At 54.2% G+C, this 57,671-nt stretch carries 48 protein-coding genes and 1 tRNA gene (1 of these 49 running past the window's edge); 40 read left to right on the top strand and 9 right to left on the bottom strand.

Features of this window, described 5'->3' with window-relative positions:
* Positions 1–62, bottom strand: the beginning of a protein-coding gene (locus N1689_RS14620; RefSeq protein ID WP_161735041.1) for a spore coat protein U domain-containing protein. 508 nt of this gene lie to the left of the window's left edge; only the first 62 of its 570 coding nucleotides appear in the window; the start codon lies at positions 60–62; the stop codon falls past the left edge of the window.
* A gap of 544 nt (positions 63–606) precedes the next feature.
* Here N1689_RS14620 and N1689_RS14615 point away from each other — a divergent pair.
* From N1689_RS14615 to N1689_RS14605, 3 genes are all read left to right on the top strand, one after another.
* A complete protein-coding gene (locus tag N1689_RS14615) occupies positions 607–2,688 on the top strand; it encodes a bifunctional diguanylate cyclase/phosphodiesterase (protein WP_161732727.1) in 2,082 nt (693 codons plus the stop codon).
* A gap of 144 nt (positions 2,689–2,832) precedes the next feature.
* Positions 2,833–4,977 carry a bifunctional diguanylate cyclase/phosphodiesterase gene (locus tag N1689_RS14610; RefSeq protein WP_161732725.1) on the top strand — a complete coding sequence of 715 codons (2,145 nt, stop codon included), beginning with the start codon at positions 2,833–2,835 and terminating at the stop codon, positions 4,975–4,977.
* Between the two features lie 126 nt (positions 4,978–5,103).
* The gene (locus tag N1689_RS14605; protein WP_260059267.1) at positions 5,104–6,507 is read left to right on the top strand and encodes a PLP-dependent aminotransferase family protein; all 1,404 of its coding nucleotides are present in this window, start codon (positions 5,104–5,106) and stop codon (positions 6,505–6,507) included.
* On the opposite strand, the gene N1689_RS14600 is transcribed toward N1689_RS14605, so the two are convergent.
* Positions 6,504–6,986, bottom strand: a complete 483-nt coding sequence (locus N1689_RS14600) for a YlaC family protein (RefSeq protein WP_161732721.1) — start codon at positions 6,984–6,986, stop codon at positions 6,504–6,506. The two genes, N1689_RS14605 and N1689_RS14600, sit on opposite strands and share 4 nt — an antisense overlap.
* 331 nt (positions 6,987–7,317) lie before the next feature.
* On the opposite strand from N1689_RS14600, the gene N1689_RS14595 reads away from it, so the two are divergent.
* Together N1689_RS14595 and N1689_RS14590 are read left to right on the top strand one after the other, a co-directional pair.
* Positions 7,318–7,929, top strand: coding sequence for a cupin domain-containing protein (locus N1689_RS14595; RefSeq protein WP_161732719.1), 612 nt, complete (start codon positions 7,318–7,320; stop codon positions 7,927–7,929).
* A 272-nt stretch (positions 7,930–8,201) separates the two neighbouring features.
* Entirely contained in the window at positions 8,202–11,051 is a 2,850-nt protein-coding gene (locus tag N1689_RS14590; RefSeq protein WP_161732717.1) for a bifunctional diguanylate cyclase/phosphodiesterase, read from the top strand.
* An 11-nt stretch (positions 11,052–11,062) separates the two neighbouring features.
* Here the strand turns inward: N1689_RS14590 and N1689_RS14585 are convergent, their stop codons facing one another.
* Entirely contained in the window at positions 11,063–12,127 is a 1,065-nt protein-coding gene (locus N1689_RS14585; protein ID WP_222924986.1) for a LacI family DNA-binding transcriptional regulator, read from the bottom strand.
* A gap of 223 nt (positions 12,128–12,350) precedes the next feature.
* Here N1689_RS14585 and N1689_RS14580 point away from each other — a divergent pair, with 223 nt between their 5' ends.
* Positions 12,351–13,661 carry an MFS transporter gene (locus N1689_RS14580; protein WP_161732713.1) on the top strand — a complete coding sequence of 437 codons (1,311 nt, stop codon included), beginning with the start codon at positions 12,351–12,353 and terminating at the stop codon, positions 13,659–13,661.
* A 10-nt stretch (positions 13,662–13,671) separates the two neighbouring features.
* Positions 13,672–16,035: a glycoside hydrolase family 31 protein gene (locus tag N1689_RS14575; RefSeq protein ID WP_260059266.1), complete on the top strand. Its 2,364-nt coding sequence runs from the start codon at positions 13,672–13,674 to the stop codon at positions 16,033–16,035.
* Between the two features lie 359 nt (positions 16,036–16,394).
* Here N1689_RS14575 and ftnA read toward each other — a convergent pair whose 3' ends face one another.
* Positions 16,395–16,901, bottom strand: coding sequence for a non-heme ferritin (gene ftnA / locus N1689_RS14570; RefSeq protein ID WP_033733871.1), 507 nt, complete (start codon positions 16,899–16,901; stop codon positions 16,395–16,397).
* 490 nt (positions 16,902–17,391) lie between these two features.
* On the opposite strand from ftnA, the gene N1689_RS14565 reads away from it, so the two are divergent.
* From N1689_RS14565 to mrdA, 13 genes are all read left to right on the top strand, one after another.
* Complete coding sequence (locus N1689_RS14565) at positions 17,392–18,060, top strand: nucleoside recognition domain-containing protein (RefSeq protein WP_161732709.1); 669 nt, start codon at positions 17,392–17,394, stop codon at positions 18,058–18,060.
* Positions 18,050–18,523, top strand: coding sequence for a YjiG family protein (locus tag N1689_RS14560; protein ID WP_161732707.1), 474 nt, complete (start codon positions 18,050–18,052; stop codon positions 18,521–18,523). Before N1689_RS14565 ends, N1689_RS14560 begins: the two co-directional genes overlap by 11 nt.
* A 4-nt stretch (positions 18,524–18,527) precedes the next feature.
* Positions 18,528–19,631, top strand: coding sequence for an amidohydrolase (locus N1689_RS14555; protein WP_161732705.1), 1,104 nt, complete (start codon positions 18,528–18,530; stop codon positions 19,629–19,631).
* Between the two features lie 292 nt (positions 19,632–19,923).
* Positions 19,924–21,510, top strand: a complete 1,587-nt coding sequence (prfC, locus tag N1689_RS14550; RefSeq protein WP_222925452.1) for a peptide chain release factor 3 — start codon at positions 19,924–19,926, stop codon at positions 21,508–21,510.
* 257 nt (positions 21,511–21,767) lie between these two features.
* Positions 21,768–22,382, top strand: coding sequence for a molecular chaperone OsmY (osmY, locus tag N1689_RS14545; RefSeq protein WP_161732703.1), 615 nt, complete (start codon positions 21,768–21,770; stop codon positions 22,380–22,382).
* Between the two features lie 95 nt (positions 22,383–22,477).
* A complete protein-coding gene (locus N1689_RS14540) occupies positions 22,478–22,639 on the top strand; it encodes a DUF1328 domain-containing protein (RefSeq protein ID WP_003848537.1) in 162 nt (53 codons plus the stop codon).
* Positions 22,640–22,860: 221 nt separating this feature from the next.
* Positions 22,861–23,913 carry a patatin family protein gene (locus N1689_RS14535; protein WP_260059265.1) on the top strand — a complete coding sequence of 351 codons (1,053 nt, stop codon included), beginning with the start codon at positions 22,861–22,863 and terminating at the stop codon, positions 23,911–23,913.
* Complete coding sequence (locus tag N1689_RS14530; protein WP_260059264.1) at positions 23,910–24,707, top strand: TatD family hydrolase; 798 nt, start codon at positions 23,910–23,912, stop codon at positions 24,705–24,707. The genes N1689_RS14535 and N1689_RS14530 overlap by 4 nt, the downstream gene beginning before the upstream one ends.
* Before the next feature lie 234 nt (positions 24,708–24,941).
* Complete coding sequence (gene deoC, locus N1689_RS14525) at positions 24,942–25,721, top strand: deoxyribose-phosphate aldolase (protein ID WP_222924991.1); 780 nt, start codon at positions 24,942–24,944, stop codon at positions 25,719–25,721.
* A gap of 62 nt (positions 25,722–25,783) precedes the next feature.
* Positions 25,784–27,112, top strand: a complete 1,329-nt coding sequence (deoA, locus tag N1689_RS14520) for a thymidine phosphorylase (RefSeq protein ID WP_161732695.1) — start codon at positions 25,784–25,786, stop codon at positions 27,110–27,112.
* Between the two features lie 95 nt (positions 27,113–27,207).
* A complete protein-coding gene (gene deoB, locus N1689_RS14515) occupies positions 27,208–28,431 on the top strand; it encodes a phosphopentomutase (RefSeq protein ID WP_161732693.1) in 1,224 nt (407 codons plus the stop codon).
* Positions 28,432–28,457: 26 nt separating this feature from the next.
* Positions 28,458–29,171 carry a purine-nucleoside phosphorylase gene (gene deoD / locus N1689_RS14510; protein WP_090965956.1) on the top strand — a complete coding sequence of 238 codons (714 nt, stop codon included), beginning with the start codon at positions 28,458–28,460 and terminating at the stop codon, positions 29,169–29,171.
* Between the two features lie 220 nt (positions 29,172–29,391).
* Complete coding sequence (mrdA, locus tag N1689_RS14505; RefSeq protein ID WP_222924994.1) at positions 29,392–31,269, top strand: penicillin-binding protein 2; 1,878 nt, start codon at positions 29,392–29,394, stop codon at positions 31,267–31,269.
* A 23-nt stretch (positions 31,270–31,292) separates the two neighbouring features.
* Here the strand turns inward: mrdA and N1689_RS14500 are convergent, their stop codons facing one another.
* Positions 31,293–32,612 carry a PAS domain-containing methyl-accepting chemotaxis protein gene (locus N1689_RS14500; RefSeq protein WP_260059263.1) on the bottom strand — a complete coding sequence of 440 codons (1,320 nt, stop codon included), beginning with the start codon at positions 32,610–32,612 and terminating at the stop codon, positions 31,293–31,295.
* A 222-nt stretch (positions 32,613–32,834) separates the two neighbouring features.
* On the opposite strand from N1689_RS14500, the gene N1689_RS14495 reads away from it, so the two are divergent.
* The 10 genes from N1689_RS14495 (at position 32,835) to N1689_RS14450 (ending at position 41,745) form a co-directional block, all read left to right on the top strand.
* Positions 32,835–32,910, top strand: a tRNA-Phe gene (locus N1689_RS14495).
* An 876-nt stretch (positions 32,911–33,786) separates the two neighbouring features.
* Entirely contained in the window at positions 33,787–34,080 is a 294-nt protein-coding gene (locus N1689_RS14490) for a hypothetical protein (RefSeq protein ID WP_260059262.1), read from the top strand.
* A gap of 27 nt (positions 34,081–34,107) precedes the next feature.
* A complete protein-coding gene (locus N1689_RS14485; RefSeq protein ID WP_253420032.1) occupies positions 34,108–34,566 on the top strand; it encodes a bifunctional 2-polyprenyl-6-hydroxyphenol methylase/3-demethylubiquinol 3-O-methyltransferase UbiG in 459 nt (152 codons plus the stop codon).
* A gap of 263 nt (positions 34,567–34,829) precedes the next feature.
* Entirely contained in the window at positions 34,830–36,089 is a 1,260-nt protein-coding gene (locus N1689_RS14480; protein ID WP_260059261.1) for an ATP-grasp domain-containing protein, read from the top strand.
* A 7-nt stretch (positions 36,090–36,096) separates the two neighbouring features.
* Positions 36,097–37,059, top strand: a complete 963-nt coding sequence (locus tag N1689_RS14475; RefSeq protein WP_260059260.1) for a DMT family transporter — start codon at positions 36,097–36,099, stop codon at positions 37,057–37,059.
* The gene (locus N1689_RS14470) at positions 37,022–37,810 is read left to right on the top strand and encodes an AraC family transcriptional regulator (protein WP_260059259.1); all 789 of its coding nucleotides are present in this window, start codon (positions 37,022–37,024) and stop codon (positions 37,808–37,810) included. The genes N1689_RS14475 and N1689_RS14470 overlap by 38 nt, the downstream gene beginning before the upstream one ends.
* Positions 37,811–38,363: 553 nt before the next feature.
* Complete coding sequence (locus N1689_RS14465; RefSeq protein ID WP_260059258.1) at positions 38,364–39,329, top strand: sensor domain-containing diguanylate cyclase; 966 nt, start codon at positions 38,364–38,366, stop codon at positions 39,327–39,329.
* A gap of 749 nt (positions 39,330–40,078) precedes the next feature.
* Positions 40,079–40,243: a general stress protein gene (locus N1689_RS14460; protein ID WP_004571242.1), complete on the top strand. Its 165-nt coding sequence runs from the start codon at positions 40,079–40,081 to the stop codon at positions 40,241–40,243.
* Between the two features lie 502 nt (positions 40,244–40,745).
* Positions 40,746–41,228, top strand: coding sequence for a ferritin-like domain-containing protein (locus N1689_RS14455; protein WP_150015696.1), 483 nt, complete (start codon positions 40,746–40,748; stop codon positions 41,226–41,228).
* A 10-nt stretch (positions 41,229–41,238) separates the two neighbouring features.
* Entirely contained in the window at positions 41,239–41,745 is a 507-nt protein-coding gene (locus tag N1689_RS14450; protein WP_136196597.1) for a ferritin-like domain-containing protein, read from the top strand.
* A gap of 75 nt (positions 41,746–41,820) precedes the next feature.
* Here N1689_RS14450 and treF read toward each other — a convergent pair whose 3' ends face one another.
* Positions 41,821–43,479, bottom strand: a complete 1,659-nt coding sequence (gene treF, locus N1689_RS14445; RefSeq protein WP_161732733.1) for an alpha,alpha-trehalase TreF — start codon at positions 43,477–43,479, stop codon at positions 41,821–41,823.
* A gap of 351 nt (positions 43,480–43,830) precedes the next feature.
* On the bottom strand, positions 43,831–44,688 hold the full coding sequence (locus N1689_RS14440) for an SDR family oxidoreductase (RefSeq protein WP_222924997.1): 858 nt from the start codon (positions 44,686–44,688) through the stop codon (positions 43,831–43,833).
* A 98-nt stretch (positions 44,689–44,786) separates the two neighbouring features.
* On the opposite strand from N1689_RS14440, the gene N1689_RS14435 reads away from it, so the two are divergent.
* The 8 genes from N1689_RS14435 (at position 44,787) to N1689_RS14400 (ending at position 52,090) form a co-directional block, all read left to right on the top strand.
* Positions 44,787–45,167 (top strand): helix-turn-helix domain-containing protein, encoded by a 381-nt coding sequence (locus N1689_RS14435; protein WP_033784031.1) that lies wholly within the window; start codon positions 44,787–44,789, stop codon positions 45,165–45,167.
* Positions 45,168–45,944: 777 nt separating this feature from the next.
* A complete protein-coding gene (locus N1689_RS14430; protein ID WP_161732683.1) occupies positions 45,945–47,357 on the top strand; it encodes a cytochrome ubiquinol oxidase subunit I in 1,413 nt (470 codons plus the stop codon).
* A gap of 1 nt (position 47,358) precedes the next feature.
* A complete protein-coding gene (gene cydB, locus N1689_RS14425) occupies positions 47,359–48,363 on the top strand; it encodes a cytochrome d ubiquinol oxidase subunit II (RefSeq protein ID WP_013359001.1) in 1,005 nt (334 codons plus the stop codon).
* Between the two features lies 1 nt (position 48,364).
* Complete coding sequence (locus N1689_RS14420; protein WP_253420012.1) at positions 48,365–48,538, top strand: DUF2474 domain-containing protein; 174 nt, start codon at positions 48,365–48,367, stop codon at positions 48,536–48,538.
* Positions 48,539–49,033: 495 nt separating this feature from the next.
* On the top strand, positions 49,034–49,903 hold the full coding sequence (locus N1689_RS14415; protein ID WP_161732679.1) for a helix-turn-helix domain-containing protein: 870 nt from the start codon (positions 49,034–49,036) through the stop codon (positions 49,901–49,903).
* 224 nt (positions 49,904–50,127) lie between these two features.
* Positions 50,128–50,310, top strand: coding sequence for a hypothetical protein (locus N1689_RS14410; RefSeq protein ID WP_223811653.1), 183 nt, complete (start codon positions 50,128–50,130; stop codon positions 50,308–50,310).
* Between the two features lie 332 nt (positions 50,311–50,642).
* Positions 50,643–51,479: a siderophore-interacting protein gene (locus N1689_RS14405; protein WP_405038945.1), complete on the top strand. Its 837-nt coding sequence runs from the start codon at positions 50,643–50,645 to the stop codon at positions 51,477–51,479.
* 71 nt (positions 51,480–51,550) lie between these two features.
* Positions 51,551–52,090 carry a PadR family transcriptional regulator gene (locus tag N1689_RS14400; protein ID WP_222925000.1) on the top strand — a complete coding sequence of 180 codons (540 nt, stop codon included), beginning with the start codon at positions 51,551–51,553 and terminating at the stop codon, positions 52,088–52,090.
* Here N1689_RS14400 and N1689_RS14395 read toward each other — a convergent pair whose 3' ends face one another.
* The gene (locus tag N1689_RS14395; protein ID WP_161732673.1) at positions 52,091–52,387 is read right to left on the bottom strand and encodes a SelT/SelW/SelH family protein; all 297 of its coding nucleotides are present in this window, start codon (positions 52,385–52,387) and stop codon (positions 52,091–52,093) included.
* 495 nt (positions 52,388–52,882) lie between these two features.
* On the opposite strand from N1689_RS14395, the gene N1689_RS14390 reads away from it, so the two are divergent.
* Entirely contained in the window at positions 52,883–53,380 is a 498-nt protein-coding gene (locus tag N1689_RS14390) for a CinA family protein (protein ID WP_161732671.1), read from the top strand.
* Between the two features lie 30 nt (positions 53,381–53,410).
* Here N1689_RS14390 and N1689_RS14385 read toward each other — a convergent pair whose 3' ends face one another.
* A complete protein-coding gene (locus tag N1689_RS14385) occupies positions 53,411–54,394 on the bottom strand; it encodes an MDR family oxidoreductase (protein ID WP_260059252.1) in 984 nt (327 codons plus the stop codon).
* A 552-nt stretch (positions 54,395–54,946) separates the two neighbouring features.
* Here N1689_RS14385 and N1689_RS14380 point away from each other — a divergent pair.
* Positions 54,947–57,100 (top strand): ornithine decarboxylase, encoded by a 2,154-nt coding sequence (locus tag N1689_RS14380; RefSeq protein WP_161732667.1) that lies wholly within the window; start codon positions 54,947–54,949, stop codon positions 57,098–57,100.
* Positions 57,101–57,671: the final 571 nt, after the last annotated feature.

Below are 57,671 nucleotides of genomic sequence, written 5' to 3'. Positions count from 1 at the left end.
GTTAATGATGGAACAGCAACTGTTAATCCTGCAGCGGCAAACAGAAAAAGCTTGAGTTTCATAATATTTCCTTACGGATTATCGAGAGTCAGTGCTTTTTCACCCGGTGTTTATTAACGATTCAACCCAAAGTAAGGAAATAAAAACAATAAGGCGGGCAGCGCCGCAGTCTTAAGAAAAATCTTAGACTTAAGGATTATGATTTATATCAGTTTTACTTACTATAGATCAGTTAAAGCGTTAGGCGAAGCGCTGCCGTTTAATTTTCGTTAATCAAATGGCCTCTCTGGCCGATAACCCAGTTACAGCAAGGCATAAAAGCGAGGCGGCAAAACAAACATCTTTGTTTTTTCGGCCTCTGGCCTGCTTTCAGCTTCGGTGATATGTTCCTGTACCAATCAGACATAATAACGATTTACCCGCAGACTCAGCAGGCGGGAAATAAGATGCAGGTCATTAATGGCCTGCGTTCGTGGGCCTTTTTTGCCCGGTCTTCAGGGTCAGGAAATACCGGAGTTTATTAACTTTCACCCGTTGGGTGTTTTTAAGATTACTTTCCTGACTTTATACAGCACCTGTTTTTCTGCGGGTGGTGAGGAGTTGCACATGTTGCTTGTCACCTGGAATGGCGTTCTGATCTGCGTTTCGCTGATCGTGGCGTTTATTGCCTCTTTTACAGCGCTGGATACCGCCGGACGGGTGGCGGTCTCCCATGGCTGGAGCGCGCGGTTCTGGCTGCTGGTGGGCGGCACGACAATGGGGATTGGCATCTGGGCAATGCATTTTATCGGGATGCTGGCGATGATGATGCCGATGACGATGCGCTATGACACGCGGCTGACGATCCTCTCGCTGCTGGTGGCGATCCTGGCGTCAATATGTGCTTTCAGCCAGACGGTGAGCGGTTTACATCTCACCCGTCAGCGGCTGCTGCGCGGTACGCTGATCCTGGGCGTGGGTGTGGTAGTGATGCACTATCTCGGTATGTATGCTCTGCTGATTAATCCCCAACCTGAGTGGAACAGGCTGCTGGTGACGCTCTCTGTGCTGATTGCGTTGGCGGCCTCAGGCGTGGCGCTGTGGCTGGCGTTTCATCTGCGGCAGGGTGACCATCATCTGCTGCTGATGCGTGGGCTGGCCTCACTGGTGATGGCGATCGCGATTGCGGGCATGCACTATGTGGGGATGGCGGCGGCGGTGTTCCGCCACGGCAGCATAATGCAGCCGTATGGCGTCAGTAATCCGGGACTGGCGGTATGGGTCACGCTGATTACGTTAATTATTCTGGGGATCACTCTGCTGAGTTCGATGCTGGACGCTCAGATGCGTGCCGCGCGGCTGGCAACCCGGCTCAATCGCGCTAACCAGGAGCTGCGTCAGCTGGCGATGCATGACAACCTGACCGCGCTGCCCAACCGGGTGATGCTGGAGCAGCAGCTTGATCTCGCCATCAAACAGGCGCTGCTGAATGAAGATCGCTTTGCCGTGATTTATATGGATCTGGATGGCTTCAAAGCGGTCAATGACACCTGGGGGCATCATGTCGGTGACCGGTTATTGGTGGCGGTGGCGGAACGGCTGCGCAGTCAGCTCAGTAACACTATGCTGCTGGTGCGGCTGGGCGGGGATGAGTTTGTGCTGATGGCGGAGTGTGACATCAACCCGGCCCGGCAGCTGGCGCAAAAACTGGTTAAAGTGATCGGTACGCCGTTTGAACTTGACCGCTATGTACTGCACGTTTCACTTAGTGCAGGTATTGCAATCTTTCCACTGCATGGTCGCAACCGGCAGGAGCTGCTGTTTAATGCCGACGCGGCGATGTACCACACCAAACACAGTGGACGAAACGGCTGGTGCCTGTTTGAACCTGCTATGAGCGCGGCAACGCAGCATCAGCTGGAGCTGGCCAACGATTTATGGGAAGCGATCGATCGCCAGCAGATGCGGCTGTTCTATCAGCCCAAATTCCGTTCCGGCGGCACACGCCTGATGGGGTTTGAGGCGCTGCTGCGCTGGCAGCATCCGCAGCGCGGTCTGCTGACGCCTGAGCTGTTTCTGCCACGCGCTGAAAAAACCGGCCAGATTGTAGCGCTGGGAAACTGGGTCATCGGGGAAGCATGCCGTCAGTTAAGGATCTGGCACAGCCAGGGCCACGGCGAGTGGACGGTCTCGGTGAACCTCTCGGCATTGCAGTTCCATCAGCGTGATCTGCTCAGCACGCTGAACGAGACGCTGGCGCGTTACCAGCTTTCAGGCAGTGCGCTGATGCTGGAGATTACCGAAGCGATTGCCATGCGCGACCCCGCTTTCAGCCAGCAGCGGATTCGTGAGTTGCAACAGGCGGGCGTCAGCGTCGCCATTGATAACTTTGGCATTGGCTATGCCAACCTGTTACATCTTAAAGACCTGGATGCCAGTGAACTCAAGATTGATCGCAGCTTTATCAACTGTCTGCGACCTGGCAGTGAAGATGCGACCGTAGTCAGCGCCATGCTGACACTGGCGCAGAGTCTCAACCTGCGCATGGTGGCGGAAGGGGTTGAGACGGAAGAGCAGCAGCATCTGCTCACCAGCCTGGGCTTTGATGCATTGCAGGGGTATCTGCTGGGTAAACCCACACCTCCGGATCGGGTTGAGGCGTTCAGTATTCCTGCACTGCGACAGCCAGTGGCGTCGGTATCTGGCTGAGGCTGACGATAGATTTCATCACTCACAATGAGTGGAAAGGATGCAGGGTGCGCGGCTCATTAACTACCGGTCTATGCCGATAACTAATACACATTTTAAAAAACCTCTGCCCTACCACCAGCACGGCTTTCGCGGGAATGCACAATGTTAGCGACCTCATACGACACTTTTATCGTCATCGTCTCCGTTCTTGTGGCGATGCTGGCTTCGTTTACCGCTTTAGATATGGCGGGACGGGTCGTACATTCTACCGGCAAAGTGGCGCTGGTCTGGCTGTTCGGCGGTGGTTTCTCCATGGGCATTGGCATCTGGGCAATGCACTTTATTGGCATGCTGTCGATGAACATGGAGATGGTCATGAGCTACAACGCCGGACTCACCGCTTTCTCCGCCGCCATCGCCGTCTGCGCGTCGATATTTGCACTGTGGCTGGTCTGCAATGGGGATATGCCTTTGCCGCGTCTGGCGGGCGGCGCGCTGATCCTCGGCAGTGGTGTCGCGGCGATGCACTACACCGGCATGGCGGCGCTGATGTTCTCGCCCGGTATCGTCTGGCAATGGGGCTGGGTGGCGCTGTCGGTGGCGATTGCTCTGGCCGCTTCGGGCGCGGCGCTGTGGCTGGCGTTTAACCTGCGTGAGGGGCAGACCAGCCGGGTCACGCTACTGCGTATTGGCGCCTCTGTGGTCATGGGCTGTGCGATTGCAGGCATGCACTATACCGGCATGATGGCGGCAGAGTTTCCCGTCCACAGCCATCCGGTCGGGCAGGGCGTTAACAGCAACTGGCTGGCGATTCTGGTCACGGTAGTCACCATCTCCATCCTGGGCATTACCCTGCTGGTCTCAATGCTGGATGCGCGGATGCAGGCGCGTACCTCGATTCTCGCCAGTTCGCTGGCTGATGCGAATCGCGAGCTGGCTCAGCTGGCGCTGCACGACAACCTGACCCGGTTGCCGAACCGCATCCTGCTGGAAGATCGACTGGAGCAGGCGATCAATAAAGCGAACCGTGAGCAGGCGCAGTTTGCCCTGATGTTTATGGATCTCGATGGGTTTAAGGCAGTTAACGACGCCTTCGGACATCACATCGGCGACAGTCTGCTGGTCGGGGTGACCGAGCGGATGAGTCAGCAGATGACCGGCTACTACACGCTGGCACGGCTCGGCGGGGATGAGTTTGTGCTGCTGGTGGAGATCGACGATCCCAACGATGCCGCGGCCATTGCTGATAAGCTGGTTAAAGCAACAGGGCGTCCGTTTAATATCTCACGCTACGAACTGGTGGTCTCACTGAGTCTTGGTATCGCCGTCTATCCCGGCGATGGCGTGGATGAGCGGGAACTGATGTTCAACGCCGATGCAGCGATGTACCACACTAAAAATAATGGCCGTAACGGCTACACCTTCTTCCAGCCTTCTATGAACATCCAGGCGCAGAGCCAGCTTCAGCTGAATAACGATCTCTGGCATGCGCTGGATAACGACGAACTGCGCCTGTTCTATCAGCCAAAATATTGTGCGCCGCGCGGCCCGATCCTCGGTTTTGAGGCGTTACTGCGCTGGGAACATCCGAAGCGCGGCCTGCTGTCGCCCGATAAATTCCTGCCGATGGCGGAAAAGACCGGCATGATTGTCAACATCGGCAACTGGGTGATCCATGAAGCCTGTCGTCAGCTGCGCCAGTGGCATCTGCAGGGCCATCCGGACTGGTCGGTAGCGGTGAACCTGTCGGCACTGCAGTTTGAGCAATCGAATCTGGTGGAGACGGTGGTGGATGCGCTGACAAAACATCAGATTCCGGCCGAACTGCTGACGCTGGAAGTGACCGAGACCACTGCGATGCGCGATCCCGATGAGAGCGTGCGTATTCTCACCGAGCTGACCCAGCTCGGCGTGAAAGCTTCAATTGATGACTTTGGCACCGGCTACTCCAGCCTGCTCTATCTGAAACGCCTGCCGGCCAGTGAGCTTAAGATTGACCGGGCCTTTGTTAATGAGCTGCAGCATCAGAAAGAAGATGCCACCATCGTGTCGGCGATTGTGGCGCTGGCGCAGTCGCTGCAGCTGAAAGTGGTGGCGGAAGGTGTTGAAACCGCTGAGCAGCAGGCCTTTCTGACCAGCCTGGGCTGCAATACGCTACAAGGCTATTTGCTGGGCAAGCCGGTTCCCCCTGAGCGAGTGCCGAATCTGGCTAACTTTGTGGTGGCGGAAACGGAAGAGGCGATGGCAAACGTGAGCCCGATTGCTGAAGCCGATCAGCCACTGACGCCGCAGGTGGCGGTAATCTGAAGCACCTGATCAGAGCTGAATCAGCGTAATCAGTACGATAAGCGATGCGCGCCGCCTGTCATTGGCTGCCGTGCGTGGTAAAGTCTCGCGGTCAGACTACTCGCGGTAAACAAGGAGAGGCGACCCGTGGCGAAATACCAGCGCTTGATGGATGAGATTCAGCAGCAGATCGAGGCCGGCATCTGGCTGCCCGGCACCCGTTTACCGTCGCTGCGTCAGCAGGTCGCGCAGCAGGGTGTTAGCCTGATGACGGTGCTGCATGCCTATGAACTGCTGGAGAGTCAGGGCTGGATCGTCTCGCGTCCACAGTCAGGTTACTATGTGGCACCGCGCGCCTTAGCGCCCGCACCGCTCAGCGTGGCGATCAGCGAGCAGGTCGATATCAACGACTTTGTGTTTGATGTACTACAGGCCACGCGCGATCCCGCCATCGTGCCGTTTGGCTCCGCGTTCCCCGATCCGGCACTCTTTCCTCAGCGTCAGCTGATGCGTTCACTGGCGAACGTCTCTCATCATCTGACTCCAACCGATGCGCTGCACAATCTGCCGCCCGGCAACGCCACGCTGCGACAGCTGCTGGCGCAGCGCTATGCGCGTCAGGGCATCACCCTGTCGCCGGATGAAATTGTCATCACCAGCGGGGCGCTGGAGGCGCTGAACCTCAGCCTGCAATCCCTGACCGAGCCGGGCGACTATGTGGTGATTGAGCAACCGAGTTTTTATGGCGCGCTACAGGCGATTGAGCGGCTCAAGCTCAAGGCGCTGGCGATTCCGGTCGATGCAAAGCAGGGCATCGATCTCATCCAGCTGGAGGAGGCGCTGCAACGCTGGCCGGTAAAAGCCTGCTGGTTGATGACAACATTGCAGAATCCGCTGAGCGTAACGTTAACGCCGGAGCGCAAACAGCAACTGGTGACGCTGCTGACGCGTTATCAGGTGCCGATGATTGAAGATGATGTCTATGCTGAACTCTGGGCGGGTGAGGCTGCGCCGCTGCCCGCCAAGGCCTGGGATCGGCAGGGAAACGTGTTGCACTGTGGCTCCTTTTCCAAGTCGCTGGTGGCGGGTTTTCGTGTCGGCTGGGTGGCGGCGGGACAGCATGCGCAGCGCATTCAGCGCCTGCAGCTGATGAGCACGCTCTCAACCAGCGCACCGATGCAGCTGGCGCTGGCCGATTTTCTTGCCACGCGGCGTTACGACACCCATCTGAAGCGGTTGCGACAGATACTGGCGAAGCGACAGCAGATGGTGCGTCAGGCACTGCTGAAGATGCTGCCGCCTCAGGCTACGGTCAGCGAAGCGCGCGGCGGCTATTTTCTCTGGGTGACGTTGCCGGACAGCATCAACACTACCCGGCTCTACCAGCAGGCGCTGGCTCAGGGGATCAGTATTGCACCGGGGCAGTTGTTTTCGGCAGGAGAGCAGTTCAGTCACTGCTTCAGACTGAATACCGCCTGGCCGTGGGATAGTCGGGCCGAGGCGGCAATAGCGACGCTGGGTCAGTTAATGGCGGAACCGCAGGCGGATTAGACGCGCGCCGCTTCCTGGTGGCCCCAGGTCAGGTAGTAGACATCATAAAAGTCCACTTCCCCTTTTTGCGTCAGCAGACGCTGGATACCGCTTTTTACCCGTTCCGGTGTTTCAGGCAGCGCCAGAATGCGTGAGATAGCCTGTTCGCGCACCGGCTGAACGTAATACCACTCACCGTTGTAGCAGACACGCAGATCGAGCGCATCAATATCTTCAAAGCGATATTTCGGGTTGATATCGAGCAGCATCAGCACGCTCATTACCAGCACAAATGCGGTGGCAAACCAGAAGGCGGGCCAGCCGAGCATCTCGGTGGTGAATATCAGCGCCACGCACAGGCCGTAGCAGAGATACATAACTGCCCAGAGGCCGGGATGGTTCTTCAGAAACGAGAGGCTAAAGCGCGGCAGGTTGTCGCGACGTTCTTCGCGGTTAAGCGTGGCGATCTCGTCAATCAGGATTTGTTTAATAGCGTCCATTGGTTACCTCACTGTCATCTGTTAGCTATTACAACAGATAACAGTCAAGCATATCAGAAACAGATTTGTGCGATTTTTGTATAACAGTTTATCAAAAGACTGCCCTGGCATCGGGCTGTCGTATCTGCGTGCCGGGCCGCCTGACATTTTGCAACACTTTACCGCAGTAAGAACCGCTATCTGCCGCCGTACAGGCACGGTCTCGCCCTATTGTTAGCGACACATTTGGCTTTAGTCAGCAATATCAGTCAATTATCTCAGTTGTGTCGTGCGGCGCACATTGCATTGTGCCGCGGGTTTGCCACACTTATAAAAAAAGCGGAGAACCTGTATGCGTGCCTCATCCTCCAGTCTGATGTTAATGATGTCCTTTGCCGCAGGTACTTTTTCGGCCGGGGCCTCTGATAATCCTCAGCATCTGATGCTCGCCATTCCGTCGGGTGGCGTACCTAATAACCCGTTACCTCTGATTATCTGGCCGCGCGTGGTGCCGGAAGAGGAGGAGATCGCAGCGTGGTTTGAGAAAACGTTCGACGAAAACGGCTGGCCACCCGCCTGGCGCTATCCGATTTTCCCCTATACCCACTTCCATCCCAACACCCATGAACTGCTCGGCGTTGCGGAAGGCTGGGCGGAAGTGCTGTTTGGCGGCGACAGTGGCCGGATGGTCACCCTGCGCGCAGGCGATGCGGTGCTAATCCCGGCGGGTGTCGGTCATCGTCAGGTCAGTGCCAGCGACGATTTTATGGTGATCGGTGCCTATCCGCGTGGCATGTCGCCTGAGACGCTGCGCGACGAACCCGCGAAGCTGAAGATGGCGCAAGAGCAGGTGAAAAAAGTGCCGTTGCCGACCCAGGACCCGTTTACCGGCAAAGAGGGCGCGTTAACCGAAATCTGGCAGCCGATTGCCGCGATGCATTTACAGCAACAGATGGACCTGTAAACGCCGTTTCTGTCGCGAAATGATTAAGCGCGAGCCAGCCTCGCGCTCTGACCTTGCTGACTGTAAAACCTGCCTGAACGCCTGAGCTCAGGCGCTTATCCCAATCATTACACCATTGAACATTTGCTCGCCGCTGCCGATATATCCCCTGATAAGATTAGTTATTCTTCTTAATACGCTTGTCTTCGCAGACCTTTTCCGCTTTAGTCTCGGCTCGCGATTAAGAACATTCCTAAGCCTTTACCGGGCTCCCGAGCAGCAGGCAAATAACAATGGATAATAACTCTGATGTCATGTATCGCATGCTGGTACAAAGCGTGATCGACTATGCGATCACCATGCTTAAACCGGACGGAACTGTCGCCAGCTGGAACGGCGGGGGTCTGCACGTCCTTGGTTACAGGCCAGACGAAATTATTGGACAGCACGCCGCCCTGTTTTACAACGAAGAGGATCGCCGTCGCGGTCAGCCGCAGCGCGAACTCGATATCGCCGCCACCACCGGACGTTACGAAAACGAAGGCTGGCGCTGCCGTAAAGATGGCAGCAGCTTCTGGGCACACGTGGTCATCTATCCCATCCGCGACGAGACCGCTCAGCTGATTGGATTTGCTGCGGTCTGCCGTGACTGCACCCGGCAGCAGGAGCAGCAGCGCAAAGAGCGGGAGCAGGAGATGCGTTTCCGCCTGCTGGTGGAGGGCGTCACCGATTACGCCATCTACATGCTCGATCAGGACGGTAACGTAGTGAACTGGAACGCCGGCGCACAGCGGGCCAAAGGCTATGTGGCGGAAGAGATTGTCGGCCAGCATTTTTCCCGTTTCTACAGCGCACAGGATCGACTCAATCATATCCCCAGCCAGAACCTGCAAACTGCCTATCGCACCGGCCGTTTTGAAGATGAGGGCTGGCGCTACCGCAAAGATGGCAGCGCGTTCTGGGCACATGTGGTGATCGACACGATCCGTGACGATCAGGGCAAGCTGCTGGGCTATGCCAAAATCACCCGTGACTGCACTGAACAGCAGCGTGTCCGCAGCGAGCAGCGCGAGCAGGAGCAGCGTTTTCGCCTGCTGGTTGAGGGCGTAACGGATTACGCCATCTATATGCTTGATACCGACGGCGTGGTTGTGAACTGGAATGCCGGCGCACAGCGCGCCAAAGGTTACAAAGCGGAAGAAGTGGTCGGTCAGCACTTCTCGCTGTTTTACAGTGCTCAGGAGCGGCTGAACAGGACACCGGAAGCTAATCTCGGTATCGCGCTGAAAACCGGTCGTTTTGAAGATGAGGGCTGGCGCTACCGTAAAGATGGCAGCGCGTTCTGGGCGCATGTGGTTATCGACGCGATCCATGATGATGACGGTAAGCTGATCGGTTTCGCCAAGATCACCCGCGACCGCACGGAAGGCCGTGAGCAGGAGCAGCAGATCCTGCGCGCCCGTGATCTGGCCGAAGCGCAGAGCACGCAGAAAACCGCCTTGTCTAAATTTCTGGACAACATCATTGCCAACATTCCCTCCTGCGTGATTGTTGAAGATGCGATTACCCGCGAGATCCTGCTGGTGAATGACCGCACCCAGCAGCTGTTTGGCCTGTCGAAAGCACTGATCGTCAACAAGCGTCCGCACGAATGCATGTCGCCTGAGCTTAGTGACTATTTTAACAATCTGGCGGACGTTGCACTGCGCAGTGAGGGCATGCATGAGCGTGAGCAGTTACTTATGACTGCCAGCGGCGAACGCATTCTGCATACCCGCGCCACCGCGATTAATGGCCAGGATGCGCGCCGCAACTACCTGATGCTGCTGGTGGAAGATGTCACCGACCAGCGCGCCGCCGATGCCCGTATTCACCATATGGCGCACCACGACAACCTGACCAGCCTGCCGAACCGCATGCTGTTCCGCCAGCGTCTGAGTGAGGCGTTGCGCACTGCGAGCCAGACGCAGCGCCAGACCGCCGCGCTGTGCCTTGATCTGGATAACTTCAAAAATGTGAACGATGCGCTGGGCCATCAGATTGGCGATGAGTTGCTGCGCAGCGTGGCTAAGCGTCTGCGAAACACGCTGCGCGATCAGGATACGCTGGCGCGCATTGGTGGCGATGAGTTCGCTATCGTGCTGCCCTCGGTAGCAAACAGTGAGGAGGCGAGCATTGTGGCGCAGCGTCTGATCGAGGCGATTCGTCCGCCGGTTAACGTTGAAGGTCATAATCTGTCGGTCGGGCTGAGCGTGGGTATTGCACTCAGCACCACCATCACCAATACCCCGGAGCAGCTGTTGCGCTGTGCGGATATGGCGCTGTATGAAGCCAAACGTAATGGCCGCAACCGCTATGAGCACTTTACGCTGGAGATGGATGATGTGGCACGCAGCCGACGCCTGATTGAAAACGATCTGCGCGATGCGATCAGCGGCGGGCATTTGCGGCTCTACTATCAGCCTATTACCAATGGCGATCACCGCACGATTATTGGCTATGAAGCGCTGATGCGCTGGCATCATCCTATCCGCGGGCTGATTATGCCCAACGACTTCATCCCGATTGCGGAAGAGACCGGCCTGATTCATATGCTGGGAGCCTTTGCGCTCTATGAAGCCTGTCGTGAAGCGGCGAGCTGGGAAGGGGAGCAGTCAGTCTCGGTCAACCTCTCACCGCTGCAGTTTAAAAACAGCTCGCTGGTGCCGGTGGTTGAAGGTGCGCTGAAAGAGTCGGGTCTCGATCCGGCGCGACTGGAAGTCGAGATCACCGAATCGGTGCTGCTGGATGACTCGCTGGGGAATATCCGTACCCTGCAGAATCTCAAGGCGCTGGGCGTACAGATTGCGCTGGATGATTTCGGCACCGGCTATTCGTCGCTGAGCTATCTGCGTTCCTTCCCATTCGACAAAATCAAAATCGACAAATCGTTTATCAACGATATGGGCGACAGCCGCGAGGCGCTGGCGATAATCCGCGCGATTACCGGCATGAGCCGCAGTCTGGATATCCAGATTACCGCTGAAGGCGTGGAGAGCGATGAGCAGTTCACGAAGCTGCGCGATGAGGGCTGTACGCTGTTTCAGGGCTTCCTGTTCGGACGACCTCAGCCGTCGGAGCTGCGGCTGAAAACGCTGGGTTAATCCGCGCCGGGTTAATCATAAAGGCCATGCTGCTGAACCGGCGCATGGCTGAGATTATCGCGGATACGGCGCACCGACTCGCGCACCACCAGCCTGCCGTTCAGCAGCAGGCTGCCGGTGGGGGTGCCGGGATTCAGCCGCATCTCCTGCAGCATTCTCACTGCCGCTGCGCCCAGCTCATCACGTGGCACCTGCACCGAGGTCAGCGGAATATCGTGGATAGCGGCCAGGTTAAACCCATCCATGCTCATCACTGAAATATCCTGTGGCACCCGTAATCCGGCCTGCTCCAGCGCAGTGACGGCCCCAGCGGCGATGTAATCCCCGCTGGCGAGAATCGCCGTCGGACGCAGTGCGTCAGGGCAGTGGCGCAGATAGTCACCCAGCCGTTCCGCCGCCTCATTGCTGCTGAAGCTGTTCAGGGTCAGCAGGTGCTGGCGGCTGTCGAAGCGCAGATTCATGGCGTGCCAGGCGTCGCGCACCCCCTGAAGACGCTGCTCCATGGTATAGCGGCGCAGGCAGTGCAGCGACAGGATCTGCCGGTGTCCCTGCTCAAACAGATAGCGCGCGGAGAATTCACCAATCAGCTGATGATGCGGCGAGACTGAAGGCAGGCGCATCCGGCGATCGCGGGCGTTGATCAGCACGCAGGGCTTGTTCATCTCCGCCGCCAGCTGATGAATATGCTCATCATCAATGCCGATCAGCAGGGCGGCTTCGGTCTGCTGCATCTTATCGATAAACAGCGCGGCATCACTTTCCACCTCTTCCAGCGGACAGTAGCGCAGCCGCACCTCATGTGGCTCCACCGCCTGGCTTATCCCCTGAATCACCTTGTAGTAGAAAATGTCACTGCGTACGTCAAAGGCGCGCGGCGGGGCGAAGACCATCAGGTTATTCAGCAGCAGGCGACCGCTGTGCAGGTTATCCAGCACGCCCTGCTGCTGCGCCACGGCCAGCACTTTGTCCCGCGTCGCGGGTCGGGTATTCGCTTTCCCCGCCAGCACCCGCGACACCGTACTGATCGAGACACCGCTCAGCGCCGCAATCTCACCGATTTTCAGCCTTTGTTTCATTCTGTGATCGCCTTCAAATCTGCCAATGAAAAATTTTTCATAGCCTGCTGAATCGCGTCAGATAACCGTTTCAGTGCCATTTTCTGTCGGCATTCAGCCTGCCATGAAAAGCGTTGCAAAAAAGTGGCTGTACCCACGTTTCACACTTTTTTAAGTTCGATAAAAGGACACGCGGTACGCCAGCAGGCGGTGTGCGTCATCAATGGCAATCAGGAGTGGCACAATGAGCCTCGAATCAACAACCAAACCCATCAGTGCATCACGCACGGTGCGCGTGATTAAAAATTTACGCTGGTGGATGCTGGGAATGTTCCTGCTGGGTGTGACCGTCAACTACATCACCCGTAACTCCCTCGGCATTCTGGCACCGGAACTGAAAACCAGTCTGAACATGACCACCGAACAGTATTCGTGGGTCGTAGCCGCATTTCAGCTCGCCTATACCCTGTTTCAGCCGATTTGCGGCTGGCTGATCGATGTAATCGGACTGAAGATGGGCTTCCTGATCTGCGCGCTGATCTGGTCGGTAACCTGTCTGCTGCACGCCGGTGCGGGAAGCTGGCTGCATCTGGCGCTGCTGCGTTTTGTCATGGGCGCTTCCGAAGCGGCGGCCACGCCTGCTAACGCCAAAGCGATCGGTGACTGGTTTCCGAAAAAGGAGCGTCCGGTTGCGGCGGGCTGGGCGGGCGTCGGCTTTTCGATTGGTGCGATGCTGGCGCCACCGATTATCTATGTTGCCCACATTACCTTTGGCTGGCAGGGCGCATTTCTGCTGACCGGCGGCCTGGGCCTGCTGTGGGTGGGACTCTGGTGGTGGGGCTATCACTCGCCGGAGAGTCATCCCCGTCTTTCCGATGATGAACGCGCCTTTATTAACCAGGATAACGAGGCGATTGGTGAAAAGCTGCCGTTCTTCACCGCGCTGAAAGTGATTGGTAAAGAGAAGAAATTCTACGGCATCGCCATTCCGGCCTTTCTGGCTGAGCCCGCCTGGGCGGTGCTGAGCTTCTGGGTGCCGCTCTATCTTGCCAACGAGCGCGGCATGGATCTTAAACAGATCGTGATGTTCGCCTGGCTGCCATTTCTGGCCGCCGACCTCGGCAGCGTTGCCAGCGGCTATCTGACCCGAATCTATGTGCGCTGGTTTGGCATGACCCGCGTGAATTCCATTGTTGCAAGTTCGGTGACCGGCGCACTGCTGATGGTCTCACTGGCGCTGATGACGCTGGTAAAAGATCCCTGGCTGGCTATTGCCCTGATCTCCGTCGGCGGCTTCGGTCATCAGGTGATCTCCTGCATGCTGAGCGCGCTGGTAGTAGAGCGTTTTGATCGCCGCCAGATGGCTACAGTCAACGGCATGCGCGGCTCCTGCGCCTGGATCGCCAGCTTTATCTTCTCGCTGATTATCGGTGTGACCGCCGATACCATCGGCTTTAATCCGCTGTTTGTGGCGATGGGCTTCTTTGACCTGATCGGTGCCGTTTTCCTGGTGATGCTGATCGCCGAACGCCGCCAGCGCCCTGCTAACCCATAAGGATATCGCGATGAAAACCCTGAAGAACTGGACGCTGCATCAGCAGGCCGATCACTTTGTTGAACTCAAGGTCGACGATCGACATTTCCTGCGACTTTATGTACTGGAAGAGAAGCTGATGCGTGTGCTGCTGAAGCGCGACGGTGATCTGGCGCTGAACCGCACCTGGAGCATTGCGCCTGAGCATGATGTGCCCTGGCAGGGACGTGACCGCGAGGCGCTGGATGGCTTTACGCTGCCCGCATTTCAGGTGGATCACGATGCGCAGCAGCTGCGCATCAGCACACCACAGTTGCGGGTGACGGTGCATCAGCCGCTCTGCCTGAGCTGGGAGCAGTTTGATGGTGCCAGCTGGCAGCCGCTGACCGCCGATCGTCATACCGGTGCCTATCTGCTCAATGCGCACGGCGACGGCGTCGAGCACTATCAGCGTCGTCAGCCGCAGGATCGGGTGTATGGTCTGGGCGAGAAGAGTGGCGACCTGAACCGCGTTAACCGGCGGTTTGAGATGCGTAATCTCGATGCGATGGGCTATAACGCCGCCAGCACCGATCCGCTCTATAAACATATTCCGTTTACCCTGACGCAGCGCGATGGCGTCAGCTTTGGCCTGTTTTATGACAACCTCAGCAGCAGCTGGCTCGATCTGGGGAATGAGCTGGATAACTACCATCTGCCTTATCGCCGTTACCGCGCCGAGGCGGGCGATCTCGATTACTACATGATGCTCGGGCCGACGCTGCTTGATGTCACCAAAGCCTTTGTGCGCCTGACCGGTCGCACGCTTTTTCAGCCAAAGTGGAGCCTGGGCTACAGCGGTTCTACCATGCACTACACCGACGCGCCGGACGCACAGCAGCAGCTGCAATCCTTTATCCGCCTGTGTCGCGAGCATGAAATTCCCTGCGACTCGTTCCAGCTCTCTTCCGGTTACACCTCGATCAATAACAAACGCTATGTCTTCAACTGGAACTACGACAAAGTTCCGAATCCCAACGCGCTGAGTGATGCCTTTCATCGTGCCGGAATGAAGCTGGCGGCCAACATCAAGCCCTGTCTGCTGCAGGATCACCCGCGTTACCAGGAAGTGGCGTCACAGGGGCTATTTATTCGTGACTCGGAACAGGATCGCCCGGAGCGTTCGGTGTTCTGGGATGATGAGGGATCGCACCTTGATTTCACCCATCCGCAGGCGGTGCGCTGGTGGCAGGAAAATGTCACGCAGCAGCTGCTGGAGAAGGGCATTGATTCAACCTGGAACGATAACAACGAATATGAGGTGTGGGATGGCGAAGCGCGCTGTCACGGTTTTGGTCAGCCGATCGCCATCAAGCATATCCGGCCGGTGATGCCGCTGCTGATGATGCGCGCCTCGATGGAAGCGCAGCAGCAGTTTGCGCCAGACAAACGTCCTTATCTGATCTCCCGCTCCGGCTGCGCCGGGATGCAGCGTTATGTGCAGACCTGGAGCGGCGATAACCGCACCAGCTGGCAGACTCTGCGTTACAACATCCGCATGGGGCTGGGGATGAGCCTGTCCGGGCTGTTTAATGTCGGACACGATGTCGGTGGCTTCTCGGGTGATAAGCCGGATGCCGAACTATTTGTGCGCTGGGTTCAGAATGGCGTAATGCATCCGCGCTTTACTATCCATTCGTGGAATGACGATCACACCGTGAACGAGCCGTGGATGTACCCGGAGGTCACGCCAATGATCCGCGAAGCGATCCGCCTGCGCTATCGTCTGATGCCTTACCTCTATAACCTCGCGTGGCAGGCCAGCGCGGAAGATGAGCCGATGCTGCGTCCGACCTTCCTCGATCATGAGCAGGATCCACAGACGTATCAGGCGTGTGATGACTTCATGCTGGGACGCGATCTGCTGGTCGCCAGCGTCGTGGAGCAGGGCGCGCGCAGCCGTGAAGTCTATCTGCCACGCAACCAGGGCGGCTGGTATGACTGGCACAGCGGCAGGGCGTTTGCGGGCGGCGAAACGGTTACGCTGGATGCGCCGCTGGATCGGCTGCCCTTGCTGGTGCGAGCCGGTGCGATCATCCCGCTGGGCGAATGCGAAAGCACCACCGATGCGCGACGCGACAGGGTGCGGCAGTGGCAGTTATGGCCCGCACCGGAAGGTGTAACCACTCAGGGCGAAATGTTTGACGATGATGGTGAGAGCCATGGCTGGCAGCAGGGCAATGCGTTGTGGCTGAGCTGGACGTTGTGCAGCAGCGCGAGCCGAATCGACCTGACGGTGGAAAAACGCGGCGACTATCAGCCTGCCTGGCGGGAGATCGCGCTGTTACTGCCTGCGGGTGAACGTCGTGAGCTGTGGGTGAACGGCGAGAAAGCGGCGAGTTACCGGCTGGAATAGCGGTGGCGTGATGGCCGTTAGACGGAAATAAGTTCGGCCCCGGAAAGGGGCCGACGAGGAAGCTGGCAAAAGCGGGTCCGCTGCCAAACCGTGCCTGCACAGGAAATACGGTCAGATCGGAAAGACGCTCAAGCCAGTCCCCGGGCGCTCTACCCGCGTGATGACGCACCTCATCCCTGAGGTGCGCCCGTAGCCGGACCAACGCGTTGCGTTGTTCCGGCTACGGGCGTTTTTGTCCCTGGCGCGGGACGCTTTCCTCCTCTGACCATATTCCCTGCTATCCTGGCTTTATCATTGCTTCCAGATAACTGATTAGGGAATTGTCAGTGGTCTTAATCGGTTGAGAGGCCCGAAAAATATTATTCTGCGTGGTTTTCGGTGCTCATGCGGCCCAGATCTTTATCGACCAGGAACAGACCGTTGCCGCTGTTGCTGACCAGCGCCAGTTTATCCAGCACGGTTTTGAACAGCTTCTCTTCTTCGTGCTGCTCGGCAACATACCACTGCAGGAAGTTAAAGGTAGAGTAATCCTGTGACGTCATAGCAGCGTGAGCCAGCTCATTGATTTTGCTGGTGATCAGCTGCTCATGCTCCAGCGCCTGCTGCAGGATTTCATTCAGCGAGGTGAAAGAAACCGGTGGCGCAGCGATAGTGCCCAGCACCGGCATCGCGCCGGTATCGCTCAGGTAATCAAACAGACGCTGCATATGCTGCATCTCTTCGCGTGAATGCATCTTCAGGAAGGAAGCGGCACCCTCAAAGCCTTTGTCGCTGCACCAGGCGCTCATTTGCAGATAAAGATTGGCAGAGAAGAATTCCAGGTTCAGCTGGTCGTTTAAACGCCCAGTCATTTCAGCAGTCAGCATGGCCGAGTCCTTTTAAGAAGATGTTAAATAAACAGGTGGAAGCGGTGAATTATGCATCATACATGTTAGTAAAGTGAAGCCTTTTCCGCAAAATAAGCTAATTTATCTGATTGATTTAAATAGAATTATTTCGGAAATTGAATGCGAGCAATTCTCATTCTGTATCACGGCTATCAGGCAACAACGTCAGGCGAATCAGCACCATGATAGTGCGGGCGATGGTTATTTTGCTGGTGCAATAAGTCGCTGTAACAGACGAAATATTCGCAATCTGATGCCGTCCCGAAAATATCACCGGGTGGTCTGAAAAATAAATTTCAGAGCGTGATAAGAGGTATAGCGTGGATTAAATGTCCTGCGTGGGGAAATAAGGTGTTAACAATCTCTCTCTTAGCGGCTCTGGCATAAATCCTGCTTAGAACTGAGTTCCATATATTGAAACTTGCTACGGCAGGGAACAGGCGGCAGACCATGTTATCAGGAGAAAGTAATGTCAGATGAGAGTGTGGTTAATCCGGTAAAAATGACGGCGACCAGAGGCAGTTATATCGCATTAATTTTTGCCATTCTGTTTTTCTCAGGGCTGTTTTATAACGTCGAGGGCCTTAAATGGCTGGGGGCGTTTGACTTCACTACGCTGGGCGGCAGCTTCGGCACCATGAAAGATCCCGCCAGCAACACCTTTGTCGGCGCAGGCGGACTCAGTGCTAAAGCGGGCTTCCTGTTTGCCCTGTCGCTGACGCCCACGGTAATGCTGGCGCTGGGCGTGCTCGAAATCTTTACCCACTATGGTGCGATTCGCGCGGCACATCGCTTGCTGACACCGCTGCTTAAGCCGCTGATGGGCCTGCCGGGCCGTTGCGGTCTGGCGTTAATCACTGACCTGCAAAGCACCGACGCGGGCGCGGCATTAACAAAAGAGATGGCTGATCAGAAATTGATTGGTAAAAAAGAGCTGGTGGTGATGAGTGCCTGGCAATATTCCGGTGCGGGATTAATCAATAATTACTTCGCCATCGGTTCAGCGCTGTTCGCCTCTATGACGCTGCCGATTATTATTCCGCTGTTATTAATGTTCGTGCTGAAATTTATCGGTGCGGCAATAACGCGCGCTGTGTTAAACAGTGTTTATAAGAAGGATTTTGCCGATGGAAAATAAAATTGCGACCTGCAGTAATCCGTTCGATGTGTTTGTGACTGGCGCACGCAAAGGCTTTCACATCGCCATTCACAACCTGATGCCGAATGTGGTGATGGCCTATGTGCTGGCGGAAGTGCTGAACCTGCTCGGTATTATGCAGTTCCTTGGACATGCCTTTGCGCCGGTGATGGGGCTGTTCGGCCTGCCGGGCGAGGCGATTACCGTGCTGCTTACCGCCTGGCTTTCATCGTCGGCGGGCACTGGCGTTGCGGTAAGCCTGCTGACCAAAGGGCTGCTGACCGGCGCGGATATTACTATTCTGGCACCGGCGATTTTCCTGATGGGATCGCAACTGCAATATATGGGGCGGCTGCTGGGTGTGGCCGATGTGCCCAAAAAATACTGGCCGCTGCTGATGCTGGTGAGCATCATCAACGCGCTGATCGCGATGTCTGTTATGCGTCTGTTTATTCAGGAGTAACGCTGTGTCTAAGGTATTAGAGCATTATCACTATCTGCACGAAATTCCGGAGCTGGGCTTTCAGGAGATAAAGACCTCGGCCTACATCGCCGATCAGCTGGAGAAAGCGGGCCTGAAGGTAACGCGCAACATCAATAACACCACCGGCATCGTGGCGGAGATCGACAGCGGGGTGCCGGGGCCGGTGCTGGCGCTGCGCGCGGATATGGATGCGCTGGGGCACATCATTGATGGCGTGCCGTGTGCGCGCCACACCTGCGGTCACGACGGTCACTCTTCGGTCGTGCTGACGACGGCGACGGCTCTGCTGCAGGAGGGCGTGGTGAAACGTGGCCGGCTGAAGATCCTGTTCCAGCCCGCCGAGGAGCTGGGCGCCGGTGCGCTCTCAATGATCGAAGGCGGCGCACTGGATGATGTGGAGATGATTCTGGGCTTCCATCTGCGTCCGCTGGAGGAGTGCGTGGTCGGCCAGGCAGTGCCTGCCGTGCTCTACTCCGCCTGCAGCACGCTGGAAGCGACCATCAAAGGCCAGCCCGCCCATGCGGCGCGACCGCATCTTGGCATCAATGCGCTGGATGCGGCCGCGCAGGCGGTTCAGGCCGTCAATGCCCTCCATCTGTCCCCGGGCCTGACATGGAGCGTCAAAGCGACCCGCTTCCTGTGCGATGCGGGTGTCACCAACTCGGTACCGGATGAAGCCCGCGTGGTGTGGGATCTGCGTTCGCAGGAGAACGGGCCGATGACGCAGCTGAAAGAGCAGGTCACGCGCGCCATTACTCACAGCGTCGCGGCACTGGGAGCCACCGCCGAGGTTCGCGTGCTGAAAGAGATGCCGGCTGCCGAGATTGATGATGACGCGACGGCGGTGATCCGCGCGGCCATCGTTGAAGTGCTGGGTGAAGAGGGCGCACTGCCGACCCGCACCACGCCAGGCAGCGAGGACTTTTTCTACTATCCCGTGAAGCGTCCGGGTGTGAAGGCGGGCTTCTGGGGGCTGGGCACCAACCTGACGCCAGGGCTGCATCATCCCGATATGCGTTTTGATCTCAGCTCGCTGGAGATTGGTGTGCAGATCTTCAAAGCCTGCGTCAGAAAAGTACTGGGATAACAGAGTGGGGGCGGGTGCAGACCCGCCCGACGCTGTTGCCGCCTCCGCTATTCTCCGATTCTCCGCCCCTGAAATCCTGCCCCTTCCCTGTAGGCCGCGCGCGCAAAATATTGTATGCTATGCCGCCTTAAAGCTGACCAGGTAACCGGACTTCACGCCAATGTAACTTCGCGCTGACCCGCCAACGATGAAAGATCGTTTTTGGCACCGTTTACCCGCCGGTAAGGTTCTGCCGGCCACCGTGATTTATCAGCAGCGCCAGTATGTTGCGCTGCCTATTGAGAAGAATTCCATGTCTAATCCCTTTTTAGAAGAGGTGGCACGCCGCCGCACCTTCGCGATCATTTCGCACCCGGATGCCGGTAAAACCACCATTACCGAAAAAGTGTTGCTGTTCGGACAGGCTATCCAGACCGCCGGTACCGTAAAAGGCCGTGGCTCTAACCAGCACGCCAAGTCGGACTGGATGGAGATGGAGAAACAGCGTGGTATCTCTATTACCACCTCGGTGATGCAGTTTCCTTACCGCGATAGCCTGGTAAACCTGCTGGATACCCCAGGTCACGAAGATTTCTCGGAAGATACCTACCGTACGCTGACCGCCGTTGACTGCTGTCTGATGGTGATCGATGCCGCGAAAGGCGTTGAGGATCGTACCCGAAAGCTGATGGAAGTTACCCGCCTGCGCGATACGCCGATCCTGACTTTTATGAACAAACTTGACCGTGACATCCGTGATCCGATGGAAGTGCTGGATGAGGTGGAAAGCGAGCTGAAAATTGCCTGCGCACCGATCACCTGGCCAATCGGCTGCGGCAAGCTGTTCAAAGGGGTTTATCACCTCTACAAAGATGAGACCTATCTCTACCAGACCGGTAAAGGCCACACCATTCAGGATGTCCGCGTCGTGAAGGGGCTGAACAATCCGGACCTCGACACCGCAGTCGGTGACGATCTGGCGGCACAGTTGCGTGAAGAGCTGGAGCTGGTGCAGGGTGCATCGCACGAGTTTGAGCAGGAAGCCTTCCTGAACGGCCAACTGTCGCCGGTCTTCTTCGGCACCGCGCTGGGTAACTTTGGCGTAGACCATATGCTGGATGGCCTGGTGGCATGGGCGCCACGTCCGATGCCACGCGATACCGACACCCGCACGGTAGAAGCGAAAGAAGAGAAGTTCACCGGCTTCGTGTTTAAGATCCAGGCCAACATGGACCCGAAACATCGCGACCGTGTGGCCTTTATGCGTGTGGTCTCCGGTAAATATGAAAAAGGGATGAAGCTGCGTCAGGTACGTACTGGCAAAGATGTGGTGATTTCCGATGCCCTGACCTTTATGGCGGGCGACCGTTCACACGTTGAAGAAGCTTATCCTGGCGATATCATCGGTCTGCATAACCACGGCACCATACAGATTGGCGACACCTTTACGCAGGGTGAAAACATGAAGTTCACCGGTATTCCGAACTTCGCGCCAGAGCTGTTCCGTCGTATTCGTCTGCGCGATCCGCTGAAGCAGAAACAGCTGCTGAAAGGGCTGGTTCAGCTGTCGGAAGAGGGTGCAGTGCAGGTGTTCCGTCCGGTGCATAACAACGATCTGATCGTGGGCGCGGTCGGGGTACTGCAGTTCGATGTGGTGGTGGCACGTCTGAAAAGCGAATATAACGTCGAAGCGATCTACGAAGCGATTAACGTCTCAACGGCGCGCTGGGTTGAATGTGACGATGCTAAAAAGTTTGAGGACTTCCAGCGTAAAAACGAAGTTAACCTGGCGCTCGATGGCGGTGATAATTTGACTTATATCGCGCCAACCATGGTGAATCTTAATATTACCCAGGAACGTTACCCTGACGTCCGTTTCCGTAAAACACGCGAGCACTAATCGCCTGTTTCCGGGCCATTCCAGCAGGGAGTGGCCCTGATTTCCTCGCTCCAGACTCCTCCTAAAAAACCCTTTTTTCTTCTGTTTTGACGTGTGATCAACCAGTTAGCCAGGCAAATCGCAAAATGCCGTCTATGATTATTTTATCGGACGGCGGAAGAGACTTCTCTTGTCCTTACGTCCTGTAACGCAGCGGCATATGTGCCTCTGTTTCGCCCACAGTTTTGGGTGAGTTAACTGATAGAAGGAAGATATCGATGAACAAGACTAAGATTGCTAAAACCCTGATGGCCGCAATGATTGGCTCAGCACTGATCAGCGGCAGCGCACTGGCTGACGAATCTATGTCGCAGAAAGCGTCACAGACAGCCGACAGCGCGGGTTCGAAAATCGATAGTTCTATGAAAAAAGTCGATGGTTATATGGATGACAGCGGCATCACCGCCAAAGCCAAAGCGGCACTGGTGGATGACGACGCTATTAAAAGTACGGATATCTCGGTAAAAACGCATAGTGGCGTCGTGACCTTAAGCGGTTTCGTCACCTCACAGGATCAGGCTGAAAAGGCTGTGGCAGTGGTGCAGAAAATCGAAGGTGTTAAATCCGTCAGCGACAAACTACACGTCAGAGACAGCAAAACCTCTTCAGTGAAAGGTTATGCCGGCGATGCCGCTACAACCAGCGAAATTAAAGCTAAGCTGTTAGCAGATGACATTGTTCCGTCGCGCAACGTTAAAGTTGAGACTACCGACGGTGTTGTTCAGCTTTCAGGGCATGTTGCTAATCAGGCACAGTCAGATCGTGCAGAAAGCATCGCGAAAGCCATTGAAGGCGTGAAAAGCGTTAAGAATGACCTGACGGTTAAATCTTAAGCTTGCAAGCGGCCACTCTGGTGGCCGCTTGTATAAAAACACCCATCCGGGGATTAAATAAGCAGTTCGATTTTAAATAGGGTAAGGAGAGGCTTATGTTTCGTTGGGGCATTATTTTTCTGGTGATCGCACTGATCGCTGCAGCATTAGGTTTTGGCGGTTTAGCGGGCACAGCAGCATGGGCAGCTAAAGTTGTCTTCGTCGTTGGTATTATCCTGTTCCTCATCAGCCTGTTTACCGGCCGTAAAAAGCTTTAGCCGATGAGTCCTGCAGCGTAATGCAACGCAAAGCATAGAGCGGAGACCAGTCATCTGTAGCGACTGACGTGAAGAGAAGGACACCTTCACATCGCTGCGATGGCAAGCCAGTTCAGCTGGCCTGCCGGTTAAAGGAATAGATGACTGGTTCTCCGGAATGCTGCTGTCTTTAACGGATCCCTCCTCCAGCATACCCGGAACCCTTTTTTGAGGTTCGCACAGTGGGTATACGCATTCCCGTCACGCTCGGCGCCATTGAACCTCTGGCCCTGACACCCTTCAAAGCTCAGAAAATTGCCCTTGTCTGTGAAGGCGGCGGTCAGCGCGGCATTTTCACCGCAGGCGTATTAGATGAATTCCAGCGCGCCCGATTCAACCCTTTTCAACTGATGCTCGGCACTTCTGCCGGTGCACAAAATCTCTCTGCCTTTGTCTGTGGTCAGCCCGGCTACGCCCGTCGCGTGATTACCCGCTATACCACCAGTAAACTCTTTTTTGATCCGCTGCGCTTTGTGCGCGGAGGCAATCTGATCGACCTCGACTGGCTGATCGATATTACCCGCAGTGAATTTCCGTTGGCGATGAGCAGCGCGGAACAGCTCTTCTCCAGCGGCCGCGAGTTTTATATGTGCGCCTGCCGCAGCGACGACTATTCGCCCGGCTACTTTACGCCCACCGCCGAGAACTGGCTGGATCTGATTAAAGCCTCCAGCGCCATTCCCGGTTTTTACCGGCTGGGTGTCAATCTGGAAGGGATAAGCTATCTCGATGGCGGCATCAGCGATGCCATTCCGGTGCGTGAAGCTGCCCGGCGCGGGGCCGATACGATTGTGGTGATCCGCACCGTACCGTCGCAGATGTTCTATACCCCGAAATGGTTTAAACGGATGGAGCGCTGGCTCAGCACCGGCGCGCTGCAGCCGATGATTAAGGTGCTGAATAAGCATGAGCAGAGCTATCGCGAAATTCAGCAGTTTATCGAGAATCCGCCCGACGATTTGCGCATCATTGAAATCTTCCCACCGCACGTGCTGGCCAGCAGTGCCCTGGGCAGCCGTGTTGCCGCGCTGAATCAGGATTATCATCTGGGACGGCGCTGTGGTCGCTATTTCCTCGCCACGCTGGGCCAGTGGCTGAGCGATGCTGAACCTATGATCTCAGCGCGCATTGTCACCCCACCTGCGCCGGTCGCTAATGCACCGGATACCCGACGGATCATTACGCCGCCGCTGGCGGACAATGATGCGAATTACGACAAAGGATCGCTGGCATGACGTTTATCGATACGCACTGTCATTTCGACTTCCCGCCTTTTGAAGGGGATGTTCCCGGCAGCCTGGCGCGCGCCGCTGAGGCGGGTGTAGAGAAGATTATCATCCCGGCAATTGATGCCAGCCGGTTTGAGCGCGTCTGCGCGCTGGCCGTGGAACACCCGCCGCTCTTCGCGGCGCTGGGCCTGCACCCTATCGTCATTGAAAATCACCTTGAGGCGCATCTTGGGCAGCTGGAAACCTTACTGCAACAGCGGCCACGTAAGCTGGTGGCGATCGGCGAGATCGGGCTGGATCTCTATCGCGACAATCCGCAGTTTGATAAGCAGCAACGCTTTCTTGAGGCGCAGCTGAAGCTGGCGAAACAGTATCAGCTGCCGGTGATCCTGCATTCGCGGCGCACCCATGACAAGCTGGCGCAGATTCTGCGTCGTCACGATCTGCCGCGCCGTGGCGTGGTGCACGGTTTCGCTGGCAGCCTGCAACAGGCGCAGGCCTTTATTAAGCTGGGTTATGCGATTGGCGTTGGCGGAACTATTACCTATGAACGCGCCAGCAAAACCCGTCAGACCGTGGCGCAACTGCCGCTCTCGTCGCTGCTGCTGGAAACCGATGCACCCGATATGCCGCTGCAGGGCTTTCAGGGCCAGCCAAACCGCCCGGAACGGGCGCGTCAGGTGTGGGAGGTGCTCTGCAGCCTGCGAGAGGAGTCACCTGAAGAGATTGCCGATGCGCTGTGGCACAACAGCCAGCAGCTATTCCGGCTCGATCCCGCTTTCCCGGCGCTGCGTAACTGACCGGATCTGCCTAACCTGCGCTTAAATGTGATAATAGTAACATTCGGCCAGCTGGCGTATAATGGCTACCAGACGCTGTTATCTGCGATTTTCGTCACAGTGAGTGTGACGAAATTGCACCAATTTCTTATCCCTATGTGACTACTGGCACATATCAGGCCGCTTCTGAGTGTTATTATTATAACATTCCGCCGGCAAGCCGGTGGGTTGCACCCCGATCCTTTGGAGAGCCTCATGACCGATATTAAACCTCTTGCCCTGCGCGCCCTGAAACTGATGGATTTAACCACCCTGAATGACGACGACACCGACGCAAAAGTGATTGCCCTTTGTCATCAGGCTAAATCCCCGGCAGGCAATACCGCCGCCATCTGTATCTATCCGCGCTTTATTCCGATTGCGCGTAAAACGCTGCGCGAGCAGGGTACGCCGGAGATCCGCATCGCCACGGTGACCAACTTCCCGCACGGCAATGACGACATCGATATTGCACTGGCAGAAACCCGTGCCGCCATCGCCTACGGTGCGGATGAAGTGGATGTGGTGTTCCCGTACCGCGCGCTGATCGCCGGTAACAGCCAGGTTGGTTTCGATCTGGTAAAAGCCTGTAAAACCGCCTGCGCTGAAGCGGACGTGCTGCTGAAAGTCATCATCGAAACCGGTGAGCTGAAGGAAGAAGCGCTGATCCGTCAGGCTTCTGAGATTGCCATCGATGCAGGTGCTGACTTCATTAAAACCTCCACCGGTAAAGTACCGGTTAACGCCACGCCGGAAGTGGCGCAGATCATGATGAATGTGATCCGTGACAAAGGCGTCAGCCAGCATGTTGGTTTTAAACCGGCGGGCGGCGTGCGCACCGCTGAAGATGCCGCGATCTATCTGCAGATGGCAGAAGAGACGCTGGGTGCTGACTGGGCTGATGCGCGCCATTTCCGCTTTGGTGCATCAAGCCTGCTGGCGAGCCTGCTCAACACCCTGGGTCATGACAGCGACACCAGCAAAGCGGGTTACTGATCCCTCAGGCGGTCGCTGACCGCCTGTTCTCCATCCTGATTTCCCTGAACCAGGGGGCTACTTTGTTCCTGCCACAAGAAATTATTCGAAAGAAACGTGACGGCCAGGCGCTGACTGAAGAGGAGATTCGCTTCTTCATTAACGGCGTGCGTGATAACACCGTCTCGGAAGGTCAGATTGCCGCGCTGGCAATGACCATCTGGTTCCATGATATGACGCTGCCGGAGCGGGTTGCGCTGACGATGGCGATGCGTGATTCCGGTACGGTACTTAACTGGAAATCACTCAACCTCAACGGGCCGGTGGTGGATAAGCACTCGACCGGCGGCGTTGGTGATGTGACATCGCTGATGTTAGGGCCGATGGTCGCCGCCTGTGGCGGATATGTGCCGATGATCTCCGGTCGTGGCCTGGGTCATACCGGCGGTACGCTGGATAAACTGGAAGCGATTCCGGGCTTCGATATTTTCCCCAGTGATGACCGTTTCCGCGACATCATCAAGCAGGTCGGTGTGGCGATTATCGGCCAGACCAGCTCGCTGGCGCCGGCAGATAAGCGTTTCTACGCCACGCGTGACATCACCGCCACCGTCGATTCTATTCCGCTAATCACCGCCTCGATTCTGGCCAAGAAGCTGGCAGAAGGGCTGGATGCACTGGTGATGGATGTCAAAGTGGGTTCCGGCGCATTTATGCCAACCTATGAAGCGTCAGAAAGTCTGGCGCAGTCGATTGTTGGCGTCGCCAATGGCGCAGGCTGCCAGACCACCGCACTGCTGACGGATATGAATCAGGTACTTGCCTCGTCAGCCGGTAACGCGCTGGAAGTGCGCGAAGCGGTCCGCTTCCTGACCGGTGAACAGCGGAATCCGCGCCTGTTGGACGTGACGCTGGCGCTCTGTAGCGAAATGCTGATCTCCGGCAAACTCGCCGCCAGCGACACCGACGCGCGTCAGAAACTGATGACAGTGCTGGATAACGGCAAAGCAGCCGAGGTGTTTGGTCGCATGGTCGCTGCCCAGCAGGGACCTGCCGATTTCGTTGAACGCTACGACGCTTATCTGCCCGCGCCAATGCTGAGCAAACCGGTCTATGCCGACCAGCCAGGCATCGTCAGCAGCATGGATACCCGTGCGCTGGGTCTGGCGGTGGTGGCGATGGGCGGCGGACGTCAGCGCGCCAGCGACAGCATCGATTACAGCGTTGGCTTCAGCGAAATGATCACCCTGGGCGAACGTGCCGATGCACAACGTCCGCTGGCGGTCATTCACGCCAGCAGCGAAGACAAATGGCAGCAGGCCGCCGCAGCGGTTAAAGCTGCGCTGGTGCTCGGGGATTCCGCCCCGGCTGAGACGCCGGTTGTCTATCGCCGTGTGAGCGATCTCAGCTAACTGACCAGTAACCGGTGCCAGCCACGATGCATTCGGGTATACTGATCTGATCGCTTTTTTTTGACTTGTCACGCGCCAATGCGCAGGAGACTTGCATGAAACGTGCTTTTATTATGGTTCTCGATTCCTTTGGAATTGGCTCCAGTAAAGATGCCGATAAATTCGGCGACGCAGGTTCAGATACCCTGGGTCATATCGCCGAAGCCTGTTTTAACGGTGAAGCAGACAAGGGACGTAAAGGTCCATTGCATCTGCCTAATCTCACCGCGCTGGGGCTGGGTAAAGCCGCCGAGCTGTCGACCGGCCGCTTCCCGGCGGGTCTGGATCCTGAGGCAAAAATCACCGGCGCGTACGCTTACGCCAGTGAGCTTTCGTCAGGTAAAGATACGCCGTCAGGCCACTGGGAGATCGCCGGTGTGCCGGTGCTGTTTGACTGGGGCTACTTCAGCGACAAAGAGAACAGCTTCCCGCAGGAACTGCTGGACAAGCTGGTAGCGCGCGCCGACCTGCCGGGTTATCTCGGTAACTGCCACTCTTCAGGTACGGTGATCCTTGACCAGCTGGGCGAAGAGCATATGAAAACCGGCAAGCCGATTTTCTATACCTCTGCGGACTCCGTGTTCCAGATCGCCTGTCACGAAGAGACCTTTGGTCTGGATCGACTCTATGCGCTGTGCGAAATCGCCCGTGAAGAGCTGACTGAAGGTGGCTACAACATTGGCCGGGTTATTGCCCGTCCGTTTGTGGGTGACAAAGCGGGTCAGTTCGAGCGCACCGGCAATCGTCACGATCTGGCAGTCGAGCCGCCATCCGCCACCATGCTGAAAAAGCTGGTGGATGAGAAGGGCGGTCACGTGATCTCCGTGGGTAAAATCGCCGATATCTATGCTGAGCAGGGCATTACCAAAAAGGTCAAAGCGACCGGTCTGGATGCGCTGTTTGACGCGACGATTCAGGAGATGAAAACTGCGCCGGATCAGGCGATTGTTTTTACCAACTTCGTTGATTTCGACTCCACCTGGGGACATCGCCGTGATGTCGCCGGTTATGCGGGTGGGCTGGAGCTGTTTGACCGTCGTCTGCCTGAGCTGATGGAGTTGGTCGGAGAAGATGACATCCTGATTCTGACCGCTGACCACGGCTGTGATCCGACCTGGGAAGGCACGGAGCACACGCGTGAGCACATTCCGATTCTGATCTACGGACCAAAAGTGGAGCCGGGTTCACTCGGATACCGCGAAACGTTTGCCGATATTGGTCAGACAATTGCACACTATTTTGGCCTGTCCGAGATGGACTATGGCAAGAACATGCTGTAAATCAGCAATTTAATAAGGATTAAACAATGGCAACTCCACATATTAATGCTGAAATGGGCGATTTTGCAGACGTTGTACTGATGCCTGGCGATCCGCTGCGCGCAAAACACATCGCAGAAACCTTTCTGGAAAACGCGGTTGAAGTGAATAACGTGCGCGGCATGCTGGGCTACACCGGTACTTACAAAGGCCGTAAAGTCTCTGTGATGGGTCACGGAATGGGTATCCCTTCCTGCTCCATCTACACCAAAGAGCTGATTACGGACTTCGGCGTGAAAAAAATCATCCGTGTGGGCTCCTGTGGTGCCGTACGTGCCGACGTAAAACTGCGTGATATCGTGATTGGTATGGGTGCCTGCACCGATTCCAAAGTGAACCGTATGCGTTTCAAAGATCACGACTTCGCGGCGATTGCTGACTTCGACATGGTGCGTAACGCGGTTGATGCGGCGAAAAACCTGGGTGTTGAAGCGCGCGTGGGTAACATCTTCTCTGCCGATCTCTTCTACACGCCGGATCCGCAGATGTTCGACGTAATGGAAAAATATGGCATCCTCGGCGTTGAGATGGAAGCTGCAGGTATCTACGGTGTGGCCGCTGAGTTCGGTGCAAAAGCGCTGACCATCTGTACCGTATCAGACCATATCCGTACGCACGAGCAGACGACGGCTGCTGAGCGTCAGACAACCTTCAACGACATGATCAAAATTGCGCTGGAGTCTGTCCTGCTGGGTGATTAATGCACGCGGCGGGTGACGATTCCCGCCCGCTGGCCAATCGCCTGTTCAGATCCTCCCTGACCGGAGGATCTGAGTTCCCGCCTCGCTTTCCCGGTAACATTCACATCAAATGACACACTTTTGCTGAGGCTTGTGCATCTTCGCGCTGGCACGCCTGCGATCGCGCTTTATCATGGTGCGCAACGACAGATAATAATTAATCGCCTGATAATGTCCCCTGATGAACTTTCGTAACTTCGACGCTGAAGAGAAGCTGTTTGCCCGTCGCGCCGCAATCGCCTTTGCCCTGGTCTGTCTCTGTTTCACCCTTCTTGGCGTAAACCTTTTCCGCTTACAGGTGCGCGACCATGCCTACTACCAGACGCGCTCCAACCAGAACGACATCAAGATGATCCCCATTGCCCCGACGCGCGGGCTGATTTATGACCGCAACGGTATTCCACTGGTGCGCAACGTCAGCTGGTATGCCATCACGCTAACGCCTTATAAAATCGACGATATGGACGCCACGCTGCGGGCGCTGACGCCGATCGTAAATCTGACACCCGATGAGATTGACACTTTCCGCCGTGCGCTGAAGCAGACCAGCCGTTACAAGCCGGTCGTGCTGAAAGAGGAGCTGACCGAAGAGCAGGTCGCCCGCTTTGCGGTCAATCAGTTCCGCTTTACCGGTGCCAGCATTGAGACCTACCAGGATCGTGAATATCCCTATGGAGCCGATCTGGCCCATGTGATCGGTTATGTCTCGAAAATCAACGATAACGACTACAAACGACTGAATGCGGAAGGTATCGCCGAAAACTATGCGGCTGACCACAACATCGGCAAGCAGGGGATTGAGGGCTATTACGAAGCGCAACTGCATGGCAAGCCGGGCTATCGGGAAGTAGAAGTGGATAACCATGGCCGCATTGTGCGAGTGCTGAAAGAGGTGCCGCCGGTCGCGGGTAAAAACCTGACGCTGACGCTGGATCTGCATCTGCAACAGTATGTGGAGAGCCTGCTGGCAGGGCAGCGTGCGGCGCTGCTGATTGAGGATCCGCACGACGGCTCCGTGCTGGCGATGGTCTCCAGTCCCAGCTACGACCCGAATCCGTTTGTGAAAGGCATCAGCTATCAGGCTTACAAAAAGCTGCTGCAGGATAAAGACCTGCCGCTGATCAACCGCGTCACGCAGGGACTCTATCCGCCCGCCTCGACGGTGAAGCCTTATATGGCGATGTCGGCGCTGCTGACTCATGTGATTACGCCACAGTCGCAGTTCTTTGGTGCGCCGACCTGGACTTTACCGGGCACGGACCGGCGCTATCGCGACTGGAAGAAAACCGGACACGGCATGCTGGATGTCACCCGCGCGATAGAAGAGTCGGCCGACACCTTCTTCTATCAGGTGGCTTTCATGATGGGCATTGACCGGATTCACACCATGCTCAGCCAGTTTGGCTATGGTAAATCGACCGGCATCGACCTCAATGAGGAGTACAACGGTTTGCTGCCAGGCCGTGAATGGAAACTGAAGGTGCATAAAAAAGCCTGGTATCAGGGCGATACGGTTTCAGTTGGCATTGGTCAGGGCTACTGGATTGCGACACCGATTCAGATGGTGAAAGCGATGGTCGCGCTGATCAATAACGGTCGGGTCATCGCACCGCATCTGCTGGAGAAAACCCAGCGCGGCACGCTGGTGGAGAACTACCATCCACAGCAGCACGAGGCACAGATTGGCGATCCTCACTCACCCTACTGGTCGCTGGTGCGTCACGCGATGTTTGGCATGGCTAACGCACCAAACGGCACCGGTTATAAATATTTCCATACGGCGCCTTATGGCATCGCCGCGAAAAGCGGGACGTCGCAGGTGTTCAGCCTGCGTCAGAACCAGACTTATAACGCGAAGATGATCCCGGTGCGGCTGCGTGACCATATCTTCTATACCGCCTTTGCGCCGTTTGATGACCCGAAAGTGGCTGTGGCGTTGATTCTGGAGAATGGTGGCGGGGAAGGGGTAACGGCTGCGCCCGTGATGCGGGATATTCTGGACCATATCTTTATCCCGCCAGTACCAGACGCGCCGGTGCAGGGCACACCTGATAAATAGGGGGCGAGCGCCCCCGCAGAATGTCAGACTTTAAGCGTCTTGGTCACCTGGCCGATGGCGCGCACCACGTCCGTTGCGCCTTCACGGATTTCTGCAATCACGCCGCCCGCCTCCTGAGCCAGCTGTACGCCCTGATCGGCACGTTTCAGGTTCGACTCAATACCTTTCAGCGCCCGGCTGGCCAGCAGATGATTTTGCTGAATCCGGTTTTCGATGTCGGTCGTGGCGCGGTTAATGTTGGCTGCCAGCGTGCGGACTTCGTTAGCCACCACCGCAAAGCTACGGCCATGGGTGCCGGCCCTTGCTGCTTCAATGGCGGCATTCAGCGCCAGCAGGTTAGTCTGATCGGCGATCCGACGGATGCCTTCCACAATTGCGCCGATACGATCGGAGGACTCACTCAGGCCGGTAATATCACCGGAGATCCCCTGCAATTCGCCCGCCAGCGCATTCATAGTCTGCACGCTGCTGGCGATAACATCGGCACCCAGCTTTGTGCTTTCATCCGTTTGCAGCGCGGTGTGATAAGCCCGCTGTGCCGCATCATGCTCCTGCTGATTCTTTTCCACCTGTGCCGTCACATCCGTGGCGAATTTGACGATTTTGTAGAGCCGGCCCTGCTCGTCAAATACCGGATTGTAGGTGGCGCGCAGCCAGACCGTCTCGCCACGTTTATTCACCCGGGGAAACTGACCCGAGACAAATTCACCCCGGTTCAGTTGCTGCCAGAACTCGCTATATTCGCGGCTGTCGCGTACAGCCTGCGAACAGAAGTGACGGTGGTGGATCCCTTCTACCTCCTCACGACGGTAGCCCATGGTTTTCAGGAAGTTGTCGTTGGCTTTAAGCACTTCACCTTTGAGGTTAAAGGCGATCACCGCCATTGACCGTTCAATGGCGGTGGTGATGGCGCGCTGCTCCTGTGCATCGTTGATATGACCTGTAATGTCGGTGGCCAGTTTGACGATTTTAATTACCCGGCCATGGCGGTTTTGCACCGGCACATAGTTGGCTTCGAGCCAGATTGGGCGGCTGTTTTTCGCCATACGCAGAAATTTATCGCTGAAACTTTCGCCCCGGTTCAGTCGCAGCCAGAAATCCTGATAGTCCCGCGACTGAAGCTGTTCCGGCGTACAAAACAGGCTGTGGTGCTGGCCTTCAATCTCTGTCAGCGTGTAGCCCATGCGCGCCAGAAACAGCGCATTGGCGCTGAGAATGGTGCCATCGGGGGAGAACTCAACCATGGCGATGGAGCCGTTGAGTGAGCTCAGCGTGGCCGCTGAGTGTGCCCGCTTCTGCCAGCCGTGGCGTGAAGCGATACCTGATGTAATGGTGGAAAACATGACGATCCTTATTATTAGTGTTGGTCTCGCCTCCTATATCGGCAAAATCGCGGCACAATGGAGCTTTTACCGCTCTGCTGACTAAAATTTACCCGGTCAGACACGACATTTTTGCATCAGGTCAAACCCGATATTTGAGTTGATGGAAAAGCCGTCAGTCGATGTGATTTTGGTGAAAAGCGTTTGACGCTGCCGGGCCGCTTTGGTTTAATGCGCCCCGTTGCCCGAATAGCTCAGTCGGTAGAGCAGGGGATTGAAAATCCCCGTGTCCCTGGTTCGATTCCGGGTTCGGGCACCATCTTTAAAGAACCCGCCTCTGGCGGGTTTTTGCGTTTAGAGGCGAACCCGTTATCGACGGTTCGATTCACTCGCCACATCCTGTGGGTCGCGCTGGCACGCGATGCAAAAATGCTCCCGGCATTTTTGTCCGGGTTCGGGCACCATCTTTAAAGAACCCGCCTCTGGCGGGTTTTTGCGTTTTGAGGCGAACCCGTTATCGACGGTTCGATTCACTCGCCACATCCTGTGACTCCATAATTTGAAACCCTCGCTTCGGCGGGGGTTTTTGCGTTTAAAGACAATACTTAGCGAATGTATGCCTCTGCGCTGATTTCAGCGTTAATCTGCACTTCGCGAGCCAACAGATTCGTCGTAAGCAGATAAAGAACGACTGCGCTATGGGGCCGTTTTTCGTACGGCCCGGCCTGGAAGAACCTAATTGATTGTTCGTTTTTTGTTCGATTGTTGAAATGAGATACAAGATTTATGAATGTTGCTAAGGCATGCTTAAAACGTCTAAGACAAGGCATAAAAGGGTATTTATAAAAATAAGGGAGTTAACTGTGGAACAGATTGAAACATAAATTTCTCAGCACATTAATGGATTACCAGAGTCGCTGATCAACTATTTTAAAAACGACTATGAAGCACACCAAGGGCATACGATAGTGTTGGCCGTAATGCTATTCGTGAAGAAGGGAAATATATTCCTGCCTTTTTCGACAGCCCAGGTGTCCTGAAATTTCTTTCCCGAATTACCGGTGAGGAAATTTATCGCGTACCTTACGAGCCTGAAGAATTTATCATCAATTCCCAAAATAAAAGTGGCGATACTCATGGCTGGCATTGGGATGACTATTCGTATGCTTTAGTATGGGTAATTGATGAGCCTGATGTGCTTTCAGGCGCCCGGGTTGAATTTATCCCGCGCATTCCCTGGAAGAAAGAGAATACAAGAGAGTGGATTAAAAAGACGCTGGCTGAATATCCGGTTATTAGTCGTCATGTTGCTCGTGGCCAGTGTTACCTGCTAAGGGCCAGGGATGCTCTTCATCGTATAGCGCCGTTAACGCAGGAATCTCGTCGCACAGTTATCGTTTTTACGTATGCAAATGAGCTGGACTTTAACGACGCATCGCTGACACATGATTCAATGGAAGAGATTTATCCACAAGATACAGCTCAATAAAAAATAGTAAGAATAATGGAGGGTACAATGTCAGCAGGTGGCATGAACGATAAAACAGGATTTCCTGTGTTTTTTACAGAAGTGCCCAATAATCTCGGTCGCTATCAGGACTATACTTTCGCATCAGAAAAATTTGCTAATTTGTTCCCTCCATCTGAATACGCGTCTGTATTAGATATATGCTGCGGCATAGGAAAAATGAGTCATGCTTTATTTCTTCAGGGGTATAAAGTGACTGCCATAGATTTATCTTCTGAACAAATTGAAATAGCAAAAAAGGATGCCTCAGGCCCAGGTTATTACCAGGCTGATATGAAAGATAATCCCGGTAAAAATTACGACCTGTTAATTAATATATATAAAAGTTTCGGGTACTACACCACTGAGGCAGAAGATCTGTCACTTTTCAGATACTGGTATGGGTTATTACGTCCGGGCGGTGTTCTTGTAATGGAACTTGCTGATATGGAAAGAGCAAGAAATTGAATTAATGCAGAGGGCGTTTTAGTCCGGGAAGATAATGGCGTTACGGAATATCTTCATATGGATTGGAATAAGAGACTGCTTAGGGTTGATTATCATAATCAATCCCAGCACTGGAGTTGCCTCACAAGGCTCTATGAGAAAGAAATGCTCAGAGATGAGTTATTAAATGCAGGCTTTGAAAGCGTGTCGTTATAGGGTGATTTCTCTTTGAAGAAAAAAGAGAAAGACGACAATCTGGTTATCATTGCACGTAAAGGATTAAAATGAAAAGATACATCTGTATTGTTGATGCGTATTCTACAGGTGCTGAGTTAGCGCCTGTTTTCAAAAAAGATGGCTGGACTTGCATTCATATTCAATCATCCCCGGAGATTCCACTGGAATATCATCAAACATTCAGACATGAAACCTTTGATTTCCTGATTTCGCCGGGTGATGAATCTCACAGTGATTTTTTGAGGATAGCCGAAGAACTTAAGCAACTGTCGCCAGAATATATTATACCTGGAACCGAAACCGGTGTTTATATCGCAGACCTCCTGTCTTCGTTAGTGGGTACCCCCGGGAATTCAATAGACACCAGTGCTTTGCGTCGCAATAAATATGCAATGCAGGAGGCCTTAAAATCAGGGGGAATCAGCTCTATACCTCAGTTTTTAACCGACTCTGTTGAACAGGCAAAGAAATGGGCTGGTGAGCTGAATAAGTGGCCTGTCGTCGTCAAACCCGTGGATAGCGCTGGAGCGGATAGTGTTCGCTTTTGCAACACGGTTGATGAAGTACAGAATGCCTTTAATAAAATATATGGTAAAAAAAATAAATTAGGTTTAAAAAATAGCACTGTTCTTTTGCAGGAACGCCTTATCGGAAGGCAATATATTGTCAATGCGGTCAGCATCAATGGACAGCATCTGATTACAGAGATATGGTCTGATGATAAAAAGGAAGTTGAGAATGCATCGCTGATCTGTGAAAGGGAAATTCTTCTGCCTTACTCGGGTGAAGTACAGGATCAGCTTGTCAGATATATGGAAAAAGCGCTGACTCTTCTCGGTATCGCCAATGGCCCGTCTCATAGTGAAGTAATGATGACGGAATCCGGGCCTGTGCTTATTGAAACCGCTGCCCGAATGCAGGGAACTATCATGCACAACGCGGTTGTGTCTGCATTGGGATATAGCCATGTCACACTTACTGCCGAACGTTATGTGAAACCTGAACGTTTTGCTGCCAGGCTTGGAAAGAATTATATGCTCAAAACTCAGCTGCAATGTATTACACTGGCTTCAGAATTTGAGGGTGTGGTTAAAGTTAATAATTGCGAAAAATTGCTTAAGTTACTCCCATCCTATTTCGGCATGATGCACACGCCAGATGCAGGCGAGAATATATACAGGACGACGGATCTTTTTACTAATCCAGGTGTTATTTACTTGTGTCATGAAGATGAAAAGCAAATTGACAGTGATCATGCAAAGATCAGAATTTATGAAAAAGAAGGTAAACTTTTTGATTTAGCCTGAGAATAATATGAATAATAAAAATTATCTTTTTGGTCTATTGATGGTCTTCCTCTATAATTTTCTTGATGCTGGAAAGGAGGTTTATTCGGGATTCCTTGTTCAGGATAATCATCCTTTAAGCATCACTTTTATTGTCTTTTCAATTGGAATGCTCTTTTTTCAGTCTTATGGTGTTATTTTTAACCGAAGGAATTATGTTTCTACGGTGCGATTTTTTGCACCCGTAGTAATTTTAAATATTACTACAGCGGGTTCCTGGATAACATTTTTCTATTGCATGAAGTGTCTTGAGCCCGCGGTGGCGTCTGCTATTATAACAGGCGTAGCACCGTTAATGATTATTTTCATTGCACCAATGTTTTTTAAAAATGAATCTCATCAATACAAAGCTATATATATTTCCGGGATTACTGTTTGTTCTCTTTGGCTCGCTCTGATTAGTTTGCATCAGGGCCGGTTTATCTATAACTATTCTTCATCAGACGTTATGGCTGGCGTGATGATGGCGGTGCTCTGCTCTGTCTTCAGTATCTTCTCTAATATTTTTAGCAGAAAACTGAGTGACAAAGGTTGCTTACCCTCTTCGATCATGGCACATCGCTTTTACATTACAGTATTTATAACAATGAGTTATAGCATGGATTCATTTGGTTATAGTGCGATAGGTGAAACCCTGTCACCGGGTATAGTCATCCTTGCTATATGTGGCGTGGTTATACCACTTTGGTGTCTGCAGTACGGCATAAAATCTTTACCCCCTGCCAGAGTTATGGTTTTTATTTCTGTAAATCCGATTTTTACTTTCATTTTTCAGTTATTTGACCCGAGATTATCGCCATCACTTTCCTCACTTGTTGCAATTCTGTTAATATTTTTCTTCTCTCTTGCATCAGAGATATGGGGCGTAAAGACGAAAGGAAAGGTTGAATCAGATGGGTATCACGATATATCGGAAGATCGCCGGAATTGAGGTCACATTATCAGACAGCACCAATCATATTTTTCCAAAGCACTCTCATGATGAGTTCTACATTGGTGCTAATGTCTCGGGAAGAGAAAAGATTTGGTTAGATGGAAAAAATGCTGAGGCCAGTGTTGATGAGATAACCATTTATAATCCAGGTCAGATTCAGGCTGCTGAGCCTACACCCTATGAATGGTACTACTACAGCTTTTATGTTTCCCCCGAGTCAATGATGGAATTTACCGGTCTCGATTGTGATGATCATTTCAAAAAAAACATTATTGCAGCGCCTGATGTGGCAGCGGAAATACGTCAGGTCGCTGCATTTGCACTCGATCGCCACACGTCAGATTGCGAGATTAACGAACGCGTGGCGAGTGTTCTGCAATCAGTGCTTTCTCGGTCAGGCACACATCCGCATATCGCGATAAAAACAACAGATAAAACTGTCGTTGATTATGTGGTAACGAGACTAATGGATGATTTTCATTTTCCTCCTACGCTTCAAATGTTGGCAAATGAAACAGGCGTCTCACCCGTCAAACTGGTCAGAATGTTTACTAACGTTAAGGGACTTCCGCCTTTTGCATGGATTAAAGGAGCACGATTGCGTCAAGGTAAGAATATGATTATTCAGGGGAAAGCTATATCTGACATTTCAGCTCAATTAGGTTTCACCGACCAGGCACATTTCACGCGAAATTTTAAAAGCATGTTCGGGGTTACGCCTGGTCAACTTTATAAGCTCGCACAATAAAGATGCTGTGAGGGCGTTAACTTAATTAAGCTTTTTAGCATAGTCAGAATTACGCTGAGCCAGCGTCTGACAGGACACAATCCTGCAGCGCTGCCTTACTATCCTTTCTCTTTGTTTATTTTGCTGTTTCATCTGCTCCTGACGTCCTTAATCCGTAAACCTGACTCACCCGGCAAGGCACCGCCACTGTGGGGTTTAACCGCGGCAGGCTGTGACACGTAAGGTAATCGGGTTCCTGGTCTGGCGTAGCCGCGGGTTATGCACAGCGCCTTGCTGCGGTCAGTGGAATGTAATACCGATGTACTCACTACTGCCTGAAGATTCTGATTTTCACCGCTCTCCGGCCCATTGCTTGTCTCAATTTACAACGATACAAACAGATTTCATGGCGAAATCAATTTGCCGCTTCGCCTCTGTGCTGCATTGCCAGACTGGCACCGCCTGATATCCTGTCCAGCCTGCAATTGACCGTGGCTAATCGTGTTTTATAAGCCACCCTTTACAGAATCATCCTGACAGGCACAATACCCCTTTTTACCCCTCTTACATGGTTATGTCAGAAGAAGCGCTGCGTCTGCAAATACAGAACCTGAAAAAGCACAATGCGCGTCTGAAGCGTATAGCGCATGATGCCCGCACTAAACTCAATGCGGCGCTGGATGGCACCGGACTGTTTCTGTGGCAGCTCGATATTCCCAGCGGCAAGCTGGTGATCTTTAACCGGCGCTGGGGCGCGATGCTCGGCTTCCAGCCAAAAGAGACCGACGCCAACTTCGAATCGTGGAAAGAGAGCCTGCATCCCGATGACGCCGCCGAGGTTTTGCGAGCGTTTAACGATCACATTGCCGGAAGAGCGCCTTACTACGAAGCGCTGCATCGCATGATCGCCAAAAATGGCAGTATCACGTGGGTGCTGGATCGCGGTCGGGTCAGTGAGTGGAACGCGCACGGCGAGCCGGTTAAAGTCATTGGCACTCACATCGACATGACCAAAGAGAAGCAATATGAAGAGCAGCTCGCCCTGCTGGCGCTGCACGATCCTCTTACGCTGCTCAACAATCGCCATGCTCTGCAAAATGATTTCTGTGAAATGAAAGCGCAGGGGCCGCTCTGCGTTGTTTTTATTGATCTGGATAACTTTAAAAACGTCAACGACACCCTGGGGCATCGCAGCGGTGATGAAGTGTTAATTCAGTTAAGTCAGCGATTGACTGATCTTTCCCCGGCAGAGGTGATCATCGGCCGGCTTGGCGGCGATGAATTCGTCCTGCTAATGCCGTTTGCACTAAGCGAGCCGCAGGTCAGACAGCTGGCGCATGCCTGCCTTGACGCGGTACTTACCCCTTTTGATTTGGCTAACGGGCAAGCGCACATAGGCGCGTCAGTAGGCGTGTCACAGGTTCGGGTAAAAGATGACTTTGATACCGCCCTGGCACGGGCTGATGAAGCCATGTACCGCATTAAGAAAAATGGCAAACGCGGTGTGGCCTTTGCGCCCGCTTTCCCGGATTCCTTCTGATACTGCTCTACTGGACCGGACAGCAGCCTGGCCTGCTGTTAGTACGTCATCTTATCTCTCGTCCCGGCTACCTTTAATCCATAATTTTGAGCCTTGCCTTTGGCGCGACGTGCGATAAAGCAGTAGTAACCGACAAAAAAAGGTTTTTCGTATTATTCTTAATTATGGTTTTTAGAAGCAAATTGCCTCGCTTTTTCCGCTTCGCTTACCTGGTATTACCACTCCAGAATCAGAAGTGTCATTTGAATTAAAACTCTCGTTAAAACAGCATAACTGATCATTTAATGATCAATTTCAGCTATTTTAAGCGGGTGGATTTAACTCTTTACGCTTCGCTTATTTATAACGTCATGAAAAACTAAATTAGTGTTATTTGCCGCTTCGCTTAGGGAATTTGATCGTTTGTTGATCATCTTCACTAACTGATATTGATGTGGTTTTCTCAGTACCGCTTCGGTTACTATTTTTTCAATTGGACATTTTTCGAAAATGATCGATTAATAGGGCGCGGCGATTTTTGTAAGCAATCTTTTTTACGCCGTATCCCTTTTTTAAATAGTACAGAGCGATAGTTGAAAGGCGTTACCAATCCGGATGAAGTTTGTACTGTCAATAAGGTGATGCTGTAACAGATTTTTATTTGTCTTTCTTGATCGGTCCGATTTTCTGTCTACATTTATGTTGCTGAATCGGCCTGATGAAGCATTAACTGTGCAAATTCTGATTTCAACTTCAAAGAGGAACACAGAATGACTCAATATCGCGGTGGGGCCGGAAATTTTGCGGCTGATAAGGAGCGTGCTGCGGAAGCAGGACGCAAGGGCGGTCAGAAAAGCGGCGGGAATTTTAAGAACGATCCCGAACGTGCCATTGAAGCCGGACGCAAGGGAGGTAAGGTAAGCCGCAGAAGCTAAACGCTTTTAAGGTCGCTGTAACAGCAGTTTAATGCGTTTGCCGGGCTGTGCAGATTCTCTTTTCATTAGCCTGCAAGATAATTACCTCCTGAATTATGTCGCTGATTTATCATCGGCACAGAGAGACACCGTTAATTAAACCGGTTGGGATTTCCCTGCCGGTTTTTTATTTTCTATCGTTTAAAGTTATACGAATTAATAAAGTCCTGTACAACTAAGTTTTAAATGGCGCTTTTTTCATGCACATAATCTGAAAAAATTTATGCAGCGATTTATTGCTTTGTACAAATTCAACCTGCCTGGCGAAGCCGGAGCCATAAAAAAATTATCCGCTAAATCACTGCTGTGAAAAGGAAAATGCATTTTATATGCTACTTCTGTCTTAAATTCAGGCTGATGAAACGTGCGATATTAAGAATCTCCACTAGACTTTTCAGGTGTCAACGACATGACTGGCGTTGCGTTATTATCGACGCAGCTTTTTAAACAATGAGGCTATCTTATGACAGTGAAAACGTTAAACGATCTGTTCATCCATGACCTATCCGATGTATACAGCGCTGAGAAACAGATAACCCGTGCATTGCCTAAAATGGCGCGCGCAGCCAGTGACGAAAACCTTATCGCTGCGTTCAATCAGCACCTGGAAGAGACCCGTGCTCAGATTGAACGACTTGATGAACTGGTGGAAGTAACACCTGAAGTCAAAATCAAAAGAATGAAATGCCATGCGCTCGAGGGTCTGGTTGAAGAGGCGCAGGAAATTATCGACTCGGTCGAGAAGGGCGAAATCCGCGATCAGGGGCTGATCGGTGCAGCGCAGAAAGTGGAGCACTATGAGATTGCGACTTACGGTACGTTGCATGCGCTGGCGCTGAAGCTGGGTTATACCAAAGCGGCAGAGCTGCTGGCCGCGACTCTGGATGAAGAGAAACAAACCGATGAGAAACTCACCTCGGTAGCCGAAGCTATTACTGTCTCTTAAGGAGTAACACATGACAGCGATCGAACACTATCATGACTGGCTGCGCGATGCGCATGCGATGGAAAAGCAGGCAGAAAGCATGCTGAGCAAGATGTCAGGCCGTCTTGAACACTATCCGGCGCTGGAACAGCGTCTGGCGCAACATCTGGAAGAGACTAAGCATCAGCTGACCCTGCTGGAACAACTGCTCGACAGCCACGGTATCGATCACTCTGTGATGAAAGATGCGATGGGTAAAATGGCGGCGACCGGCCAGGCGGTGGGCGGTATGTTTAACTCAGATGAAGTGGTGAAGGGTGCCATCAGTGGCTACGTTTTTGAGAATGCTGAGATCGCCAGCTACACCAGCCTGATCGCCGCGGCGGAGCAGGTAGGCGATACGCAGGGCGTTCGCATTCTCAACGAGATCCGCGATCAGGAAGTGGCCATGGCGGAGTGGCTGCTGCAGAACCTGCCTGACGTGACTCAGCAGTTCCTGCAACGTGCATCACAGCCGGGCACTGAAGCGAAGAAGTAACGCCTGACAGCCTGCATGAAAAAAGCCGGGAATTGCCCGGCTTTTTGCGTTTTAGTAATTTGGAGGCTGCGACACTCAGTCAGCCATTAAATGCCCATACATCGTCATCAGCTTACGGGTAACGCCGTTCGTCCAGCCAAAGCCATCCTGTAACGGATATTCACCGCCGCCGCCGGGGCGCGCGCGTTCTCCGCTGATGTCATACTTCTCGACCAGCTTGTGGTGAAGCTGATAGAAGTTATTCACCGTATTAAGCCAGTTTACCGCGACTTCACTTGCCAGCGTCTCTTCACCGTAGTTATTCAGGCCAACAACGGCCATCCACTGCATCGGTGCCCAGCCGTTGGGACGATCCCACTGCTCACCGCTTTCCACCATTGAAGTCAGCAGGCCACCGTTGCTCAGCAGCAGATGACGCAGTGAGATTGCCTGCAGATGCGCCTGATGCGGCGTCGCCAGACCCACAAATAGCGGAACCACAGAGGCAACGGTAAAAGCACCGAAACGTTCACGACGCCAGTCGTAGTCGCGGAACACACCAGCGGTGCTATCCCAGAGGTAACGGGTGATAGCACGTTTCCGCGTTTCCGCTTTTTTCTGCCAGGCCAGCGCCGTCAGCTCTTCACCTTTGGCGTGTGACAGGGTGGCAATCATCAGCTCCAGCTTGTACAGGAACGCGTTCAGATCGATGGGGATAAACTGCGTTGTACGGATACTCGACAGCCGTTTCGGGTTACGCAGCCAGCGCGAGGAGTAATCCCAGCCCGACTCTGCACCAGCACGCAGGTCACGATAGACTTCGCTGGCCGGACGTCTGGATTCGCGCGCGGTTTCGACATCTTCCATCCACGACTCATCACGTGGCGTATCGCGGTCATCCCAGTAACGATTCAGCAGCGAGCCATTTGGCATCCGCACGACGTGACGATAAGCCTGGTTTGGCATCAGTGAGCCGGCACCATCCATCCAGAACTGGTACTCCTTCATCAGCTGTTCCTGATAGCGCTTAGCACCGCGCACGCCATCTTCTTCGAACAGCTCCACCATCAGGGCAAATACCGGCGGCTGGGAACGGCTGAGATAGTAAGTACGGTTGCCGTTTGGCACATGACCGTAGTTATCGATCAGCCAGGCAAAGTTATCCGCCATGTGACGCAGCAGGTCATCACGGCCCGACTCCGCCAGGCCCAGCATGGTGAAGTAGGAGTCCCAGTAGTAAGTTTCGCCAAAGCGTCCGCCCGGAACTACATAAGGTTTTGGTAACGGCAGCAGCGATGAGTGCGGCATATGCTGCTGTGGCATTTTGGTCAAAACTGGCCACAGGTCATCGATATGCTCATTGAGCGATTTATCCGGGTTGGAGACATAAAAACTTTCGTTTACGCCAGGCAGATAAAAGTGATCGGCAACAAAACGCGACAGGTCAAAATCACTGCTGCGTTTTTGTCGACGATAGCGCATCAGCACATCCAGCGGATCGTACTTAGGCGAACAGTCGGGGAAGGTTTTGCTGTCCTCGAAAATCCGCGACATCTGGACATGTTCAAACAGTTCCAGATAACGATCGGCAGGCGTGAGCGCATCCGGCGCCGGTAAGCCTTCAATCAGCTCCGGTTCCGGTTCAGAATCCTGCATGCGATCCAGTTTCAGTTCATGGGGATCGTATTGATACTCAACTTCCGCCCCGGCACGAACCTCTTCAAGTGCATTTTGTTGCTGGCGATGGGTATTAATAACGGCCTCCTGAGCGGTCGTGGTTGCACAAAGGACAAATTATAGACCTCTCATCCCAGGGAACAACAATGCAGAATATCTATGAACGTAATAAAAATTGTCGATTAATCGAGCTTTTTTAATAAATTCCAGTCAATTCAACCAAATATAGCGGTGTTCACAAAAAACGCATTTCAGATGAATCTCTTAGCGACCCGAATAAAAAAATTTAACCTGAAGAAAACTGGCGTTTATTCACATTTTGTAAAAGAAACCGCAGCTGCAAAGGGTGCAGAAAATGGCATACGCAACGGAAATCAGGGCAGAAGTGGGAAGTGAGCGGGCCAGGTTGCCCGCTCAGAGAAAGCTGGATTAATGGTTTGCCAATGCTGCGCGGATCACCGCCTGCCAGCTTGTGGTCGGGCGACCGATCAGTTTGCTCAGCTGACGCGAATCATCAAACAGACCCCCTTTTTCTGCACCAGCATCAGAATCTGCCAGCATCTCTGCCAGACCTTCTGGCAGGCCAGCGCCTTTCAGCGCGGCGGCAAAGTCAGCCTGAGACAGGTTGACGTAATCGACCTTCTCCCCACTCTGTGTGGCAATCTCCGCAGCAAACTGCGCCAGCGTGTAGCTGTCGTCGCCGGACAGCTCATAGACTTTGCCCGCCTGATCGTCACGGGTCATCACTTCAGCCGCCGCTTCAGCGTAATCCTGACGGGCAGCTGAGGCGATGCGGCCTTCACCCGCCGCGCCGATAAACGCATGATGCGCCAGCGCCGGAGGAATGCTGGCGGCATAGTTCTCGGTGTACCAGCCGTTGCGAAGCAGGGCAAACGGGATACCCGAGGCTTTCAGCAGCGCTTCAGTCGCGCGATGTTCAACACCTAAACCCAGCGGTGAGGTATCCGCATGCAGCAGACTGGTGTAGGCGATAAAGCCCACGCCTGCCGCCTTTGCAGCGTCGATGACAGCTTTATGCTGCGCCTCACGCTGGCCCACTTCACTGCCCGAGATCAGCAGCAGCTTATCCACGCCTGCAAAAGCGGCCTCCAGCGTCTCTGGCTGGCCATAATCGGCCTGGCGCACAATCACGCCCAGCGCAGCAAGATCGGCCGCTTTGGCGGGCGTACGCACAGCAGCAACAATTTCTGCCGCCGGCACTTTTTTCAGTAATGCATCGATAACGATTCGGCCCAGCTGGCCGGTGGCACCTGTAACTGCAATCATGGGATGACTCCTGTGGCTGTTGGTGAAATTCAGACTAAGATATAAACTAATTTTTAGTAAGTACTTACAGAATTGTTAGTTTGAGGTGTGCAGATTAAATGTCTGAAAAACTGAGTGAAAAATTTAGTCGTGGTGAACTGCTTAACGTTAACTGTCCGTCGCGCGACGTACTAAAACGGGTGACCAGCCGCTGGAGCGTACTGATCCTGCTGGCCCTGCAGGATCAGACGCTACGCTTCAGTGCATTGCGCCGTGCGGTCGGTGGCGTCAGCGAACGGATGCTGGCGCAGAATCTGCGCTATCTGGAGGAAGATGGCTTCGTGCAGCGCATCGCTTACGATGTTGTGCCGCCGCACGTAGAGTATCGTCTGACCCCGCTTGGCCGTGAAGTCAGTGAACAGGTGGTGGGGCTGGCGGACTGGCTGGAGCTGAATCTGAGCCGGATTCTGGCACAGCGTGAAAAATCTGCAGCTGAGTAAAATTCTCAGCCTGTCAGCTATCTCGTCGTGAAGGGGGGATGCTGGCAGAAGATTTCTGATCTGCTCTTCTCTTACTTCACTCCCTGAAACCGGAATAACGTAACGGCAGCGAAAATAACCCCAGCGGTTTTTACGCCTCTTTGCTGGTTATTAAATCATTTTATCAAGCTCAGGCCCGGAATAACTGACTGCTTCGTACGTGCTGTTAATTAATAACGGCTTTTTGACCCATTTTATTAACATCTCTGGTGGCGCTTAACTGCGCTGCTCTGGCTATTTTTCGCCAGGATCCAGGTCTGGATTAACCCGGGTAAAGCAAAAAATTAAACAAAGCGGTTCAGATAACTATTTACTAATGTAACTCTTTAAGAAATAAGGTTATTTAAATTATTTACTCTCAATTTTGACCTTTTTTAAAACCGGATTTATAAAAAAATAGCTTCTGAAAACAGCCGGTTGAAGGCTTTTTTTAGTCAGGTATTGCTTTGCCGACGTGAAATTTTAAAGTGACAAATACCGTAACATTAACGACACATAAATACGCTCTGATTAACCTTTAAGCCTTATTTTTAAATAAGTAATTCCCGCTAAAAACAATGATCAAAATCAACAAAGACTGTTATAGTTTTCATTAACCCCACTGTTTCTGTTTCCTCGTCGCGGATAGTTCTAAATTTGCGGCGGGAATTTCAATAAGCGCAGAGAAGTCAGCGCATCAGGCTTAAGTTGTTAATAATAAGTAAATACATGGTGTTCTATGTGGCAAAGAGGTAAGCAATGTTCGGATTAGATGCCTTTCATCTGGCCAGGATTCAGTTCGCATTTACTGTTTCCTTCCATATTATCTTTCCCGCCATCACCATCGGTCTCGCCAGCTTCCTGGCTGTACTCGAAGGTATGTGGCTCAAAACCCGCGATCAAACCTATCGCGATCTCTACCATTTCTGGTCCAAAATCTTTGCCGTTAACTTCGGTATGGGTGTGGTATCAGGGCTGGTAATGGCTTATCAGTTCGGTACGAACTGGAGCGGCTTCTCAGAGTTTGCCGGCAGTATCACCGGCCCGCTGCTCACCTATGAAGTGCTGACGGCGTTCTTCCTGGAAGCGGGCTTCCTGGGCGTGATGCTGTTTGGCTGGAATCGCGTAGGTCCGGGTCTGCACTTCTTTGCCACCTGCATGGTCGCCCTGGGGACACTGATTTCGACCTTCTGGATCCTGGCCTCTAACAGCTGGATGCATACGCCGCAGGGCTACATCATTCAGAATGGCATCGTGGTTCCGCAGGATTGGTTCAAAATCGTCTTTAACCCCTCTTTCCCTTACCGGTTGTTCCATATGTCGGTGGCGGCGTTCCTGGCGAGTGCCTTCTTTGTTGGGTCGTCGGCGGCCTGGCATCTGCTGAAGGGCAACAATAATCCTGCCATCCGCAGGATGTTCTCCATGGCGTTGTGGATGGCGCTGATCGTCGCGCCGATTCAGGCAATGATTGGTGATGCTCACGGTCTGAACACACTGGAGCATCAGCCTGCCAAGATCGCGGCAATTGAAGGACACTGGGAAAACCCGCCGGGTGAAGCCACACCGCTGATTCTGTTTGGTATTCCCGACATGGAGCAGGAGCGCACCAAATATGCGCTGGAAGTGCCTTATCTCGGCAGTCTGATTCTGACGCATAGTCTGGACAAGCAGGTTCCGGCGCTGAAGTCGTTCCCGAAAGAGGATCGACCTAATTCAACGGTGATTTTCTGGTCCTTCCGCGTGATGGTGGCGCTGGGCCTGCTGATGATCACGCTCGGCGTGGTCAGCCTGTGGCTGCGTTTTAAAGGGCGTCTTTATGAGTCGCGTCCGTTCCTGTGGTTTGCGCTGCTGATGGGACCATCGGGTCTGATTGCGATTCTGGCTGGCTGGTTTACTACTGAAATCGGTCGTCAGCCGTGGGTGGTTTATGGCGTTCAGCGTACCATCGATGCGGTCTCGGCACATGGCGATATGCACATGAGCATCAGCCTGCTGGCCTTTATTCTGGTCTATAGCTCGGTGTTTGGCGTGGGGTATCACTACATGATGCGTCTGATTAAGCAGGGACCGGTTGTCGGCGAAGGTCATACCACCGAAGAGGGTGGACCGGGTCAGAAGAAAACGCCAGCGCGTCCACTTTCCGCTGCCACCTTTAAGGATGGAGACCACTAAGATGATCGATTTTTCCGTTATCTGGTTTGTGATTATCGTCTTCGCAACCCTGATGTATATCGTAATGGATGGTTTCGACCTGGGCATTGGTCTGCTGTTCCCGTTCAATAAAGATGCTGGCGAGCGCGACATGATGGTTAATACCGTCGCGCCGGTCTGGGATGGTAATGAGACCTGGCTGGTGCTGGGAGGCGCAGGCCTGTTCGGTGCGTTCCCGCTGGCCTATGCAGTCATCGCCGATGCACTGTCGATTCCGCTGACCGCCATGCTGATTGGTTTGATTTTCCGCGGCGTTGCCTTCGAGTTCCGCTTTAAAGCGGTGGAAGGCCATCGTGCATTCTGGGACAAGTCGTTTATTGCCGGTTCGATTATCGCCACCTTCAGTCAGGGTGTGGCGGTCGGTGCATTGCTGGATGGCATTCCTGTTGAGGGGCGCCGCTTTGCCGGTTCCGCCATGGACTGGCTGGCACCGTTCCCGCTGTTCTGCGGTGTGGGTCTGGTGGTGGCCTATGCGCTGCTGGGCTGTACCTGGCTCATCATGAAGACCGAGAATGAACTACACCGTAAGATGTCTGCGCTGGCGACGCCGCTGGTGATTGCGCTATTAGTGATTATTGGCATCGTCAGCCTGTGGACGCCGTTTGCGCATGCCGACATTTCTCATCGCTGGTTCAGCACGCCAAATCTGTTCCTGTTCCTGCCGGTTCCGGTGCTGGTGCTGCTCTGCTCGTGGGGCATTATTCGCGCCATCAAACGCGAGGCACACTATTCACCGTTCCTGCTGACGCTGGCGCTAATCTTCCTGGGCTTCTCTGGACTGGGCATCAGTATCTGGCCAAACATTATTCCGCCATCCGTGACCATCTGGGCCGCTGCGGCACCTCCGCAGAGTCAGGCCTTTATGCTGGTGGGTAGCCTGCTGATTATCCCGATGATCCTGGGCTATACCTTCTGGAGCTACTACGTATTCCGTGGAAAAATCAAAGCAGACGCAGGATATCATTGATATGAAAAGCCTTAGCAGCATGAAAGACCACAACCACAACGCAGAGATGAAAGCACCGTGGTGGAAGCGGGTGATGTGGCTGGTGTTTATCTACGCCGCCAGCGTGCTGGCGCTGGGTGTTGTCGCCTCGCTGTTCCGGATGATGATGACTGCGGCGGGTATGCGTAGTCATTAGTTGTCGCAGGCATGAGTCAGGCTGATGCGGATCTATATTCAGGCAGCTGACAAAGCTCATTCCGGGTGATGCTGGCAGCAACGACTAAGCCCAACGCGCAGGTAACACGGGCAGAAGAGGAAAGCGTCCCGCGCCAGGGACAAAAACGCCAGGCGTTTTTGTACAACGCAACGCGTTGGCCCGTTTACGGGCGCACCTCAGGGATGAGGTGCGTAATCGCGCGGGCCAGGCGTGTCAGGGATGACGGGTTTTGCGACTTTCCGATCTGACCGTGTTCCCTTCGCAGGCTCCGTCTTGCCGCTATCCGGCGCAGTTTTTATCAATAATCAGAAGGCTGACGTAAGCCAGCCTTTTTTAGTTAGTAACCTAAGCAATTAATGCGGAAACGCCCTGAACGGGCGCGCAATGCTTACCCATTCCTTACACCGATTTGCGATTTTTGTTATCCTTTTGTAACTGAAATTCCAGTCCTAACCCGCGTCGTAAATCGCCATCATGCTTAGTCAGGCCATTAAAAAACAGCACATCAACGATCTGGTCGAGTGGATAGAAGCCAACCTCACCGACGATCTCAATATCGATCAAATCACCCTGAAATCAGGTTATTCCAAATGGCACATGCAGCGCATGTTCAAGGAGATGACCGGACAGACGCTGGCGGCGTATACCCGCAAACGGCGTCTGACGATGGCGGCCATGGCGCTGCGTCTGACGCGTATGACGCTGATCGATATCGCCGTACGTTTTGGCTTTGATAATCAGCAAAACTTCACGAGGGTGTTCAAAGGCCACTTTGCACTGACGCCTGGCGCGTTTCGCCGTATTCCTCATTTGCCGGTTAAAAACTTCCATGGGCGCATTCTGGTGCGCTCGCTGGCAGAGCGTGCGACGCTGGTGGAACGTGAGGAAGAACTGCACCTGTGCGGAGAGACACTGGAGTGGGAGTGCAGGTTTGGTGAGTATATTGCCGACCACGACCACCGTGTGGCAGAGCAGGCACGGCATCTGGTCGCGCTGGCGGGCAGCCATACGACGCACGGCTGGTTAGGTTTTCAGTATGGTCCCGGCCATAGCTCTGCTGACCAGCAGAATATCAGCCTGTTTCAGGCGCTGGCACCACAACATGCCGGGCTGCTGGGTGACAATACCGCCAGCTGGAGCGAGGTGTGTGGCCTTTATGCGTCGATCCGCTGGAGCGGCAGGCCGGAGCAGCTGACGCGCTTTATCGAGGATATCTACTATCAGCATCTGCCCATGCTGGGCGTGTCACGCCGTCCGGGCAAAGACCTGCTGCGTCTTGATTTTGCGCACTGTAAGCCCGACTGGCTCAGCGGTGTTTTTTCTATTCCGGTGATGCAAGCGTAGCCGGCAGGGCAGGGGCGATCGCTTCTGCCAATGCATCTTTCGTGCGATAAACCGTGACAAACCGCACGATTTTATAAAATAAGTCGCTATTCTGGCGTAAAATCCTCCCCCGAAACCCTGCCATATCTGAATCATCGTACTTCTGTGGCAGGGCTGGAACATTCATCTGCATTTCAGGCCTTTTCTGGCCAAAACGACAATCGAAGACAACTATGCGACGCTTAATGATTTCCCTGATCCTGGCATTGCCTGCAATGGCGATGGCGCAGCAGGCTGAGCCTTTCTCACCGCCTGCCGGACTGCATCCACACTCTCAGGTCACCCAGCATGAAATCCTGGGTGATGGTGAACTGCCGGATCACACCAGCAGTAATGCCTCCCTTTCCGGATTCAACGACACGCTGTAAGTGTTGATGTGCTGCCAGAACCGGCGGCGCGAGATGATGCCCGGCTCGTCAGGAGCCGGACAGCTTCCGCCTGATTGACCTGCTCACACTCTGCACCTGCGGCTTCCTCTCTGAGGCCCACTCGCCTGCATCTGAAACACTCTTTACCTGCATGCTGCATCTCTGATGCTTCTCACTCATGCCACGTTCCGTCCGTATTACTTCTCTTACGACGCTGTTTAAAATATATCTTAAGTCGCAGAATCGCATTTTTCGTTCTTGTGCCGAAGATATATCATAGCTAATCTTGTGGCTTCAGATGAGAATGATTGTTATTCCATTGTTGTTTAATCATGGCGGGTATGCCCCTGACTATCGGGCATAGACCCTGTTTCAGGAGAGAGATTTTGACTACAACAGCCGAAAAGCGAACGCCGCAGCGCGTCCGCAATGAACTGCGTTTTCGCCATATCCAGGTCGAGAGTAAAACGCATATTGCCGGGAAATTCTGGCGCATCCGGTTCAGCGGCAGCGATCTGGCAGGCTTTACGTCGCCAGGCTTTGATGACCACATCAAGGTGTTTTTCCCTGCTGCTGAAGGCGAAACTCTGGCTCTGCCACAGATTACCGACGCAGGCATTGTCTGGCCTGAAGGTTTACGTCCGCAGGCGCGTGATTACACGCCGCTGGAATTCGATGGTGAGTCTTCACTGACCCTCGACTTCTATATTCATCAGCAGGGCGTAGCCAGTGACTGGGCCGCGCAGGCGCAGGTAGGCGATCAACTGATTGTTGGTGGGCCACGCGGCTCGCTGGTAGTGCCGACCGACTACGCATTCCAGCTTTACGTCTGCGACGAAACCGGGCTGCCCGCTTTTGCCCGCCGTCAGCGTGACGCCCGCGCCCAGTCGCTGCATCTCTATGCCTTTACCGATGAGGCGACCGGTCGCGACTATTTATCGGATATGGCAGGCGTAACGGCAAACTGGCCTGGCAGCGGTCAGATGCAGAAAGCGCAGCTCAGCCAGCTGATTACCCGGCTTGATCAAATCGCTATTCCGACGGAGGATTACTTTATCTGGCTGACCGGCGAGGGGGAGTTTGTTAAAGCGCTGTCTGACTACTTTACATCGCAGCGTGGTCTCGACAGCGACTTCGTGCGGGCGGTGGCCTACTGGCATCAGAAGTAAGCCGCGCTGGCAATTGAGTTTTGCCAGGCGGCGCACTACCATCAATCCCACTTTTCTCAGCAGGGCAGGCCATGAAACAGCATCCGACTTCCACGTCATCTGACGAACAGACTTCGCGCGCAGGCGGCTGCAGCGGACGACGTAAACGACGTGAAAAGATGCTGGAAGCGGGTGAGATACGCCTGCTTATGCTCCATTTCCTGGCGCAGAATGCGGCGCACGGCTATGAACTGATCAAGTCCGTTGAGGAGCTGTCAAAGGGAGAGTATTCGCCCAGTCCGGGGATCATCTATCCCAACCTGACGCTGCTGGAAGAGATGGAGGCGATTCAGGTGGTGGATGCGCAGGCAGCGCGTAAAGCTTACCGACTGACGGCGGCTGGTGAGGCGCAGCTGGCGGATAATCGCGAAACGGTAGCCAGCCTGATTACGCGTCTCTCTACGCTGGCAATCGTGGTCAATAACCGCAGCATTCCTGCTGTGGAGCAGGCAATTCACGGGCTGAAGGTGGCTCTGAATCAACGACTGGCGCAGGAAGATATTTCAGAAGCCGCGCTGCAGACGCTGATTAGGGCGCTGCACGACGCGGCTGATAAAATCACCCACAGTTAATCAGCTGATTTCACCTTTATTCTTGTCGATGTGACCCAGGGTACGATCCGGGAAACAGATGTCGCGCACGCGCTGTTTCAGGGTAGTCGCATCCGGGAAACCACCGTCCCGCTTACGTTCCCACAGCAGATGACCATCCAGCGTAATCTCAAAAATACCGCCGGTGCCGGGTTTCAGCGTGACCTCTGCCAGATCCTCAGCGAAGGTATGCAACAGTTCCTGTGCCATCCACGCTGACCGCATCAGCCAGTTGCATTGCATACAGTAGTGAATAACAACCACAGGTTTTTGCGCCATAACTCTCTTCCTCTACGTATTGATAAATGCAGATGCATTCGGGTTAACAATTTGTGCGCTGTGGTTATTGATGAATTCATAAAGCTGTTGAATCCCATTCTTAAGTGCAATAGATGGGATAAGAGCCTCGCTTGATCAGCCTGCTGTTTTGTTTTTTTACGGCTTTTATGCAGAACTGTTTTTGTGATGCCAGCGAGCAAGCGAGTGAATACTAACAACTAATCAGGTGATTCGCTCCTGTGTCACTACGTTTTAGGAGATTGACTAAACGGCATCAGCTTCAACAGACGTTACCCGGCACACTCACAGATTCGTAAAATGCTGACTTACTGCTCTCAGTCTCTGTTGCTGAGGGGGAAACAGGCTACGTGTAAACCGCCCGATATTGTGCTGTGTATTCTGGCCGTTTCGCTTTAAAAACATTGCTTTGCGTGTTTTTAATCACTGGTTTTGCGCTATACCTGGTGTTCAGGACAGAAGATTCAGGAGACCATAATGGCAAAATCATTAGATCAAACCGCTGAGCAACTGGGTAACATTTTACTCTCCTCCGGACTTCATCTGACGACCGCCGAATCCTGTACCGCCGGGCTGATCAGCATGACGCTGGCCGCGGTGGAAAGCAGCGGCGACTTCTATACCAGCGGCTTCGTCACCTACAGCGAAAATGCCAAAATCCGTTTGCTGGGCGTGCATCCTGATACGCTGAAACAGCACACGGCGGTGAGCGAGCAGACGGCACGTGAAATGGTACAGGGAGCCTGCGCCCGCTCTGGTGAACCGGTGGGGTTATCGATTACCGGCTATGCCGGACCCGATGGTGGCGAAGATGGCACGCCAGCAGGCACTATCTGGTTTGGCTGGGTATTGCCCGACGGCAGGGACGATGCGGAGTGCCATCAGTTCAGCGGCGATCCGAAGTCCGTGATGGAGCAGGGCACGCAGTTCGCGCTGGAAGGGTTGATCAAACGACTGCAGCGAACCAGTCGATAAAGGCGCGCGATACGCGCCTTTAAACGCGGGTTAGCGACAGTCGACAATCAGACGACCCTGTACGCTGCCATCCAGCAATGCCTGCGCACCTTCTCTGGCTTCACTCAGCGGGATCACCCGGCTCAGTTTGCGGAGCCGATCGCTATCCAGCAGCTCACCGAGCCGCTGCCATGCCTGCTGACGAAGCGGCTTCGGACACATCACGCTGTCGACACCCGCCAGCGTGATGCCACGCAAAATAAAAGGTGCGACGCTGGCGGGCAGGTCGAGTCCCTGCGCCATACCGCAGGCAGCCACCACGCCGTCACGCTGAATGCCGGCCAGCACGTTTGCCAGAGTGTGACTGCCGACGCTGTCTATCGCGGCGGCCCAGCGCTCTTTTGCCAGCGGCTTGCCGGGATGAGAAAGCTCTTCGCGGTTAATCACCGATGCCGCGCCCAGTGTATCGATAAGATACGCATGGTCGCTGGCGCGCCCGCTGGAGGCGATCACCTGATAACCCAGACGCGCCAGCAGGCTGACGCTGTAGCTGCCGACGCCGCCACTGGCACCGGTCACCAGCACGGGTCCGTGTCCGGGCGTGATGCCCTGTTTTTCCAGCGCCATGACGCAGAGCATAGCGGTCAGCCCTGCTGTGCCGATGGCCATGGTCTGCAGCGGGCTAAGAGAGGCGGGCACGCGCACCAGCCAGTCGCCGCTGACGCTGGCTTTCTGCGCCAGGCCGCCCCACTGTTTTTCGCCTGCGCCCCAGCCCGTCAGCAGCGCCACATCATCCTCTTTCCAGTCGGGATGACGGCTGGCCGTCACGCGGCCGACAAAATCGATACCTGGCACCATCGGAAACTGGCGCACAATCGGGCCTTTGTTGCAGATAGCCAGGGCATCTTTATAGTTCAGGGATGAGTAGCTGACGTCGAGCGTGACATCGTGGTCTGGCAGTTGGGATTCGGTGAGATCTTTCAGCAGAGAACGGTAACCTTGTTCGTCATTTTCAATGACCAGTGCCTTGAACATGCAGCCTCCGGCAGAGTGGGAATGAGAGGATCAGTTTACGCCTGGCTGCGGTAATGCGGTAGGGCAATGGCCGAGTCTGCGGATGAAGGCCACTGCAGGAGCGCAAAATGCGCAGCATGACGTTTGCATAAATCTGCATATAATTCATATAATTAGTCGTATTATGAATTTTTTATAATAAATAGACTATAAAAATCATGTTGTTATCTTTTTATTACATGACTGAATAATTCCCTGGGTCGGGTTGTTCGTGCATAAAAAAGATGACATTATGACCGCCACGTTTTGGCCCTGCTTGTTCACCACAGAGGACGTCGCCATGTCCGGTTCACCGCGCACTTGCCCGGATTACCGTTCGCTTTTTCCGGCGCTCACCGGATTTTCCTCTTTCCCAAACTCTCCATTATTCACCATGCGGTGAGGCCAGCCAGGCAGCGGCTGTGGATCTGCTTGCCACACTGCACTATGCCTTCTGACGGTCAATTATTCGCCGGGGCGCTGTCCCCATAATTGTGCTTCTGGCACGCCCTCCCTGACGTTAGGGATCCTGTTATGACTCCACTGAAAATTGCTGCCAGCGCTGCTGTCGCACCCAGCCTGACCCTGAACACCGCGCGTGACGTAGTGACGCTGGATAATACCGACTTTACGGATGTGGCGGCGGTCGTCGTCTCGCTGGCGGATACCCGCAGCGGTGTGCTGGCGCTGCTGCGTCACACCGGTTTTAATCTGCCGGTGTTTGTCGCGAATGCGTTTGAAGAAGAGGTGATGCACCTGCCTGGCGTTAGCGGTGAGCTGAATGGCGAGCCGCAGGAGTGGCTTGCGCTGGAAGCCGCTGCGCAGGCGTATGAAGCGGCGCTGCTGCCACCCTTTTTCGAGACGCTGACCCGTTATGTCGATATGCAGAACAGCACCTTTGCCTGCCCCGGACATCAGGGTGGGGCATTCTTTAAAAAGCATCCGGCGGGCAAACAGTTTTATGACTTCTATGGCGAGAATGTTTTCCGCTCTGACATGTGCAACGCCGACGTCAAACTGGGCGACCTGCTGATCCACGAAGGTTCGGCTAAAGATGCACAGAAGTATGCGGCAAAGGTGTTTAACGCCGATAAAACCTACTTTGTGCTCAACGGCACCTCAAGCGCTAATAAAGTAGTGACCAATGCGCTGCTGACCCGCGGTGATCTGGTGCTGTTTGACCGTAACAATCACAAGTCGAACCATCATGGCGCGCTGATTCAGGCGGGCGCGACCCCGGTCTATCTTGAAGCAGCACGTAACCCTTTCGGCTTTATTGGCGGCATTGACGCGCACTGCTTTGATGAGGCTTATCTGCGCGAGCAGATCGCGGTCGTCGCCCCCCAGCGTGCAGAAGAGGCGCGGCCTTTCCGTCTGGCGATTATCCAGCTCGGCACCTACGATGGCACGGTCTACAACGCCCGCCAGGTGGTGGATCGCATCGGTCATCTGTGTGATTACATCCTGTTTGATTCCGCGTGGCTCGGCTATGAGCAGTTCATTCCGCTGATGGAAGGCTGTTCGCCGCTGACCCTGGAGCTGAATGAAAACGATCCTGGAATCTTTGTCACGCAGTCCGTACATAAGCAGCTGGCCGGTTTTTCGCAGACCTCGCAGATTCATAAAAAAGATAACCACATTCGCGGACAGCGGCGCTTCTGCCCGCATAAGCGACTGAATAACGCCTTTATGCTGCATGCTTCAACCAGTCCGTTTTATCCGCTGTTTGCCGCGCTGGATATCAACGCCAGAATGCATCAGGGCGAAGCGGGACGTCGCATGTGGGATGAGTGCGTCACGCTGGGTATTGAGGCGCGTAAAGCGATCCTGGAACGCTGCGAAATGATCCTGCCGTTTGTGCCGGAGATCGTTGATGGACAGCGCTGGCAGGATGCGCCCACGCAAACGATCGCCCGCGATCTGCGCTACTTCAGCTTTGAACCGCAGGCGAAGTGGCACGGTTTTGCGGGTTACGCGCGCGATCAGTATCGGGTCGATCCCTGCAAGCTGCTGCTGACCACGGCAGGGATCGATGCGGCCAGCGGGGAATACAGTGATTTTGGGATCCCGGCCACCATTCTGGCCAACTACCTGCGTGAAAACGGCATCGTGCCGGAGAAGTGCGATCTCAACTCGATCCTGTTCCTGCTGACCCCGGCTGAGAGCCCGGAGAAGATGACGAATCTGGTGGCGATGCTGGCGCAGTTTGAGCAGCACGTTAAAGAGGATGCGCCGCTGGCCGAAGTGCTGCCGACGATTTACCGCAAAAACGCGCAACGTTATGCCGGCTATACCCTGCGTCGCCTCTGTCAGGAGATGCACGACCTTTACGTCAGTCATAACGTGAAGGATCTACAGCGCCTGATGTTCCGCGCCGCGGAGTTCCCGCCGGTCAGCGTGAATCCGCAGGATGCACATCAGGCTTATATTCGCGGCGAAGTGGAGCTGGTGCCTATCGCCGAGGCCGCAGGCCGGGTCGCTGCGGAAGGCGCGCTGCCTTATCCACCGGGCGTGCTGTGCGTCGTGCCGGGAGAAGTCTGGGGCGGCGCGGTGCAGCGTTACTTCCTGGCGCTAGAGGAGGGGCTGAATCTGCTGCCCGGCTTCTCCCCGGAGCTGCAGGGTGTTTACACCGAAGAGGATGAGCATGGACGTAAGTATCTGGTGGCCAATATGATGGTGGGGCGCTGATCTGAGGGCGTTTTCGCCTGGCGGCGGGGCACGCTTTGCAGCGGGCTGGCTATGAGTAGGTTACGCTTTGCAGCGGGCTGGCTATGAGAAGGTTTCGCCCGCAGCGGGCTGGCACTGACAAGGTTTCGCTCGCAGCGGGCTAACACTGAGAAGGTTTCGCCCGCCAGGCGATGGGCAGTTTCAGGTTGTCCGTGCAGGCGGACGTGTCAAGGGGCGGACGCCCGCCCCTTAACAATCCCGGCGGATAGCGGCCCGCCAGGCCTTTAGTTCGCTGCGCGAAAGGGCGCTGAGAGAGTTTCGTTCGTCTGGCGAGGTGGGCATGCTTTGCAGCGGGCTGGCTCTGAGAAGGTTACGCCCGCCAGGCGGTCGGGAGTTTCAGGTTGTCCGTGCAGGCGGACGCGTCAAGGGGCGGACGCCCGCCCCTTGACAATCCCGGCGTCCGGCTGCCTGCGCGCCCCGCTTTGCGGGGTGCCTTCGTCACGCCCTGCGGCCGACGGACCGTCCGGACGCGCCATCCCTGGCGCGAACCGTCCTTTCGCCGACGTCCTGTCGGCTCATCCTCGCCTCCGGT

The sequence above is a fragment of the Pantoea sp. XY16 genome (assembly GCF_025153065.1).
Taxonomy (GTDB): Bacteria; Pseudomonadota; Gammaproteobacteria; order Enterobacterales; family Enterobacteriaceae; genus Pantoea; species Pantoea alfalfae.
Note: the sequence above shows the minus strand (reverse complement) of the source record. Positions and strands in the feature narration are given on the sequence as shown.

What these genes read in the sequence shown, in the direction of transcription:
- N1689_RS14615 (WP_161732727.1), top strand. Translation starts at nt 607, where the DNA reads ATGTTGCTTGTCACCTGGAATGGCGTTCTGATCTGCGTTTCGCTGATC.
- N1689_RS14610 (WP_161732725.1), top strand. Translation starts at nt 2,833, where the DNA reads ATGTTAGCGACCTCATACGACACTTTTATCGTCATCGTCTCCGTTCTT.
- N1689_RS14600 (WP_161732721.1), bottom strand. Translation starts at nt 6,986, where the DNA reads ATGGACGCTATTAAACAAATCCTGATTGACGAGATCGCCACGCTTAAC.
- N1689_RS14595 (WP_161732719.1), top strand. Translation starts at nt 7,318, where the DNA reads ATGCGTGCCTCATCCTCCAGTCTGATGTTAATGATGTCCTTTGCCGCA.
- N1689_RS14590 (WP_161732717.1), top strand. Translation starts at nt 8,202, where the DNA reads ATGGATAATAACTCTGATGTCATGTATCGCATGCTGGTACAAAGCGTG.
- N1689_RS14585 (WP_222924986.1), bottom strand. Translation starts at nt 12,127, where the DNA reads ATGAAACAAAGGCTGAAAATCGGTGAGATTGCGGCGCTGAGCGGTGTC.
- N1689_RS14580 (WP_161732713.1), top strand. Translation starts at nt 12,351, where the DNA reads ATGAGCCTCGAATCAACAACCAAACCCATCAGTGCATCACGCACGGTG.
- N1689_RS14575 (WP_260059266.1), top strand. Translation starts at nt 13,672, where the DNA reads ATGAAAACCCTGAAGAACTGGACGCTGCATCAGCAGGCCGATCACTTT.
- ftnA (WP_033733871.1), bottom strand. Translation starts at nt 16,901, where the DNA reads ATGCTGACTGCTGAAATGACTGGGCGTTTAAACGACCAGCTGAACCTG.
- N1689_RS14565 (WP_161732709.1), top strand. Translation starts at nt 17,392, where the DNA reads ATGTCAGATGAGAGTGTGGTTAATCCGGTAAAAATGACGGCGACCAGA.
- N1689_RS14560 (WP_161732707.1), top strand. Translation starts at nt 18,050, where the DNA reads ATGGAAAATAAAATTGCGACCTGCAGTAATCCGTTCGATGTGTTTGTG.
- prfC (WP_222925452.1), top strand. Translation starts at nt 19,924, where the DNA reads ATGTCTAATCCCTTTTTAGAAGAGGTGGCACGCCGCCGCACCTTCGCG.
- osmY (WP_161732703.1), top strand. Translation starts at nt 21,768, where the DNA reads ATGAACAAGACTAAGATTGCTAAAACCCTGATGGCCGCAATGATTGGC.
- N1689_RS14540 (WP_003848537.1), top strand. Translation starts at nt 22,478, where the DNA reads ATGTTTCGTTGGGGCATTATTTTTCTGGTGATCGCACTGATCGCTGCA.
- N1689_RS14530 (WP_260059264.1), top strand. Translation starts at nt 23,910, where the DNA reads ATGACGTTTATCGATACGCACTGTCATTTCGACTTCCCGCCTTTTGAA.
- deoC (WP_222924991.1), top strand. Translation starts at nt 24,942, where the DNA reads ATGACCGATATTAAACCTCTTGCCCTGCGCGCCCTGAAACTGATGGAT.
- deoB (WP_161732693.1), top strand. Translation starts at nt 27,208, where the DNA reads ATGAAACGTGCTTTTATTATGGTTCTCGATTCCTTTGGAATTGGCTCC.
- deoD (WP_090965956.1), top strand. Translation starts at nt 28,458, where the DNA reads ATGGCAACTCCACATATTAATGCTGAAATGGGCGATTTTGCAGACGTT.
- mrdA (WP_222924994.1), top strand. Translation starts at nt 29,392, where the DNA reads ATGAACTTTCGTAACTTCGACGCTGAAGAGAAGCTGTTTGCCCGTCGC.
- N1689_RS14500 (WP_260059263.1), bottom strand. Translation starts at nt 32,612, where the DNA reads ATGTTTTCCACCATTACATCAGGTATCGCTTCACGCCACGGCTGGCAG.
- N1689_RS14485 (WP_253420032.1), top strand. Translation starts at nt 34,108, where the DNA reads ATGTCAGCAGGTGGCATGAACGATAAAACAGGATTTCCTGTGTTTTTT.
- N1689_RS14480 (WP_260059261.1), top strand. Translation starts at nt 34,830, where the DNA reads ATGAAAAGATACATCTGTATTGTTGATGCGTATTCTACAGGTGCTGAG.
- N1689_RS14475 (WP_260059260.1), top strand. Translation starts at nt 36,097, where the DNA reads ATGAATAATAAAAATTATCTTTTTGGTCTATTGATGGTCTTCCTCTAT.
- N1689_RS14470 (WP_260059259.1), top strand. Translation starts at nt 37,022, where the DNA reads ATGGGTATCACGATATATCGGAAGATCGCCGGAATTGAGGTCACATTA.
- N1689_RS14465 (WP_260059258.1), top strand. Translation starts at nt 38,364, where the DNA reads ATGTCAGAAGAAGCGCTGCGTCTGCAAATACAGAACCTGAAAAAGCAC.
- N1689_RS14460 (WP_004571242.1), top strand. Translation starts at nt 40,079, where the DNA reads ATGACTCAATATCGCGGTGGGGCCGGAAATTTTGCGGCTGATAAGGAG.
- N1689_RS14455 (WP_150015696.1), top strand. Translation starts at nt 40,746, where the DNA reads ATGACAGTGAAAACGTTAAACGATCTGTTCATCCATGACCTATCCGAT.
- N1689_RS14450 (WP_136196597.1), top strand. Translation starts at nt 41,239, where the DNA reads ATGACAGCGATCGAACACTATCATGACTGGCTGCGCGATGCGCATGCG.
- N1689_RS14440 (WP_222924997.1), bottom strand. Translation starts at nt 44,688, where the DNA reads ATGATTGCAGTTACAGGTGCCACCGGCCAGCTGGGCCGAATCGTTATC.
- N1689_RS14435 (WP_033784031.1), top strand. Translation starts at nt 44,787, where the DNA reads ATGTCTGAAAAACTGAGTGAAAAATTTAGTCGTGGTGAACTGCTTAAC.
- N1689_RS14430 (WP_161732683.1), top strand. Translation starts at nt 45,945, where the DNA reads ATGTTCGGATTAGATGCCTTTCATCTGGCCAGGATTCAGTTCGCATTT.
- cydB (WP_013359001.1), top strand. Translation starts at nt 47,359, where the DNA reads ATGATCGATTTTTCCGTTATCTGGTTTGTGATTATCGTCTTCGCAACC.
- N1689_RS14420 (WP_253420012.1), top strand. Translation starts at nt 48,365, where the DNA reads ATGAAAAGCCTTAGCAGCATGAAAGACCACAACCACAACGCAGAGATG.
- N1689_RS14415 (WP_161732679.1), top strand. Translation starts at nt 49,034, where the DNA reads ATGCTTAGTCAGGCCATTAAAAAACAGCACATCAACGATCTGGTCGAG.
- N1689_RS14410 (WP_223811653.1), top strand. Translation starts at nt 50,128, where the DNA reads ATGATTTCCCTGATCCTGGCATTGCCTGCAATGGCGATGGCGCAGCAG.
- N1689_RS14405 (WP_405038945.1), top strand. Translation starts at nt 50,643, where the DNA reads ATGGCGGGTATGCCCCTGACTATCGGGCATAGACCCTGTTTCAGGAGA.
- N1689_RS14400 (WP_222925000.1), top strand. Translation starts at nt 51,551, where the DNA reads ATGAAACAGCATCCGACTTCCACGTCATCTGACGAACAGACTTCGCGC.
- N1689_RS14395 (WP_161732673.1), bottom strand. Translation starts at nt 52,387, where the DNA reads ATGGCGCAAAAACCTGTGGTTGTTATTCACTACTGTATGCAATGCAAC.
- N1689_RS14390 (WP_161732671.1), top strand. Translation starts at nt 52,883, where the DNA reads ATGGCAAAATCATTAGATCAAACCGCTGAGCAACTGGGTAACATTTTA.
- N1689_RS14385 (WP_260059252.1), bottom strand. Translation starts at nt 54,394, where the DNA reads ATGTTCAAGGCACTGGTCATTGAAAATGACGAACAAGGTTACCGTTCT.
- N1689_RS14380 (WP_161732667.1), top strand. Translation starts at nt 54,947, where the DNA reads ATGACTCCACTGAAAATTGCTGCCAGCGCTGCTGTCGCACCCAGCCTG.